The organism is Rhizobium sp. BR 249 (assembly GCF_047445895.1).
In the GTDB taxonomy this organism is placed as follows: domain Bacteria; phylum Pseudomonadota; class Alphaproteobacteria; order Rhizobiales; family Rhizobiaceae; genus Rhizobium.
Window position 1 is genome coordinate 1 of sequence record NZ_JARWKX010000008.1, and the last position, 55,988, is coordinate 55,988.

Consider the following 55,988-nt stretch of genomic DNA (forward strand, 5'->3'; position numbering starts at 1 on the left):
TCAATGAAACATCAATGAAACATCAAGCCCGATATATTGGTCCATGGTTGCCTCCATTCGATGTTTGGGCCCGGTTCCTATCGTGAGCCCGTATTGCCATCTTACCGGGGGCAACCACCCCAGCCAGCCATCATCTGATAAATATGACATGGGGTGATCGCGCCGCGATTACCCCATGTTTTGCGGCAAAGACATGCGCAAACCAAAGACTTAAAGCGTGGCAAGCGAATCTGAAAGATCGCGACACGCTTTAGACAGAACGCTTTCCATAGTTCCGCCACAGGCGCCGCAGCTGCATCCAACGTTTCAGGAGACGGGCTATGGCTGGAGGCGGGATCTTCCTGTGATCGCCGACCGTACCTTGCTTCGTGATCGGGGCCTTCGGGTCCAGCAGGATTGCGACCATCATGCTGGGGGACCTCGCCTCGACCGTCAATCGCCGATCCTGGAGCAGCAGGCCCTGCTCCGCCTCGCCGAAGATCTGCCCATCGACCATGACCGATCCGGTGAAGACGTAGAAATAGAGATCCCGCTCAGGCCGATGCGGAAATTCGACCTGAGCGCCTGGTTCCAGCCGGATATCGAAGAAATCGACGGCATTGCGGACGCTGAAGGGAGCGTCGTCCCCTTCCGGCCCGACCAGATGTCTCCAGCTGTTCGCCGCCGCCGGCGATATCGGCCCGTGTTGAACTCTTGGTTCGAGATCGATCGCATTCGGCCGCACGATGATCTGCAGCATGCGGAGAGGCGGATCGGACGGGAACGTCTCCTCGGAGTGCCAGAAACTGCGCCCGGCATTCATTACCATCAGATGCCCGCCATCCGTCACCAGGCGGCCGGTCATCTTGTCGTCGTGGCGCATGACGCCCTCAGGCACCCAGGAGATGGTTTCATCGTTGCGGTGCTCATGCATCGCGATGAGCCGCCCCGGATCAAGGAAGGATTCGACCACCATGGCAAGCGCGCCATGCCCGTGATCGCTCGGCTTCGGCTTCAGCCATCCCGGCATGTTGATGCGAATGACGAAGCCGCCCATATCTTGCACGATGAAGCTGCGTTCTCCCTTGATCAGCATGGCGCCCTCCTCGCCCGGAAGCGTGGAATGATAGCTGATTTCATGCGGATCTGGTTGCGTTTTCGCAGACGGCCACCAGCCCTGTTCTAAACGGCCAGCCGCTCCCAGCTTTCGTCCATCTGGTTGCGAAACCATGTCATCTGCCGCTTGGCATATTGCCGCGTTGCCGCAGCACCCTTCTCCAGCACGTCCTCGCGCGTCATCTCGCCCTTCAGCATGGCGGCGACCTGCGAGACACCGATCGCCTTCATGACAGGCGCCTCGGCAGGCAGGTTGAGGGCCAGAAGCGCTCTCACCTCGTCTTCCGCGCCTTGTTGCAGCATCTTTTCGAAACGGCCGTTGATGCGGGCATGCAGCACCGCCCGATCCGGCAGCACGACGATCTTGCGCGCTTCATCGGCATCGATCACCACGGGGCCGGACCGGCCCTGGAAATCGGCGATCGACTGTCCCGTCGCCTTCATTACCTCCAGCGCCCGGACGATGCGCTGGCCGTCCTGGCGGTTGAGGCTTGCCGCCATGGCGGGATCGGCCTGGGATAGCTCGGCATAGAGCGCCTCCGGCCCCTCTTCTACGAGCCGCGTGCGCAATTCATCCCGCAGCGCCTCGGGAATGTCAGGCATGTCGGAGAGACCGCCGGTCAGCGCCTTGAAGTAAAGCCCGGTGCCGCCGACGAAGACCGGCAGCTGCCCGGCGGCCCTGAGCTGCGGCAGAAGCGCCGTCACATCCCGCAGCCAGGCGCCTGTGGAATAGGCCGCTCCCGCCGGCACATGGCCGTAGAGATGATGCGGCACGCCCTGCATCTCCTCTTCCAACGGGCGCGCGGTCAGCACCCGCAGCGTGTCGTAGACCTGCATGCTGTCGGCGTTGATCACCGCGCCGTTGTGACGCTTCGCCAATTCGACGGCGAGCGCGGACTTGCCGCTGGCGGTCGGCCCGGTTATCAGGATCGCGTTCTCTATGCTCAGAAGGTTTTCCATCATGGCCCTCGTTGCCACGCTTGTTGCCAATCCGTCAAATCCTGTCCTGACATCAGGCATCGCCGAACAGGCGGCCAAGGCCGTGGAAGCGTCCGGCCTCTACTGGCTGGCCGACGGCGTTGCCTGCGACATCGCGCTGCGCGACGGCACGGATGCGCAAGCGGCCGAGGCCAACCTGCTGGCCGTCATATCAGGCGCGCCGATCGATCTCGTCATCCAGGAGCAGGACAGCCGCCGCAAGAAGCTTTTGATCGCCGACATGGATTCGACGATGATCGGCCAGGAATGCATCGACGAACTCGCCGCCGAAGTCGGCCTGAAGGAGAAGGTCGCGGACATCACCGCCCGCGCCATGAATGGCGAGATCGCCTTCGAGCCGGCGCTGCGCGAGCGTGTCGCCCTCTTGAAGGGCCTGCCGATCTCGGTCGTCGACGAGGTCATCGCCAAGCGCATCACGCTGACCCCGGGCGGTCCGGAACTCATCGCCACCATGAAGGCGAAGGGCCACTACACCGCCCTCGTCTCCGGCGGCTTCACTGTCTTTACCAGCCGCATCGCCGCCACCCTCGGCTTCGACGAGAACCACGCCAACACGCTGCTCGAAGAGGGCGGCATCCTCTCCGGCTTCGTCGCCGAACCGATCCTCGGCAAGCAAGCGAAGGTGGATGCGCTGAACGAGATTTCAGAACGCCTCGGCATTTCGCCGCAAGAGGCAATCGCCGTCGGCGACGGCGCCAACGATCTCGGCATGCTGCAACTCGCCGGCTCCGGCGTCGCCCTCCACGCCAAACCCACCGTCGCCGCCCAGGCGCAGATGCGCATCAACCACGCCGATCTGACGGCGCTGCTCTATATCCAGGGCTATCGGAAGACGGATTTTGTGATGGGTTGACGGCGATATTGCGCCAGGGGGACATATGGGCAAGCAACCGTTGACAAACGAACAACTGGCCGAACTTCGCGCGCTCAACGCTCTTCCGGACAAGGAAATCGATACCAGCGACATTCCTGAAATCGAGGGTGATCGTTGGCGGCTTGCGCGGAAGGGTAAGCTTCATAGGCCTGGTAAATAGCCTCGAAAGACGGCTCGGCATCCTCTCCATCCCGCTGCACCGACAGCGTCCGGGGCACCCCCCTCTGTCCTGCCGGACATCTCCCCCACAAGGGTGGAGATTGGCTGGGAGCTGGACCATCGCTCCGTCTCTGCCGGCATCGACGATCACAGCGCTTGGTTGTTTGGGGAAGCCGTCGCGCCCAGCCGATCTCCCTCCTTGTGGGGGAGATGTCCGGCAGGACAGAGGGGGGTGCCACACGGCATACCCTCTCCTCGTTATAAATATGCCCTCAGGCTTTGCGCGGAGATGTCACAGCCATGAGCAGGGTGGACACCACGGCGGTATCCATCACCACAATAGCGCCCTCACTCCATCGGCACTGCCACGAACCGCAGATCGCCATTGGCAGAAGCGATCATCAGTTGCGCATTGCGTCGGCCTTCGCGTTTCAGCGCCTGCACCTTGGAGGCCACCGCGTCCGGCGATTTCATGAACTCCTGCGCCACCTCGACGATCACGTCGCCGGGCTTCAGTCCCTTTTCGGCCGAGGCGGAGCCGGGCGTCACCTCGGTGACGACGACGCCGTCGACGCTTTCGGCGATGCCGAAGGCCTTGCGCGTCTCGGGGCTGAGCAGCGACAACGACAGGCCGAGCACGTTCTTCGGCGTTGCCGCATCCGGCGCCGCCTGATCCTGACCTTGGCCCTGGTGCTGGTCGGGCGCTCCTGGCGCCGGCTGAACCTGGTCGCCCGTATCCGGCTGGTCCATGTCGTCGTTCTCGTCAGGATCCGGCGTGATCACGCCATCCTGCGAACCATCCGGGTTGGCATCGTTCGATGCCGCCGCCTGGTCACTGTCTTCGAGCCGGCCGAGCGTCACCTTGACGGTCTGCTCCTTGCCGTCGCGCAGCACGACGACGTCGACCTGCTTGCCGACGGCGCTTTCGGCCACCACGCGCGGCAGGTCGCGCATCTCGTTGACGGTCTTGCCGTCGAATTTCAGGATGACGTCGCCCGCCTTGATCGAGCCGTCGTCGACCGGTCCGCCCTTGATGACGCCGGCGACGAGCGCGCCCTTGGCCGTGTCCAGCCCAAGGCTGTCGGCGATATCGTCGGTCACCGGCTGGATGCGCACGCCGAGCCAGCCGCGCCGCGTCTCGCCATATTGGCGCAGCTGCTCGACGACGCCGGAGGCAAGCTCCGACGGCACCGAGAAGCCGATGCCGATCGAGCCGCCGCTCGGCGAGATGATCGCCGTGTTGATGCCGATCACCTCACCCTTCATGTTGAAGAGCGGCCCGCCGGAATTGCCCTTGTTGATCGCCGCATCCGTCTGGATGAAATTGTCGTAGGGGCCGGCATTGATGTTGCGGCCGCGCCCGGAAATGATGCCGACCGTCACCGAACCGCCGAAGCCGAACGGATTGCCGATCGCCATCACCCAGTCGCCGATGCGCATCTCGCTGGAATCGCCGAACCTCACCGATTTCAGCGGCGTTTTCGGCTCGACCTTCAACACGGAAAGATCGGTCTTCGTATCCGTGCCGATCAGCTTCGCCTTGAGTTTGGAGCCGTTGGCGAAATTGACCTCGATGTCGTCGGCGCCCTCGATCACGTGATTGTTGGTGACGATATAGCCTGTGGGATCGATGACGAAGCCGGAGCCGAGCGAGCTGACATTGTGGTTGCCGCCCTTGTTGCCCTGCTTCTTGTCGAAGAAATCGTTGAAGAATTCCTGGAACGGCGATCCGTCGGGGGCGCGCGGCGCCGGGCCGACGCCCTCGTCGTCCTTCACGTTCTGCGAGGTCGAGATGTTGACGACGGCATCGAGCAGGCCTTCGGCGAGATCGGCGACCGATGCCGGGCCGTTGTTGGGCACGCCAACGTGGATCGATGGGGCCTGGATCGGTGGGGTCTGCGGCGCGGCAGGCGCCGGGGCCGTCGGAGTGGCAACGGGAGGCGCAGGCGTGGCAACCCCGGGTGCGGCCGCATCAGGCGCGGTCTGCGCATAGGCAATCCCGCTCACGCCGGCTTGAGCCAGGATTGCGGCGCTGGCCAATAGCGCGAGCGTTCGTCTGAAGGGCGAGCGAGTCGTGGGGGCCATCAAGCTTCCTCATAAGGGGTAAATGCGCACATTGAGCACCAGCATAAGGCGGAATGATGGAGGGTGAAATCACCTTTTCGCGAAATCCCCGTGCAATCTGACGCCTCCTCGCAAAAGCCGGACGAACGCAATCATTCCACGAAAAAAGGGCCGGCGCTCGGGCCGGCCCTTCCAGATTGTATGAGATGCGGAGTGCACCCTTCCCGTCAGTTGGCCGGGGCTGCGGGAGCCGGCGCGGCGGGATTTGCCGGCGGCTGCAGGGTGCCGGCGGCGCTGTCGAAATAGCGGAAGAATTCCGAATTGGGCGACAGAACCAGCGTCGTATCCTGCGAAGAAAGCGCCGCGGAATAGGCCGCCATCGAGCGATAGAACTCGAAGAAGTCGGGGTTCTTGGAGAAGGCCTCGGCGAAGATGCGGTTGCGCTCGGCGTCACCCTGACCGCGTAGGATTTCCGCATCGCGCTGGGCATCCGCGGTGATCTCGACCACCTGGCGGTCGGCGACCGCCCGCCGCCGCAGGCCGTCTTCCGTGCCCTGGGCGCGCAGCAATTCGGCTTCGGCCAGGCGCTCGGAGCGCATGCGGTTATAGGTGTTCGGCGCCACATCGGCCGTCAGATCGGTACGGCGGATGCGCACGTCCTCGATGTTGAGGCCGAGAAGCTCAGCATCGGGACGCAAGTCGTCACGCACTTCGAGCATCATCGACACGCGTTCGTCGGAAAGGGCGGCATCGAATTCACGCAGACCGTAGACCCGGCGCAAGGCCGAATCCAGACGGGTGCGCAGCCGCGCTTCGGCCGCATCGCGATCGCCGGAAACGGTTTCGCGGAAGCGGCGGGCATCGTTGATCGAATAGATCACGAAGGCGTCGACATCGAAGGTCGCGCCGCCCTTGACCTGCACCTGGATATTGTCGAGGTCGAGACGCAGCTTCTGCTTTTCGACGAGCTGGACGCGATCGGCGTCCATGAAGCTGAACGGCAGCTTGAAATAGATGCCGGGCTCGGTCTTGACCGACTGGATCTCACCGAAGCGCACGACGATCGCCTGTTCGCGGGCATTGACCACGAAAATCGACGAATAAAGCCCGACCAATATGACGGCGAGGATGATGAGAATGACGGGAAGCCTGTTCGAAGTCATGGCTCAACCTCCCTGCTGCGACGGTCTGGCGATCTCGTTAAGCGGCAGATAGGGCACGACCCCCTGCTTCTCTTCGATGATGACCTTCTTGGAATTCTTGAGCACCTGTTCCATCGTTTCCAGGAACAACCGCTTGCGGGTGACGTCGGGCGCCTTCGAATATTGTTCGTCGATGGCGATGAAGCGCTGGGCCTCACCTTCCGCTTCCTTGACGACACGGTCCTTGTAGGCGGCTGCGTCTTCGCGGATGCGGGCGCCGTCACCGCGCGCCTGGCCGAGTTTCTGGTTGGCGTACTGGTTGGCTTCTTCCACCAGGCGCTGCTTGTCCTGGTCGGCGCGCTGCACTTCCTGGAAGGCGTCGGCCACTTCACGCGGCGGCGCCACGTCTTCGATCGTCACCTTGTTGACCGAAATGCCGGAATTATAACGCGACATCGTATCCTGGATGATGTTGGCGACTTCGCTGGCGATCTCCAGGCGCCGGTCGCGGAACGCATCCTGCGCCGGGCGGCGGCCGACCACTTCGCGCATCGCGCTTTCGGAAACCTGCTGCAGCGTCTGCGCCGGGCTTTCGACATTGAAGAGATAGGCGCGCGCATCGCTGATCTGATAGAGCACGTTGAAACGGACGTTGAGGATGTTCTGGTCGCCCGACAGCATCAGGCCGCCGGCCGTGTTGCTGCTGCCCTGCGTGCCGCCGACATTCAGCAGCTGCTCGGTGACCTTGACGATCTCGACCGTATCCATCGGCCAGAAATGGAAATGCAGGCCCGGCATCGATACCGTTTCGCGCGGCTTGCCGAAGCGCAGCTCGACGCCGCGTTCGTCCGGCTGGACGGTGTAGACGCACTGGATCAGCCAGAAGACCGCGACGATCGCCAGCACGATCACGGCGACGCCGCCGTTGAAACCGCCGGGCACGATGTTGCGCAGCTGATCCTGGCCGCGCCGGATGATATCTTCCAGGTCGGGCGGTCCGCCCTTGCCGCCGCCACCGCCGCGCGGGCGGTTCGGCCCCTGGCCCCATGGTCCCTGATTATTACCGCCGCCGCCGCCCCAAGGGCCGCCGCCGCCATTCTGATTGCTCCAGGGCATCAAAACCTCGTTGTTCGTTAAGTCTTCCCCGCATCCGGGACCGTGGGGGACCGACCGGCGGATGCGTTGCGACCGTTATAGGTATCGCCGCACCGGCTTTCAACGCAGCGTGAGAAACTTGGTCAATTTAATTGGAAAATAGTTCATTTTCAGGCGCGCCGGCGTTCGTAGACGACGTAACGCGTGGCATAGCTGTCCTTTTCGCCGGCCGGCACGGCGAGCGCCTCCCCCGCCTGCCAGATGGCGGGATCAATCGCCGGAAACGCCGCATCCCCTTCGAGGTCGGCTTCGACATGCGTGACGCACATCCGGTCGGCAAGGCCGATCGCCTGCGCATAGACCTGCCCGCCGCCGACGATGCAGATCTCGCCGGCCCCGGTTTCGCCTGCCAGCCTTTCGGCGATCGTCAAGGCCTCGGGCAGCGACTGCGCCATGTCGACATCGGGGCTATCGATCACCACCTGCCTTGAGATGACGATGTTCGGCCGCCCCGGCAGCGGCTTGCCGATCGACTCATAGGTCTTGCGGCCCATCACCACGGGCTTGCCCAGCGTCAGCGCCTTGAAACGCTTGAGATCGCTCGAAAGCCGCCAGGGCATATCGCCGTCGCGGCCGATGATGCCGTTGCGGGAAACGGCGACGATGATGGTCTTGCGAATATCTGAATTCATCGCACGCTCATTTCCATCTTGCATAGAGCAAACCGAGCTTAGGTAGCTCGCGCCAATAATCGTCAGCATCCGCCGAGCCTGGCGGGACGACGGACAATCCATAAAACGGCCAGAACGACAGCACTGCCTCACGAAATTTCTGCCGCGCGGCGATCTCGTCGACGGCCTGCGCAAGTATCCTATCGGAAAGACTTTCGAGAAAGGCGTAGACCTTCGCGACATCGGTCAGTGCAGCCTGAAACTCCTCGCTTCGTGGATCACTATCGATATTTCTAATGCGAGTCCTCGAAGCATTCAGATCATTGTCCCAGATCCGGATATAATCATCGAGAGTGACTTGCGTGAATATCCCGCCGTCTGTGCCTGCTGCCCTGCGCGGTTCCTGCAGATCCGCTCCGAGCAGACGCATCGCAGCGCGGATCTGATTGCAGGCGGCGCCGACGGCCGCGACAAGCAGCCCGTCACTTCTTTCGTTATTATACGTCAGCGGCACGATACCGAGCAGGTCTGTCGGGAGATGGAGATCCTTTGTATGCCGTGGAGCGATGAAAAAACACCGATCCAGACCCAGCCGCCCTAGAAACAATCCGAGCTCGAATATGACGTTGTCGCGAGCAGTCGAATATTTCTGACCACGTATTTCGCTCAGATCGTCGGCTGTGAAAACGAAGATAGCGAAATCGAAATCGTTAAGTGAAGCCAGAAGCTTCGACAGAACAAGGTCGCTGGGCCTAAATAGCCCCTGGTTCCAGACGGTTACTTCAGCATCATAGTCCAAGGCCTCCTGAAGAGCATAAGCGACAGAGAGGCCTTCGGTGGATGAACCGACGAAAATTCGGGGCTGACGCCGCTTCAAAATCATTTTGCGACTGGCGCTTTGATATGCGCTTCCGGATCGTAACCTTCCAGCTCGAAATCCTCGAACTTGAACCCGAAGATATCCTTCACATCGGGGTTGATGCTCATGGAAGGCAGCGGCTTCGGCTGGCGCGAAAGCTGCAGCTTCGCCTGGTCGAAATGGTTGTGGTAGAGATGTGCGTCGCCGAGCGTGTGGACGAAATCGCCGGGTTTGAGCCCGGTCACCTGAGCCACCATCATCGTCAGAAGCGCGTAAGAAGCGATGTTGAACGGCACGCCGAGGAAGATGTCGGCCGAGCGCTGGTAGAGCTGGCAGGAGAGCTTGCCGTCGGCCACGTAGAACTGGAACAGGCAATGGCAAGGCGGCAGCGCCATCTGGTCCACCTCGGCCGGGTTCCAGGCCGAGACGATGTGGCGGCGCGAATTGGGATTGTTGACGATGCCTTTGACGAGATTGGAGATCTGGTCGATGTGGCCGCCGTCAGGCGCCGGCCAGGAACGCCACTGAGCACCGTAGACCGGGCCGAGATCGCCGTTTTCATCGGCCCATTCGTCCCAGATGGAAACGCCGTTCTCCTTGAGGTAGCCGATATTCGTCTCGCCCTTCAGGAACCACAGCAGCTCGTGAATGATCGAGCGCAGATGCAGCTTCTTGGTGGTGAGGACGGGAAAGCCCTCTTCGAGGTCGAAGCGCATCTGATAGCCGAAGACCGAGCGCGTGCCGGTGCCGGTGCGGTCGCCCCGGTCGGAGCCCTTTTCCATCACATGGGCGAGGAGATCGAGATATTGCTTCATGTCGCGCTGATTCCGTTTCTCTCAATTTTAAGTCTTCGGCGGCGGGAAGCCAGCACCCCCATGCGTTTTCCCGCAAATTCTGCCGGTGGAGATAAAGCTTTTGTGACGTTTGCCCTTTCCTTGGGCAGAGGAAATCACTATATCAACCCTGCTGGCTTTCGGGCCGGCTATGGCGATAAACGAGCGGTGTAATAAACCTATTGGACCCGGGGGCGGTACCCGGCGCCTCCACCAAAAACCGGCGGCCCTGAAGGCCGGCTTTTGATGGGGGCGAAACAGGATCGACAAGGGTGTAAAGATCGTCTTTTTGCTCGGCATTGTACCGCCGTTATCGGGCTAAAATTGTAGTTGCAAACGACAACTATGCGGAAGCTCGTCTCGCTGCTTAATCGCGGTGTGACACTTCAATCAAAGTCCTAGTGGTTCGCACCTCTAGGCGGGGTCCGAAGGCACCTGGCAACAGAAGCCTTCACCTTCTCCCTCAGACTGAAATCATGTATGCTGATCTATAGCGTGACTCGGCTCCGGACTTTCCCAAGGCGCCTGAACGTGCCATATACCTTGTGAAAAGACTTCAGAACCGACGAAAGACAGGAAAAGCATGGGGCAGGATCATATCCGCTACGACATTCTGGCGCAGGATGCACTTCGCGGCGTCATCCGCAAGGTTTTGGCGGAAGTAGCAACGACGGGCCGTCTGCCCGGCGACCATCATTTCTTCATCACCTTCCTGACAGGTGCGGCCGGCGTGCGCATCTCCCAGCACCTGAAGTCCAAATATCCCGAGCAGATGACCATCGTCATCCAGCACCAGTTCTGGGACCTGAAGATCACCGAGACGCATTTCGAGATCGGCCTCTCCTTCTCCGACGTTCCCGAGAAGCTGGTCATCCCGTTCAACGCCATCCGCGGCTTCTACGACCCTTCCGTCAATTTCGAACTCGAATTCGACGTGCCGCTCGCCGATGGCGAGGAGCTGCCCTCCGGCGAAATCACCGCCTATCCCGTCGATGCGGCCGGAAAGCCCGATGAGGCGGCGGCGAAACCCGCCGACGGCGAGGAGAAGAAGCCGGGCTCCGTCGTCTCGCTCGACTCCTTCCGCAAGAAGCAGTGATTTCAAAGGGAGGCCAAGCCTCTCTTTTTCATTGAGGAAGCCAGGCACCGCATGAGCGCCGAAATCGTCAATCTCCGCCAGTTCCGCAAGAAGCAGGCCCGCTCCGAAAAGGAGAAGCAGGCCGAACAGAACCGCATTTCCTTCGGCCGCACCAAGACCGAGAAACAGTTCACCCGCGCGCTGAACGAGAAGGCCGACAAGGCCCATCGCGACGGCCGGATCGAGACGGATGACGACGGCGCCTGAAGCCCTCCGGCAAAGCCTGATGCCCGAAATGGAGTCTGCGATCAGCGACTTACGCGACTTCCCTGAATCGATCTCCGAACCAGCCAGCGAAGATGCCGCCTCATGATCCGCAAACATTCGGCGACATTGCACGGCCATCGCACCAGCTTCTCGCTGGAAGACGCGTTCTGGGCCGAGCTGAAGGTGATCGCGGCAAGCCGTTCGATGCCGCTTGCCGCCCTGATTTCCGAGATCGACGACAACCGCCCCGCCGGCAGCAACCTGTCCTCGGCGCTGCGGCTGCATGTGCTCGCCTGGGCGAAGGCCGGCGGCAGTGACGAAAAATCAAAGACTTGAAGCCTGGCACCTGAATCAGATTCTCATGCCGCGCGCTTATTGCGCCTGAACGCCCGGCAGCTGGTCGAAATCGAGCGAACCGGGCGGCAGCTGGCTGGCGCGCCGCGCCGCTTCCGCCTCGGCGGCCGCCCTCGCCTCGGCATCCGTCTTGGCTTTAGCTTCCGCCGCCGCGCGTGCGGCTTCAGCCTCGGCGGCAGCCTTGTCTTCGGCCGCCTGCTGCGCCAGCGCGCGCAGACGCTCTTCCTCCGCTTGCCGCTGCTTTTCCATCTCTGCCGCCTTGATGCGCTCGGCGTCGTTGAAGCGGTAGAGCGCCGCCTCGCGGCGCAGCCGCTGCTTTTCGAGCACGATCGCCTGCAGCCGCTCGACGCGGCGGCGCTCGCGCTCGAAGGCGCGCAGCGACAGATAGCTGGTGATATCGGTCACATCCATCGTCTTGCCGGGCGACATGAGCATGCCGGAGAAATTCAGCCGGAGCGACGGTTCGGCGCCGGAAAGCGCTTCCGTGCCCGGATTGAGCCCGACGCCGAGCGTCGCGCTAATCCGCTTTTCCGGCAGCGCGATCTGCGCGTCGGCGGTGATCCGGGCAAGGTCGTTGGCGACGGCGACGTTCTGCACCCGCAACGTTCCGTCGGTGATGTTGAAGGGGACGCCGAGCGGCGGCAGCTTCGCCTCGCCATTGCTGAGCAGCGTCTCGACGATCGGATGCACCTTGCCGGCATTGATCTGCTCCTGCATCGGGTCGGTCGCGGCAAGCAGCGGCGGCAGGATGGCGAGGTTCAGCCCGCGTATGCTGCTGTCGCCGAGCCTCAATTCCCCGGAGCCGTTGAGCGAGCTTGCGATCTCGCCGATGGTCTTGCCCGAGGCTTCCATCGACAGCGACAGGCCGAACTTGCCGTTGGCGATCGGCGCGCCGTCGCGCAGCCAGACGACGCCGCCGAGATCGGAATCGGCAAGCGACAGCTTCGTCTGCAGGAAACCGGTGCCGTCTGCATTGGTGAAGAGCAGGTTGCCGGAAAGCTTGCCGCCATCCCAGTTGCCGGCCATGTCGTTGAGCTGCAGCTCGTCGCCCTTGTAGGCGACGTTGCTGGTGAAATTGGAGACGGCCGTTTCCGGCAGGCCGGGCCAGAACTCCTTCGCCGAAAGCTTCACATTGACGTCGAGATCCTTGAAGATAGGCAGGCCGAGCGGCGCTTTCGTCAGCGCACCGCTGGCGGGATCGACGATCTGGCCGAACACCGCTTCGCCGAGCCAGCCGGCATCCGCCTTGGCAAGCGTCAGCTCGCCTTTCGCCGTCGTCTTCGCCGCCTTGCGATCGAAGGTCAGCGCGCCTGAAAAATCATTGTCGGCCGCATGGCCCTTGAGATCGGAAAGGACGATCTTGTCGCCGTCGACGGCGGCTTTGGCCTGCAGGCCGAACGGCAGCCCCGTCCCGGTCTGCGGCAGGGCGATGCCGTTCATGATGAGATAGGGATCGATATCGGCGCTGTCTAGCGAAAGCGCGAGCTGCCCGTTCATGAAACTGTCAGGCCGGACATCGACCTTGCCGTTGGCGGTAAAGGAAGTCCGGTCGGTCGCGAAGGTCAGCGCCGCGTCGGCGGGGTCGTTGTCCGATGCCTGAACTTTCAGCGTCAGGCGGCCGTTGGCGCCGACATCGACCGGCAGCGGATCGAGCCCGGCCTGGCCGAAGAGGATCGACGGCACGGCATTTTCCAGCGTCGCCTCCAGGCTCGTCGTGCCGCTGCCCGTCAGCGCCAGCAGATCGGACATGCGGTAGTCGAGATTGACGCGGCTGCCGTTGGAGACGCCGGCAAGCGTCACCGTCAGGGCATTGCCCTCGTCGCCGCCGAGCGTCAGCGCACCGCGCAGCGCCGTATTGCCGTACCAGCCGGCGTTGCGCACCAGCCGGTCGAGCACCGGATGATGCGGCAGGCGCTCGCGCAGCATGGTGAAGAAGCCGCCGGGATCGGCCGATTTGAAGGTGATTTCGCCCGCGCCCTTATAGTCGAGCAGCGAGCCCTCCGCCCTGCCCGTCGCCGTCACTTCCGCGCCCGCGATGTTCTTGATCGACAGCCGGTCGACGGCAAGCGCGCCATCCGCGATCGTGAAAGTGGTTTCGACATTCTCGGCCTCGACGCCGAAGGCGGTGAACTTGTCGGCCTTGAGCTGGGCGGCGATCTTGTGGTCGAGCACGTTGTCGCCGGCCTCCTGGCCGGTCAGCAGCCCGGTCAGCGCCTGCAGCGCGTCGAGATCGAGCGTGTCGCCGTTCAGCGCCACCGACATCGTCGGCGTCTGGCCCGATATCGCCTGCCGCTCCAGCCGCCCCTTCAGCGTTGCCGGCCCGATGGCGACTTCGAGGTTTTCGAAACGCTGCAATTCAGGCGTCAGGCTGACATTGGCGGAAAAGCCCGCCTGCCGCAATTGCCGGATGGCCGGATCGACCGAGCCGGCAAGCCAGGAGGCAAGCCCGGTCGGCTGGCTGGAAGCCAGCACGATCTGCCCGTTGAACGAGGGCTCACCCTTCAGCAGGAGCTTGCCCTTGCCTTCCACCTGCGTGCGCCCCGGTAGGGTGCCGACGGCGCTGTCGATCATCCAGCCGGTGCCGGCCGGTTCGAGCTCCAGCTGCACGTCGCGCAGCGTCGTGTCGCCGGCGACGATCGCCGGCAGCTTGACGCTTGCCTTGCCCGGCACCTGCGGGATCGGCACCTGGCCGACGATATCGATCAGCGAGTTCAGCCGCTGGCGCGCCGAAACCGCCGGATCGCGCATCGTCTTGCCGGACTCGCCCTGATTGCCGATGCGGTTGACGTCGATCTGCTGCCCGTCGGCGGTCAGCAGAAATTCCGGCTCATTGCCGGTATCGAGAGTCGCCTCGCCCGTGATGACGTAGGGATCGTCCGTCGGGCCGATCTCCATGCGATATTCCGGGATGCGGATGCGTTCGTTGGTCAGCTCGAAGCGGCCTTTGACGCGCGGCGGCTGCTCGTTCTTGTTGGCCGGCTTGGAGCCGTTGCGGTTTTCGATCGCCGCCGAAAGCTGGCCCTGGTAATTCGGCTTGCTGTCGACGAGCTTCAGCTCTCCGTCGAGATCGATGCTGACGGGGTGCTTGTCCGGCGAAAGCTTCGTGCGCATGCGCAGCACGCCCTTCTCGTCCGGCTGGCTGCTGGAAATCGAAAATTTGCCGTGGTCGCCGTCGAGCGCCGCATCGCCTTCGATGCGCCAGGGACCGGCCAGCGATTTTGCCGACATTTCCGCATTGAGGCCGGTGATGTGGCGCGCGCGGCCCGACTGATCGTCGAGGAACTCGATCTCGCCGCCGTTGACATGCACGTTTTCCAGAACGACGGTCTTTGCCGGAATTTCCGGGCGGCTGCCGCGCGTCCAGTCGAGCGTGCCGTCTTTCATCAATCTCAGCCGCACCTTCGGATTGACGACGCGCATGTCGAAGATCAGCGCCTCGCCCGACAGGAAGGGCGCAAGCTCGGCATCCATGGAGAATTGCTCGACCTTGACGATCGGCGTGCCGTCCGCCTCCTGGCCGACGCGCACGTCATGCAGCGTCACCGACGGAAACGGCAGGAGCCGCGCATCCACCGTGCCGTAGACCGTGACTTTCTTGCCGATGATGCGGCTTGCCTGATCCTCGAAATTCTTGCGGAAATCCGTCCAGTCGATGAACAGCGGCGCAAGCAGCGCCACGAAGAGCACTACGACGATCAATCCCCCCAGAAAAACGAGGAACCGGCCTACCAATGCAAGGAGTCTCCGTTCGGGATTTCGTTTCCGATGCTGTTCGGGATTCTATTGCCGACACTAGAGCATGATGCCGAAAAGTGTGCGCGGTTTTCGGAGGACATCATGCTCTAACTCTTTAATTGAGAACAGGATTGGGATTTAGGCCCGACCGGCATAAATCCCAATCCTGTTCTAGCGCTATTCATGCCGGGAGCAAGACCCAAGTTCATGAGAATGTTCCGTTTTCAGCCGCCGTGGAAAATCTTGCCCGGATTGAAGATATCGTCCGGATCGAGCGCCCGCTTCACCTGTCGCATCAGATCCACCGCGCCTCCGAGTTCCTGCTCCAGAAACGCCATCTTGCCTTGTCCGACCCCATGTTCCCCGGTGCATGTTCCGTCCATGTCGAGCGCCCGGCGGGTGAGCCGCTCCACGAAGCTCTCGGCCCTGGCGATGTCTTCGGCGCTTTTGTCGTCGAACAGCAGCAGCACATGGAAGTTCCCGTCGCCGGCATGGCCGACGATCGGGCCGAGCAGCCCGTGTTCCTCGATATCCGCCTGCGTTTCGGAAACGCAATCGGCAAGCCTCGATATCGGAACACAAACATCGGTCGAAAGTGCGGCAAGCCCGGGCGCCAGCGCCCTCGAGGCCCAGTAGGCGTCGTGGCGCGCCTTCCAGAGCTTCGTCCGCTCCTCCGGATTGGCGGTCCAGAGGAATTCACCGCCGCCGCATTCGGCCGCGATCTCGGCAAAGGCCGCCGATTGCAGCGGCACGGTCTCGTCGGTGCCGTGGAATTCGAGGAAGAGCGTCGGGCTTTCGGCATAGGAAAGCCCGGAATAAGCGTTGCAGGCCCGCATCTGCACCGTATCGAGCAGCTCGATGCGCGCCACCGGAATGCCCATCTGGATCGTCATGATGACGGCGTCGCAGGCGGCCTTGACGCTCGAAAAGGCGCAGGCCCCGCCGGCGATCTTCTGCGGGATCGCCTGCAGGCGCAGCGTCACCGAGGTCAGGATGCCGAGTGTCCCCTCGGCGCCCACGAAGAGCCGCGTCAGGTCGTAGCCGGCAGACGATTTGCGGGCGCGCCGGGCGGTGCGGATCTCCTCGCCATTGGCAGTGACCGCGGTGACGGCAAGCACATTGTCCTTCATCGTCCCGTAGCGCACGGCATTGGTGCCGGAGGCTCGCGTCGAGGCCATGCCGCCGATCGAGGCATTGGCGCCGGGATCGATCGGAAAGAACAGGCCGGTATCGCGCAGATGGACGTTCAGTTCCTCGCGCGTGATGCCGGGCTCGACCGTGCAGTCGAGGTCTTCCGGATTGACCGCGAGCACCCTGTTCATACGGCTGAAATCGATCGAGATGCCGCCGCTTGCGGCATTGACCTGACCTTCCAGCGAGGAGCCGGTGCCGAAGCCGATCACCGGCACTTTATGGGCAGCGCAAACCTTGACCGCCGCCTTCACATCCTCAGCGCTCTCGGCAAAGAGCACCCCGTCGGGCAGCTGCGAGGGTATGTAGGTGGTCGTATGGGCATGCTGCGCCCGGAAGGACTGGCCGGTCTGGAAGCGCTCGCCGAAGCTCTGCTTGAGAATGCCGAGCACGGCCGATATCCCCGCCTCGTTGCGTATGCCGGCCTTCGCGTCCTTCAGCGCCATCCCTTTGATCTCCCTGCCATTCCGCGGATGTCTATCCTCTTTCGCAGATAGGCCGGGTATGGGGCAAGTCAAAGCGGCTGTCCAGTTAAGATTGCAGAAGATTTCATTCCCCCTTTGTTGTAGCGGCCCGCCCTTCCCGCCCGCGCGGCCCGTCCGCTCACCGGCCATGCCTTTTTCTTGAACCTGCCTATTGACAAGTCATCGGCGATGCCGCTCGATATGCAAATCCAATAAACAAGACACGTGTCCATTATATTGGATTCTCAAACTGAGCGTTCAAACAAGGGGAACCATCATGACCGTCTCGCTCCGCGCCAGCGCGCTTTCGCTGGCAACCGCTCTCGTTCTTTCCGCCATGCCCGCCGCCGCCCAGGAAGCGAAAAGCAAGCTCGACGAAGTGCTCGCTCGCGGCCATCTCGTCATGGGCACCGGCAGCACCAATGCGCCCTGGCACTTCAAGAGCGCGGATGACAAGCTGCAGGGCTTCGACGTCGACATGGGCCGCGTCGTCGCCAAGGCGCTGTTCGGCGATCCCGACAAGATCGAGTTCGTCAACCAGTCCTCCGATGCCCGCATTCCCAACATCACCACCGACAAGGTTGATATCACCTGCCAGTTCATGACCGTCACCGGCGAGCGCGCGCAGCAGATCGCCTTCACCATCCCCTACTATCGCGAGGGTGTCGGCCTGATGCTGAAGTCCGACGGCAAGTACGCCGATTATGCCGCGCTGAAGGCCGGCGGCTCCTCCGTCACGGTTTCCGTGCTGCAAAACGTTTATGCCGAGGCGATGGTGCATGCGGCCCTGCCGGAGGCGACCGTCGACCAGTATGAATCCGTCGACCTGATCTACCAGGCGCTGGAATCGGGCCGCGCCGATGCTGTCGCGACCGACCAGTCGTCGCTCGCCTGGTACATGACGCAGAACCCCGGCCGCTATAAGGACGCCGGCTATGGCTGGAACCCGCAAACCTATGCCTGCGGCGTCAAGCGCGGCGATCAGGACTGGCTGAACTTCGTCAACACGGCTCTGCACGAGGCGATGACCGGCGTCGAATTCGACTTCTACGCCAAGTCGTTCAAGACCTGGTTCGGCAAGGATCTGACGCCGCCCCAGATCGGCTTCCCCGTCGAATACAAGTAAGGTCGCCTGGGACGGAAGAAGGCCTCCGGGGGAGCTCCCCCTCCGAAGGTCTTCCTCCGTCCGTTCTTCACCCTTGATTGCAGGATTGCGCCATGGGTTATACGCTCAATTTCGCCGCCGTCTGGCGCAGCTTCGACCAGTTGCTCGAAGGCCTGCTGCTCAGTCTCGGCCTGGCTTTCGTCTCCATCCTCATCGGTGCTGCGATCGGCCTCATCGTCGCCTTTGCGCTCATCTCGAAAAGCGGATGGCTGCAGCGCCCCGCCGCGCTTTACGTCACGATCATCCGCAATCTGCCGATCCTGGTTCTCGTTCTCTTCGCCTTCTTCGCGCTGCCGCAGCTCGGCATCAGGATCGGCAAGATCCAGAGCTTCATCGCGGTGCTGTCGATCTATTCCGGCGCTTATCTGGCCGAAGTGTTCCGGGCCGGCCTGCTCTCCATTCCGAAAGGCCTGACGGAAGCGGGGCTTGCGATCGGCCTGACGCCGATGCAGATCCGCGTCTCGATCATCACGCCGCTGATGCTGCGCAACGTCCTGCCGTCGCTCTCCTCGACGATCATCTCGCTGTTCAAGGATACCTCGCTCGCCGCCGCGATCGCGGTTCCCGAACTCACCTTCGAGGCGCGGAAGATCAACGTCGAGACCTTCCGCGTCATCGAAACCTGGATCGTCGCCTCCGGCCTCTATGTCGCTACCTGTTCCGTGCTCGCCGCGCTGATGCGCGTCGTCGAGCGCCGGCTTGCCGTTCCGAGGTGATGTCATGATGGGTCTTACTGCTTTTCTCGATCAGCTCTGGATCGCCCGCTTCGTCATCCTCAAGGGGCTCGGCGTCACCGTCTCGATCTCGCTGCTGGCGATCGTCATCGGGTCGCTGCTCGGCGTGCTCGTCGGGCTCGCGCTCGTCTACGGCAACCGCGTGCTGCGCCTGATCGTGCGGGCCTATACTGACTTCATCCGGGGAACGCCGGTTCTGGTCTTGGTGCTGGCGAGCTATTACGTGCTTTCCACCGTCGGCATCGAGCTCGGCCCGTTCCAGGCCGGCGTGCTCGCTCTTGCGGTCTTCTGCTCATCGCATGTCGGCGAGATCGTGCGCGGCGGCCTGCAGGCGATCCCCAGGGGCCAGACCGAAGCGGCCAAGGCGATCGGCCTGACCTTCAACCAGACCTTCGCCTATGTGCTCTGGCCGCAGGCGCTGCGCCAGTTCCTGCCCGCCTGGGTCAACACGGCGGCGGAAATGGTCAAGGCCTCGACGCTGCTTTCCGTCATCGGCGTCGCCGAGCTGCTGCTGCGCACACAGGAGATCATCTCCCGCAATTTCCTGAGCCTCCAGTTCTATTTCTTCGCGGGGCTTCTCTACTTCGTCATCAATTACGGCATCGAGCGCCTCGGCAAATATGTCGAGCGCAAGACGGTCGTTCCATCGTGAGGGCTCGGTCATGAGCAAGGTACTTCTCGAAATTCAGGGGCTGCACAAGCAATATGGGCCCGTCGAGGTGTTGAAAGGCGTCGATTGCACCATGCAGCAGGGAGAGGTGATCTCGATCATCGGCTCCTCCGGCTCCGGCAAGACGACGATGCTGCGCTGTATCAACATGCTCGAGGACTTCCAGGGCGGGCACATCCTGCTCGACGGCGAAGAGATCGGCTACGAACAATCCGGCGGCGTGCGCAAACGCAAGAGCGAAAAGGAAATCGCCCGCCAGCGGGCGCTGACCGGCATGGCCTTCCAGCAGTTCAACCTGTTCCCGCATATGACGGCGGCCCGCAACGTCATGCTCGGTCTCGTCAAGGTGAAGAAGATGCCGCGCGACGAGGCGCGCGCGGTGGCCGAAAAATGGCTCGACCGCGTGGGGCTGGCCTCGCGCGCCGATCATTATCCCGGCCAGCTCTCCGGCGGCCAGCAGCAGCGTGTCGCCATCGCCCGCGCCATCGCCATGAACCCGCGGCTGATGCTGTTCGACGAAGTCACCTCGGCGCTCGATCCGGAACTCGTCGGCGAGGTCCTGCAGGTCATCAAGGGGCTCGCCTCCGACGGCATGAGCATGCTGCTCGTCACCCACGAGATGCGTTTCGCCTACGAGGTTTCCTCCCGCGTGATCTTCATGAACAAGGGCGTGATCTGCGAGGAAGGCGATCCGAAGGAGATGTTCGTGCAGCCGAAGACGCAGCGCCTCGCGGAATTCCTGAAAACGTCAAGTTTCAATTGAAGAAGAAAGAGATCCCATGACGATCAAGCGTTACGGCGCCGGGGAAACCGGCGCCGGCGGACAGCCCTTGCCCTTTGCGCGTGCGGTGGAAGCCGGCGGCTGGCTTCACGTATCCGGCCAGGTGCCGATGGAAAAGGGCGAGATCATCGACGGCGGCATCGTTCCCCAGACCCGCAAGGCCATCGAAAACCTGATCGCCATCCTGCACGAGGCGGGCTACGGGGTCGAGGACGTGGTGCGTGTCGGCGTCTGGCTGGACGACCCGCGCGACTTCTGGAGCTTCAACGGCGTCTATGCCGAATATTTCGGAAAGCACCCGCCGGCCCGCGCCTGCGTCCAGTCGCGGATGATGGTCGATTGCAAGGTCGAGGTCGACTGCGTCGCCTACCGGGCCGACAGGAACTGAGCTTTCAGACGATCGGCGGATTGAGCCGGGCGAAGCCCTCCTGCCGCCGATACGGAAAATAGGGGTAAGGCGCCGTGACCGCGCTGACGGCATCGAGCCTTTCGATCTGCTCTTTCGAAAGGCTCCATCCGACCGCGCCGAGATTCTGGCGCAACTGCTCCTCGTTGCGCGCGCCGATGATGACACTGGACACCGTGGGACGGCCGAGCAGCCAGTTGATGGCGATCTGCGGCACGGTCCGGCCGGTCTCGGCTGATATAGCGTCGAGGACGTCGACGATGTCGAACAGCCTCTCCTCGTCGACCGGCGGGCCGTATTGCGCCGTCTCATGCAGCCGGCTTGCCTGAGGCAGCGGCTCGCCGCGACGGATCTTGCCGGTCAGCCGGCCCCAGGCAAGCGGGCTCCAGACGAGAGCGCCGACGCCCTGATCGGCGCCGAGCGGCATCAACTCCCATTCGTAGTCGCGCCCCGCCAGCGAATAATAGACCTGATGGGCGACATAGCGGGGATAACCCCAGCGCTCGGCCGCCGCGAGCGATTTCATCAGCTCCCAGCCGGAAAAATTCGAGACGCCGACATAACGGATCTTGCCTGCGGCGACGAGGCCGTCGAGCGTCGACAGCACCTCCTCGACCGGCGTCGAGGCGTCGAAAGCGTGAAGCTGCAAGAGGTCGATGCAATCGGTGCCGAGCCGGCGCAGCGCATCCTCCGTCGCCCGGATCAGCCGTGCCCGCGACGTGCCCCAATCCTGCTGCCCCTCGCCCATCGGCAGCGCGGTCTTGGTCGAAATCAGCACGGTATCCCGCCGGCCGCGGATCGCCTGGCCGAGCACCTCTTCGGAAGCACCGGCCGAATAGACATCGGCCGTGTCGAAGAGATTGACGCCAGCTTCGAGGCAGATGTCGACCAGCCGCCGGGCCTCTTCGGCACCGGTATTGCCCCAGGCGCCGAACAGCGGGCCGCTGCCGCCGAACGTACCCGCGCCGAAGCTCAAAGCCGGCACCCTGAGGCCGGATGCGCCGAGATTTCTGTATTCCATCGATCTGTCTCCTGTGTTTTCTCTGAGATAGACCCGGCCTATACATTGATATAGATTGCCTGACAGAACATCATCTGTGACTTGAATTCATCATGAGCCGCCAGGACATCAACCGCTCCGGCGAAATGGAAGTCTTCGTCAGCGTCGTCGAGCGCGGCGGCTTTTCCGCAGCCGCCACGGCGCGGCGCATGACGCCGTCGGCCGTCAGCAAGCTCGTCGCCCGGCTGGAAGCGCGCCTCGGCGCCCGCCTCGTCAACCGCTCGACCCGCAAGCTGCAACTGACGCCGGAGGGCTGCGCCTTCTATGAGCGCAGCATCGCCATCCTTGCCGATATCGCCGAGGCGGAACGCCAGGCTTCCTCGGGCGAACAGGCCTCGGGCCGCATCCGCATCAACACCAGCGGCTCCTTCGGCAATCATGTGCTGGCGCCGCTCCTGCCCGCCTTCATGGCGCTTCATCCCGCCGTCACGCTCGACATCACACACACCGACAGGATCGTCGACCTGATGGAAGAGCGCGCCGATGTCGCGATCCGCACCGGGCCCCTGAAGAACTCCAGCCTGATCGCCCGCAAGCTCGGCGCCACCGGCAAGCTCATCGTCGCCTCGCCCGATTATCTCAGGCGTCATGGCGAGCCGCGTGGCGTCGCCGATCTCAGCCGCCATTGCCGCATCGGCTTTTCCTACGCCCGCGCCGTCGAGGGCTGGCCACTGCGCGAGGACGGCGAAACGGTAACGGTGCCGATCACGCCCGGCGTGCAGGTGGGAGACGGCGAAGCCATGCGCCATCTGGCACTTGCCGGCGCCGGTCTTGCGCGGCTGGCCGCCTTCACCGTGCGCGCCGATATCGATGCCGGCCGGCTGATACAGGTGCTGGAAGCGGCCAATCCCGGCGATATCGAGGAATTCTATGCCGTCTATATGGGCCAGGGCGGGCCGCTGCCGGCGCGCGTGCGCGCCCTGCTCGATTTCCTCGTCGGGCATGTGCGTCTCTGAGAGATAACAAGGGCTTGAGGCGGCGGCTTGAATCAAATTAGCATGCTGTATCGCCTCGAAGCCAGATTTCGCAATTGACCGCGCTCGCGGCGCCCGCCTATACCGAAGCAGCGCCGACCGGCCCTTGAGCCGGCCTCTCTTCGTCATGCCGGAGCTTCCTCTCATTTCAGCCTCAGGGCTTGGCACCGGCCGGGAAACATACGGGGATTCATGCCACTCAGCCACGCACGCCGCCTGCTGCGGGATGCCGGCCTGCCGAAATGGGCGTTGCTGCTTGCGCTTTCCACAGCCTTCACCGTCTTTCTCGAACTCTTCGCCCTGCCCGCCTCGCTGCTGATCGGGCCGATGGTCGCCGCCATCGTGCTGGCGCTGACCGTCGGCAAGGGCAAGCTTCGCGTGCCGCTTCAGCCGCTGCAGTTCGGCCAGGTGCTCGTCGGGCTGATGATGGCGCGCACCATCACCCCTGATATTCTCGGCGCCATGGCGAAGGACGCGCCGCTCTTCCTGCTGTTCGTCTTCTCGGTCATCGCCATCGCCACCGGCCTCGGCTGGCTTCTGACGCGCTGGCAGGTGCTGCCGGGAACGACCGCCGTCTGGGGCTCCTCGCCGGGTGCGGCCTCGGCCATGGTCATCATGTCGGAAGCCTATGGCGCCGATGCCCGCCTCGTCGCCTTTATGCAATATCTGCGCGTCGTCTTCGTCGCCGTCGGCGCTTCGGTGATCTCGCGCCTCTGGGTCGCGGCCGACGGCGGAGAGCCGCCGCCGCTCGTCCTCTTTCCCGCAGTCGATTGGCCGGCCCTTGCGGCGACCATCGGCTTTGCCGGCTTTTGCGCCTATGGCGTGCGCCGCCTGCGCATCCAGGGCGGCATGATCATCGTGCCGCTCTTTCTCGGCGCCCTCCTGCAGGGCGTCGGCCTCTTGAAGATCGAGCTGCCGATGTGGCTGCTTGCCATCGCCTATGCGCTCGTCGGCTGGAGCATCGGCCTGCGTTTCACCCGCTCGATCATCAGCCATGTGGCGCGCGCCCTGCCGCGGGTCGCGGCCTGCATCGTGCTGCTGATGGCGCTCTGCGGCTGCATGGCGGCGGCACTTCACGTCTTCGCCGGCATCGATCCGCTGACCGCCTACCTCGCCACCAGCCCCGGCGGCGCCGATTCCGTCGCCATCATCGCTGCCTCAAGCGATGTCGACGTGCCCTTCGTGATGGCGATGCAGACCGGCCGTTTCCTGGTCATTCTGCTGATCGGGCCGGCGCTCGCCCGCTTTATCGCGCGCCGTTCCGGCCTTGCGGAAAACCCCGTCTGAGACCGGCCCATTGCCCGGGCGTGATGCCGTAGGCCTTCTTGAAATGGCGATTGAAATGCGCCTGGTCGGCAAAGCCGGTCGCAGCCGCCACATCGGCAAAACCTTCGCCTTCACCCATCAGCGCCCTCGCCTGCTGCAGGCGCCGCATCAGCATGTAGCGGTGCGGGCTGGTGGCAAAGGCCGTGCGGAAATGGCGTGACAGCGTGAAGCGGTCGAGACCGGTAATCTTCTCCAACTCGCCCGAGCGCACGGGCCTGAGCGCATGCGCCTCCAGATAATCGCGCGCTGCCCGCACCTGCCGCCAGGCCACCGTACCCAGAGGCCGGCGGCGCACCTGCGAATGCCGCGACAGGCCGCCAGCGACGCGGCTGACGAAATCGTCGACGAAAAGCTCGTCCAGCTCCCGGTCGAGTTCCCCGAGCGCGTCCAGAAGCACCGTCGCCAAGGCACCGTCGCCAATGACCGGCTGTTCGACGAAAGGAAGCCCGATCTTCTCCGCCTCCAGGCATTCCATCAGCAGCGAAGGCTCCAGGTAGAGCATGCGGTAATGCAGCCCGGCCTCGGTCGCCGCTCCGCCGTCATGCTCCTCGTCGGGATGCAAAACGATCACCTGCCCCGGCAGGCTGAAGCGCCGCTCGCCGCGATAGGTAAAGGCCTGGACGCCGTGCAGCGTCACCCCGAGCGCATAGGTATCGTGCCGGTGCGGCTCGAAGACATTGCCGGAGAACTGCGCCTCGATGCGCTCGATGCCGGGAAAGGCGGGCGCAGTCAGGATGCCGCTGCCCGCGGGCGCGGCCAGCATGCCGCTGCCCCCTTGCGGCTCGCACAAACGTTCAAGACCCTCGAAGACCTGCGGCGTTAGATCCTGGCTCAACGCGTTTCGATACCCTGATGAGAGAGACTGAAATGTTTGATACCAAAATTGCGATCGTCCTGCGAAACAATCTTGCCGGCTGGCAGAAGCTGAACGTCACGGCCTTCCTGTCGACAGGCATCGCCGGGCAATATCCCGAGATCATCGGAGCGCCCTACAAGGACCGCGCCGGCAATCTCTACAACCCGCTATCCATCCAGCCGATCATCGTGCTTTCCGCCGACGAAGCGACGATATCGAGCATCCATCGCCGCGCGCTGGAGCGCGAAGTGACCTCCTCTATCTTCATCGAGGAGATGTTTGCCACCGGCCACGACGGCGCCAACCGCGCCGTCTTCGCCGAATACGCCCCCGACGACGCCAAGGTCGTCGGCATCGCGCTCAGAGCCGACAAGAAGATCGTCGACAAGATCACCAAGGGGGCGACGATGCAGCATTGATGAAGAGCCAAGCATGATTCTTAGCTTCTCGAACTGCTTTTGATTTTCCGAGAAACACTTGCCTCTCGTTGTCATATATGACAACGTGAATCCATGAAAGAGATTGCATGGGTCAAAGCGGCGTTGAAAGACTTCGGGGACTTTCCCCAGGCCGTTCAGGACAGGATGAAAGACGCGCTTGCCATCGCCGGCATGGGTCAAAAAGCTGATATTGCGAAACCCATGAAAGGTTTGGGCTCAGGCGTGTTCGAAATCGCCCTACCCTACCGCACGGATGCTTATCGGGCCATTTATGCGGTTCAGCTTGGAGATGCCATTTGGGTGGTCCACGCCTTCCAGAAGAAATCGACCAAAGGAATAGCGACGCCGCAAAAGGACGTTGAGCTCATCCAAGCCCGTTTGAAACGAATAAAGGAGATGTTGCGATGAGTGACAATGACTTCGAAATCGTTCGAGGCAGCGGCAACCTTTACGCTGATCTTGGCGACCCCGATGCCGATACCAGGCAAATGAAGGCCCAGCTTGCCGCCGAGATCATTACGGCCCTCGACCGGCGCAAACTGACCGTGCGCGACGGGGAAAAGCTGACTGGCATAACTGCCGCCGATCTTTCCCGCATTCGCAACGCAGACCTTGGCCGCTTCACCATCGACCGGCTTGTGCGGGTTCTCAATGCGCTTGATCGCCATGTGACCGTAAAAGTCACCCGGATGCCTAAACGCTCCAAGGAACAGGCTGCGGCATCAACCTGACCATCGATAGAAAGGCGGGAAACCCGCCTTTCCATTGTGCTCTCGCGACTATCGAGGCTTGGCTCAGCCCTGCGTGATCGGCGCGATCTGGATTTCGACGCGGCGGTTCTGGGCGCGGCCGGCCTCGGAGGCGTTGGAGGCGACGGGCTGCGAGGGGCCGAAGCCGACGGCGGAGACGCGGCGCTGGTCGATGCCCTGGCCGCCGAGATAGTCGGCAACCGACAGCGCGCGGCGCTGCGACAGGTCCTGGTTATGCTGCAGGCTGCCGGTCGAATCCGTATGGCCGTTGACGTCGATCAGCGTGCGGTTGAACTTGCGCAGCACGATCGCCACCGAATTCAGCGTCGGATAGAAGCCCGGCTTCACCGCGTCCTGGTCGACGTCGAAGGTGATGTTCGAGGGCATGTTGAGAATGATGTTGTCGCCCTGGCGGGTGACGGAGATGCCGGTGCCTTCGAGCTGGGCGCGAAGCTCGGCTTCCTGCTGGTCCATGTAGTTGCCGATCGCGCCGCCGGCCAGAGCCCCGATGCCGGCGCCGATCAGCGCCGCATTGCGCTTGCCGTGCCCGCCGCCGCCGACGGCCACGCCGACGAGAGCGCCGCCGAGCGCGCCGAGCGCCGCGCCGCCCGCCGTATTGGAAACCTTCTGCTCACCAGTATAGGGATCGGTCGTCGTGCAGGCGCTGAGATAGCTTGCGGCGACGGCCAGAAGTATGAATTTCTTGATCATGGACAGGATGGTCTCCGTTCAAAACTGATGCGAGCAAATGGCAAGGATTACGGCAAGAAAATGAAGATGTTCCCTTGATAGGGGAATTTCAGGCGCCGAAACAGCAGATATGTTGCAGCAATGCGCTGATATCACCAGTTTTTAGTGGGTTGGCGGGGCTTGTGCTTGCAACGCCATACCTACTCTCTACAGGCATCGCTGGCGCGCGCCCATTTCTCCTCCGTCATTCCTGTGCTCGTCACAGGAATGACGGAGTGGGTTAGTGCGCCCTCCAAATCGACCGCCGGTATCCTGGGCAATTAACAGTCAAATAGACAGCACAGTGCCGCTCCAATCGCCCAATCGCCCCTTTAGAAATTCTGGAACAACTGCCTGACCGTATCGTAGGTCGCATTGGCGATGTTCAGCGATTGCAGGCCGAGCTGCTGCTGCGTCTGCAGCGCCCGGAGTTTACTCGATTCCTCCTCCATATCGGCATCGACGAGACGGCCGATGCCGGCGGTGATGTTGTCGTGCAGCTTGGTGGCGAAGTCGTTCTGCAGCTCGATGCGCTTCTCCAGCGCGCCGAAGGCCGATCCGACCGTCGTCAGCTGCGTCAGCGCGGCGTCGACGACGCTGATCATTTGGCCGAGCTGCCCGCTCGTCGTGCTTGACGACACCGAAATCACGACCTGGCCGGTCGTGGTGCCGTTCTTGCTGGTCATCAGCACATAGTTCTGCGCGGCCCCGAGTTCGGTGGCGAAATAGGACGAGGTCAGCACGCCGTATTCGCCCGAGCCCGTAGCGCGGTCGTCGATGAGGTAGCGCGCATCCTTGGAGGTCGTGGCCCCCACGGGCGTATTGTCGATATGGTAGCTCAGCATGCCCACGGAGACAGTGCCGTCGGAATTGCGGATGAAGGACGCCGGGATCTGGCGCGGCTGCGTCGGCGTCGCATCGTTGGTGAGGATCACCCAGTTGTCGCTGTTGAAGGTCGCCGATTCCGAAACGCTGCGCAATTGCTCCTGCAACTGCTTGAGCTCTTCGTTGATCTTGTTCTTGTCGACCCCCTCTTCGGTGGCGGCAACGAGCTTGGCCTTGATCTCGGAGACGACATCGATGACGTTCTGGACGCCGGTATAGGCCGTGCCCATCGTCGCAGCCGCCATGCCGAGCGCGTCCTGAATGGCCGAGACGGCCTTGTTGTCGGTGCGTGCGGTGGTGGCGACAGACCAGTAGACGGCGTTGTCGGCCGCTTTGGCGACACGCATGCCCGTCGTGATGTGGTTCTGGGTGACATCCATCTTCCGGTTGATATCGCGCAATACATAGAGCGCCGCATCAACGGAGACGCGCTGATAAAGACTCACGGAACTAAACTCCAAAAACACAACAGAACGCAACAGAACAGGAATGAACCTTCCGCACGGACACTCATGTCCGGGGTCGCTGGGCGTCCAGCGCGTTGCCTTCAAGAAACGAAGAAGGTCAGTCGGTTCCTGGTCACGATCATTGCCGCTTATGCTTAAAAAACGGCTAATCTTCAGAGGAAATTTATCTTATTTCGCAAGACTTCATACACCATGAGAACGCCGCCGGATGGGATCCGGCGGCGCGTTCGATTCGAATGAAAAGCTTATTCGGCGGCCTGCAGCTGCTCCTCGTCGGGGGCGGCGCGCGGCCTCGTTGCGACCGACATCTCCTCGTGCAGGCGCGCTTCCTCATGCGCATGCGGCTTGGCGAAGCGGGCAAGCAGAAGATAGGCGACCGGCGTGATGAACAGCGTCACCAGCGTCGCAAAACCGAGGCCGCCGACGATCACCCAGCCGAGCGCCACGCGCGCTTCCGCACCCGCGCCATGGGCAAAGACCAGCGGCACGCCGCCGAGGATGGTGGCGATCATCGTCATCATCACGGGGCGAAGGCGCAGCGCGCAGGCCTTCTCGATCGAGGAGCGCACATCCTCGCCCCTGTCACGCAGCTGATTGGCGAATTCGACGATCAGAATGCCGTTCTTCGCCATGACGCCGACGAGCAGCACCAGGCCGATCTGGCTGTAGATGTTGAGGCTGGAACCGGTGATGATCAAAGCGAAGACGGCGCAGGCAAGGCCGAGCGGCACCGTCGACATGATGATCACCGAGGAGAGCACGCTTTCGAACTGGGCGGCGAGCACCAGGAAGATGATGACGATGGCAAAGCCGAAGGTCAGCGCCATGCCGCTCGAATTCTCTTCCAGCGTCGCGGCTTCCGCGAGCGGCAGCAGGCGCGCGCCGGGCGGCAGCAGCGGCTCGGCAAGTTCCGTCACCTGTTTGACGGCATCGCCGAGCGACATGCCGTTCCTGATGCCGGCGGTGATCGCCACGGAAGCGAGCTGCTGCTCGCGATTGAGCTGCGGGGCGACCGAACCTTCCTTCATCGAGGCGATGACCGACATCGGCACGATCTTGCCGTCTCCGGTCTTCAGGAAGACGTTTTCGAGATCCGTGGGATCGTCGATCGGCCGCGTCGTCGAGGTCAAAAGCACGGGATAGGATTCGCCGTCGACGAAGACGTCGACCACAGAGCGCCCTTCGAGCAGCGATTGGATCGCCGTCGAGAGCCCGGTGATGTCGATGCCGAGATCCGAGGCGCGCTCGCGGTCGATCGCCACCGATACCTGTGCCTGGCTGGGCTCGTTGGTCAGGCGCGGCGTATCATATTGGCCGGTGGCGTCGAGCGCCTGCACCAGCTTGGCGGCCGCTGCCGTCAACGCCTCGTGGTCGTTGCCGACAAGCGCCATCTGCACGCCGCTGCCGGCGCCGCGGATGCGCAGGCTGTTGGAGGAGATGGCGTTGCCGCGCAACGCCGGCACCTTCGCCGCCGCCTGGTTGATGTCGCCGACGATCTCGGCCTGCGTCCGGTGCCGCTCTCCCCAGGGGGCAAGTGTCAGCACCATGAAGCCGCTGTTCAGCGAGCCGCCCTGCCCGGAGATCGAGAAGACGTTGCGGATGTCGCCGCTGTCGACCAGCGGCTGCAGATACTCCTCGACGAGCTGCATCTTGTCGCGGGTATATTCGAGGCTCGATCCCTGCGGCGTCGTCAGCCGCATCATCACCAGCGACCGGTCCTCTTCCGGCGTCAGCTCGCTCTTGACCGTCGAGAAGGCGATGAGCGCCGCGCCGGCAAACATCACCGAGAACAGGATGACGACGAAGGGCGCGTTGAGGCAACCGTGCAGCGCCCATTTGTAGAGGCGGGCGAGCGCGCCGCCGAAGCGGCCGAGCGCGCCGTGATCCTCGATCATCGGCTTCGTCAGCATGCGCGAGGCAAGCATCGGGCACAAAGTCAGCGCCACGATCGACGACAGGCCGACCGAGAAGGCGAGCACGAAGCCGAATTCGCGGAAAAGGCCGCCGACCTGCCCCGGCAGGAAGGAAAGCGGGATGAAGACGGCCGCCAGCGTCGCGGTCGTGGCGATGACGGCGAAGAACACCTCGCGCGTGCCGAGCACGGCGGCCGCGCGCGGCCCCATGCCTTCGGCGCGCCGGCGCACGATGTTTTCGAGCACCACGATCGCGTCGTCGACGACCAGACCGGTGGCGAGCACGATCGCAAGCAGCGTCAGGATGTTGATCGAAAAGCCGACCATGTAGATCGCCGCCAGCGTGCCGATCAGCGCCACCGGCATGCTGACCGCCGGGATCAGCGTCGCCCGCCAGTCGCGCAGGAAGAGATAGATGACGGCGGTGACGATGACGGCGGCAAGCACCAGCGCCAGCACCACCTCATGGATCGCACCCTGGATGAAGACGGCGTCGTCGCTGGTGATGGCGATCGTCGTTCCCTCAGGCAGCGTCTTCGACAGCTGCTCGACAGCGGCCTTGATGCCGGTCGAGATATTCAGCGTATTCGACTGCGCCTGGCGGATGATGCCCAGGCCGATGCCCGGCTTGCCGTTGGAGCGCAGCGCCGTATCGCCGTCGCGGGGCCCGAGCGTCACGGTCGCGACGTCTCCCAACCGGACGCGGTCCTGCAGCATGACATCGGAAAAATCCGCCGGCGTCTGCAGGTTGGCGGTAGCGCGCACGACGATATCCTGCGTCGCGCTCTTCAGCGAGCCGGCCGGAACGTCGAGCGCGGCATTGTCGAGCGCCTTGGTCAGGTCGCCGATGGTGAGCCCGCGGCTGGCGAGCGCGCCCTGGTCGACATCGACGCGGAAGACCTTCTCCTGGTCGCCATATTCCTCGACGTCGGCGACGCCGTCGACGGAGGCGAGCCGATCGATCACCTCGTTTTCGACGAGCTGCGTCAGGTCGTCCATGTTGAGGTTGGTGGAGGTCACGGCAAGGCGCATGATCGCCGAGGAATCCGAATCCGCCTTGACGATCTGCGGCGCATCCGCCTCGTCGGGCAGGTTCTGGGTGATGCGGCCGATCGCATCGCGCACGTCGTTGGCGGCGACCGCGAGATCGATCGCATCGGAGAATTCGAGCGTCACCCGGCTCTGGCCGAAGGAAGAGGTCGAGGAGATCGATTTCAGGCCGCTGACGCGCGCGACCGCGCCTTCGATCACCTTGGTCAGTTCCTGGTCGATCGTCTGCGGCGACGCGCCGTCGAAGGTGGTGCGCACGGTCACGACGGGACGGTCGACATCGGGCAGCTCCCGCACCTCGACGCCGACATAGGCCGCAAGGCCGGCGACGACCATCAGCGTGTTGAACACCAGCGCCAGGATCGGCCGGCGAACGAAAAGCGCGGTGAAGCTCTGCTTGCCCGACGCTCGGTCCTGAGGCATCTCGGTCACGCTCATTGGGTCGCGACCTCCCCGCTCGCGGCGACATCGGCGGAAACACGCACCGCCCCGCCCTCACGCACGCGCTGCAGGCCCTGCGTCACGATCTTGTCGCCGTCCTTGAGGTCGGCCTTGACGAGAATGAAGTCGGGATTGCGCTGGACGATGCTCACCCGCACCTTATGCGACTTGTCGTCGGTCACCTGCCAGACGAAGGAGCCTTGCGAATCCCACTGCACGGACTGCGGATCGACCGCCGGATATTTGTCGCCGGGGAATTTCATGCTGACGCTGAAGGACATGCCGGCGCGCAGCTCGTCGGAAGAGTTATCGATGCGGGCGCGCAGGCGCAGCGTGCGGCTTGCCGCATCGATACGGTTGTCGACTGCCTCGATCACGCCCGAAAACAACTGCCCCGGCCTTGCCACCGACATCGCCTCCACCGGCTGGCCGACAGCAACCGCATTGGAAAAACGCTCCGGCACCCAGAAGTCGACGAGGATTTCCGACCGGTCGTCCAGCGTGACGATCGGCGTCGATGTCGTGACGTTGTCGCCGATATTGACCGGCACGATCCCGACGATGCCGTCGATCGGCGCCGTGATGTTGCGCCGGGCGAGATTGAGCTCGGCGGCCTGCAGCTGCAGCCGGGCGCCCTGCTCGGCGATCTCGGAATCGAAGACGTCCATGCGCGACACGCTGGACTTGATGTTGTGGTAGAGATTGGATTTCTCGACGGCGGCCTTCACAGCCACGTCAGCCTGGCCGCGCGCGATCACCTGCTCCTCGCTGTCGAGCTTGGCGAGCACCTGGCCGGCCTTCACCCTGTCGCCCGACTTGATGAGGATTTCGCGGATCGTTCCCGTGGCCTGCGGCGTCACCGCGACCGAGCGGATCGCATCCCCCGTGCCGATGGCATTCAGGCGGTCGTTGACCACGCCCTGGACGACGGCTTCCGTCGCGACGAGAATGGCGTTGCTTCGCCCACCGCCGCGGCGGTTCTGCCCTTGGCCCTGGCCACGTTGCCGCCCCTGCGCTCCGGCGGAAGCGCCGGCCTCCGCAGTCTCCTCGGCCTTCGGCGCGATCCTGGAAACGATGCTCTCCGGAATGCCTGCGTCACGCATCGTATCGCCGGCCCCGGGCGCAAGGAAAACCCACGCGGCAAAGCCGGCAATGATGACGATGAGCGAAAGTACAAACTGCTTCCAAAAGGCCATTCACGTCTCCGGAGGGACTCGAGGTTGGACCAGGGTCGGTCGAAAGAGGCGCTGCGGGATCGGCATCCCGGAGATCTAATCTCCAGGGATCGAGATTCCCGGCTGGTGCGACAATATCGCGCTTTTGCAGCTTAACGGCAAGCATAAGCACCCGGCATTACCGATTTGTAATATCAGCAAAGATTGGAAATAATCCGGCCGCTCACTTTTGCTTGAGCAAACCTCGCGGATGCGTCTCTGACGCCAATTACCTCTCGCAGTCGTGGCCAACTCAAGTGCGAAGGCCCTAAGATATGAAGACGCTGTTCGAGGTAGATGTCCGCTTCATTTGTCGTCCCTCGTTGAAGAGGATGAAATGCTGCTCATCGTTCCAGCAATAGGTGGCCCAAGGAGAATTCCGTAGCTTCGCACGTTGTTGCGCTTCGACTATGGCCGGTGTCGAAATCAAGGGCCACCATGTGTGAAGGCTCGAGATCGCCGGTACTACTCGTCGAGATACGAACGTCGTTGCGACGAAGATATTTCAAGAGCGCAACTTTTTCGATGGTGACTGACCCGCTCACCAATCCAACCATGACTCCGAAATCTTCAGTTGGCGCGTATTGTCCTGTAATGAATCGGATAACTCCATTTGTTACATAGTGGGTTCGAAGGCGGCCCTTGTTATCTAGCCGCTTGAACTCAAGCACCAGGACGGGCGCAAACGATGGACCACTATAAGCAAACCGGATATCTGTGCGCCCGCTCTGCTTTGGTAGACCGTTAGCGTCAAGCACTATGGACACCGCCTCTAAAAATAAGTGTCCAAAGCCCACGCCTGCTTTCATCCGGCGCTCATCATTGTCTAATGCCTCAAAAAAACCAGCAACGAGATCTGTTTCCTTTCGCATATTCCACCAAGCGGGAGCCTCTAGCTTCAGCTCATCCCACACGTCTCGAACATATTGTAGGAATTTTGAGAGGTCCTGGGCAGGAAATAAAACTGGCGCTGCGCCAGGTAATTTGATGATCCGCTTCAATGAGAATAAACCCCCGAACCCCTTTTCCAGCCCGAGGCGATCAGTTCAAAAATCTCGTCAGCGTCGCGCAACGCCGCACTTTCCGTCCAGAAACGCATTCTTCTTGGCTTGATCACGAAGATGTCGTCACCCCAGACGAATATGGAGTTCGGCATGGCGAAGAAGTCGATCGGCCGACCGCCGGCAATCTCCAATGCTATGGCGTTTATAATTTCCCGGGCCGTGCTCCCGTGAGGTGTTTCCTGAACCTCGCTGTCGCGGATTCTCAACGCCACATGGATGACATCGAGAGGTGTTCGATCAGAGCCACGGTCAACAACCCTTGCCGAAATTGTGCCCTTGCCATCAAGATTGCGCGACCACGTCAACAAGGATTTTTCAAGCATCTTGCCGTAATTATTGATTTCAGTCATTCCTGGATGCTTCTGAAGCGGCGTGAGGATTTCCCCATAGCTCGTTGGTTGCAAGCTTGAGGCGCTTAGTCGCACCATGTCCTGAATAAGGATGCGTTCATTCTCGGCCAGTCCAAAGACGTTGAAAACCGTCTTATCGATTCTCTTTTGTAACTCAGCGGCATGGCTTTCGCCAAAATCGCGTGTCGCATCGTCCGCCAACTCGTGCAGTAAGCCACCTGCCGTGGAAATCGCCTCCTCGACATCGCTGGACTTCGATTGCAGCCGAGGAAAGGGAAGGCCTTTGATATCCGACAGTGTGACACGAGCACGTTCAGTCTGCGCCGTGTAGGCCGTCAGAATCAGGAAGTATTTCGCAAGGCTCGATCGAAGGTACAATGTCAGGAACTGCGCAAGGTCACGCTCCCCGTCCGGCAAACGGATACCGCCAACTGCGGAATTGAAACAGAATGGCTCATTTGCGTACCCGGCACGGATCTCCATTTCAACCGAGGTGCCATCAGGAACAAGAACTCGTTCTCCCTCATAAAGCGCAGTGTTGCCCAATGATGAAACGCCACGATGAACAGGCAGCGCGCCAAGCTTCGCTACCGAGACGATTGGGGACGCGGTGTTTAAGGCAGTCGTAGGCAAGAAGCGGTAGGCTTGCAGAACGGTAGGGTCGGCGCGTTTGTCGCCGTCCTTCATGTGATAGCCCTTTGCAATCACCCATCCGCGCATTTTAGCTACATCGGCGATCTGAGGAAATTCCAAGAGCCGAGAATAAAGTCCCTCATCGCGCCGCCCTCCCCAGAATAACCTGCGGAGTCGCGCGTTCCCTTCAATGAGCTCTGATCTCCGGAGAGTAGTATGGTCATAGTCATGGAGGGTTAAGCGGTTAAAGGCGAAACTTATATCGACCTTTGGCACCCAATACTCAAAACTCCCTTCCACCCTTCCCTCTTTCAGACCGGGCAAATTTGTCGCTCTCACTATCGTGCAAGCATGTTCGGCCTCCGCAAACAAAATCCGTCTGAAATCGGAGAGATTAGTCATTCGCTCCACCGTCGCGCGAACAGCCAACTGCTTGATGAAGTCCGCGTTTGATGGTGCCGTTATCAGCGATGTCGGCAATATCAGGAGAAGCCGTCCCCCAGGCTTGACAGCCAACATGGCTTTCATCGCGTAGGCGGCGGCAATCTGCTTATGGGGCAAACGAACCTGATGATCCTCGGCCCATGCCTTCGCACGCTCGCCCTTACCCTGCTTTAGCTCTCGCCACGGAGGGTTAGAGACTATCAGGTCAAAGTTACCACTGCTGGAGAATGGGTTCGCATCCGAGAAGAAGTCTCCCTGATCGTCCCCCTGTGCGATATTTTGACCGACCAGCTCCGGCAGCTTGCAGTCTTCGTCACCTTGCAATTGCGTCAGGTCAGCGGGAGCCAGACGTTCGAGCAGGCATAGATAAAGACTGAATGCCGTGACACGGCAAGCGATCGGGTTGATATCGCCGCCAAAGATGGTCTTCCGAAGAAGCTTAATCCGTTCCTGAATGGTCAAATTTGATCCACGGCCAGACTCCTCCCAGCTGACTATTCTGCGAAACGCAGTGGTGAGAAGAATTCCGGAACCGCACGCACCATCATAAACGCGAAGGTCTGAGAGTGACTGAAGACCTTCGAAGGCCTGCTCGATAGCTAGCTCTGCAAGAACGCGCGGAGTGTAATACGCACCCTCGTCTTGTTTGTCTTCACCTAGGAAGACCTCATAAATACCTGAAAGCAGCTCAACCGGAATGTGACTAAAATCATAGTTCCAGAAGTCCTTCTGCCCAGTTCTAAGATCGACCCGAGACAAGAATGCGTCCACCGTTTGGAGGACACGCTCATCAAGCCCCTGCCAGTTTATGTCCCGTGGCTCCAGGAAGTCACCATTGAAGTCTTTCTTTAGCTGACTGATCAGCCGATCGACACCCGCGCCATCCTTTGCCACGACCAGATCATGAAGCTTTCCGAGGTCGTGCTGCCGCCGGTATTCGTCGCCCGCTATGCCGCGATGCTCAAGATACGAGATAAATAAAATCTGCGCCAATAGCATTTTCGCTTGGTCTTTGCTCGCCAGTGCTGGATCCTCGCCTTGCGTCAATGCCTGGACAGCGGCTTCAAGCCGGCGAAGTAGCTGTCTATCGACACGCAGGTTAGGATCAAACCAGTCCGAAAGGCGTTGCTGGACCTCTGACGATTGGACCTCGGACGCGGACCAATTTCCATCGACTCGTGCCTCTTTGGCGGACAAACCATCAGCCGCGGACACATCATCTTTCCATTTCGGAATAGAGAAAGCATCCACCCGTGCTTCGTCACATACGAGAAGTGCCGAAGCGAGATTTTGATTCCACAAGCGCTGCCTTATCGCGTCAACTTTGGAGCGCTCCCCAAGCCGCTTCGAGTTCACGAAACATATCGTCGGAGTATTTTCGACGACGAACACCGCGTCGCAACCAAAATCTCCAGTTGGATCGAGAAGGTCTCGAAGCTCACTAGCGTAGGGCCTGCGGCCAACTTGGTCGGCCGACGTTATAATGGCGTCCCCGGTCGCCGAGTAACCAAGTGTTTCTAGCCAAAACGAGATCGGTGTAGCTGTTTTCTCAGTAAACATTAATCCAGGGTATCCGCTGAGATTCGGTTTGTTATTGGAACAGTTATGGTTGCACAAGGCAACAACGTCGGTGCGTCAGCCAAAATGTTCAATCTCCGATCTCGCGAGAGGCATCATACCAGTCTTCGCAATTCAACCACGAGGCAGGCAGCGACTCATGGGGCCATTGGCCAACATCAAATGCTTACGTCTCGGTCAGGTAGCATTATGCAACGATCTTGGTTGGAGAGAGTGCTCAAGCGACGATGTTGGGGAAACAGGTTCATTCAATCGGATGCTCGCTTGATAGCCATTGCATCCGTTCCGGGCCTTTTGCGCACCCGTCGGCTTGAGAGTTGATAACAACGCAAGCGAGTCGCGGCAACGAGGGTTTCTGGGCGAAATACCGCGTAACGTACTGCGTGCCGAATATCTATCGGCGCATCGACCATCGCAGGCCGATCATCGCTGCGATCCCCAGGATCGGCCACACCGCCCAGAAGGTCCCGCTCCAGGTGAAGAGGTTGATGCCGATGATGCCGAGCGCGACGATCGCGAGCGCGGCGAACTTGCGGTCGAACCAGGTCTGGCCGCGATTCCAGGCAAGCGCCGCCACGACGGCAAGCGCCAGCACGGGAAACCGCGCCCAGAAAACGCCCTGCCACGACAGCAGATTGATGACGATCAGCACGACGGCGATGACGCCGAGCACGGCAAACAGCCTCCGTCCGCCGGGCGCCGGCCTTGCCTCGGTCATGACGGCGGCCGCCGCCGGCTGCGGCCGGGTGGCAGCGGGTCGTTCGGCGGAGGGTCGTTCGGCAGGTGGGGCCTCGTCGCCTCCGTCGCCGATTCTCACCGCATAGCTCGGCACACCCTCTTCGACATTCTTCACCATCAGCGGCCCGAGAAACTCGAAACCGACCGCCACCTTGTTGCGCACCTGGTCGTAAACGGTGCTCGATATGACGATGCCGCCCGGCGAAGCCGACGTCTGCAGCCGCGCGGCGATATTGACGCCGTCGCCATAGATGTCGTCGCCTTCGACGATCACGTCGCCGAGATTGATGCCGATGCGGAAGAGCATGCGCCCGTCGCTCGGGCGGCGGGCATTGAAGCCTGCGAGTTCGTTCTGGGTATCGACGGCCGCGCGCACCGCCTCGACCACGCTCGGAAACTCCGCGATCAGCCCGTCGCCCCAGGTGTTGACGACGCGACCGCCATGGCTTTCGATCAGGTGCTCCATCGCTTCCCGGCAGCGCTTCAGCGTCGCGAGCGTCCCCTCCTCGTCGGCTCCCATCAGCCGCGTATAGTCCTGCACGTCAGCACAGAAGATCGTCGTCAGCTTACGCCGCGTGTCACTCATGGCTCCTCGTCTCCGCGCCGAGATCGCTGCAAAGGCCGAAGCTGGTCGAATGGAGGTCGATATGGCCGATTGCAGCGGGGGTCAGGTTACTAAGCCTTTGTGTTCGTTGCCACCGATAATTGTTATCTCGGAGCAAGGCCATCGAGCAGGAAGTCGAGGCCTTTGCGGAAAGCGCCGTCCCAATCATTATCCAGCAGCAGACGAGAGCGTTCGATTGCCGGGTAGTGTTCGCCGAGGCTTGCAAGCCGCTGCTGCGCGGCGGCCCTGCCCTCCTCCGAAAGATCGAAGTTTGCCCGGGTGACAGTAGCGCCCATCACATAATTCCAAAGCGACCATATCGCGGCGTTCAAATCCGCATCGGCGACACCGGCGCCGGAGAGAATCCTGTTCAACCGTTCCAGCCGGGCGAGGATGTTCGGGCCGAGCGCCCGGCGCGGCAGCAGCAATGCCGACCAGGGATGGCGCAGCATGCCGGCGCGCCAGTCCTCAAGCATATGAACGACTTCCCCGCGCCAGTCCTCGGACGCGGCCGTTTCGGGCGATCCGCGATATGCGAGCACCGAGTCGAGCGCCAGGTCGAAGACTTTCTCCTTGTTGTCGACATGCCAATAGAGGCTCATCGCCCCCGAACCGAGACGATCGGCAAGCCGGCGCATCGTCAACCCGTCGACGCCTTGAGCGTCCAGCAGTTCCACCGCGGTCGCGACGATCCGCTCCAGAGACAGAGCCGGTTCATTGCGCGGCTCCTGCGCGGGCCGCGCAGACGCGGTTTTCCCCGGAGACCGTTTGCTCTGCGCGCCGCTGCGTTTGGCTGCCATCCGTTTTCCCTGCCGATCACTGCGCCGATTTAAGCGGACAATGTGGGGAATGTCGATCCTCGACAGTTGACTCGTACGATGTACGATGCAATTCAATCGTACATCGTACGAGTCAATTCGACCATCCGGCGCGAGGTCAGTCCTTCGCGCCCATCGGAGCCAAGAAAAACCATGTCACGCGCAATCCAGCATCTGCTCATCGGAGGCCTCATCATCATGACAACAGCGGTTCCCAGCATGACGACAGCAAGCGAGAAGGATCTCAAGCTGACCATCGTCAACCCGCAGAAGCTCTACGACCCGACGCCGAACGGCTACAGCACTGCGGTGATCGTGCCGCGCGAAGCTCGGCTCGCGTACATCTCAGGACAGGGCGGCCAGGACGGCACCGGGACCCTGTCGCCTGATTTCGCCGTCCAGGTGAAACAGGCCTACGCAAATCTGCACACCGCCCTCGATGCGCTTGGCGCAAGGCCGGATCAGGTCGCCAAGCTCACGGTCTTCGTGGTCGATCACGATATGTCCAAGCTCGAGGTGCTGACCAGGAACGTCAAGGAAATGTTCGGCGAGGCACTGCCGGCGCAGACGCTGATTCCCGTGCCCAAGCTCGCCATCGACCCCATGCTCTTCGAAGTCGAAGCCGTCGTCATGCTGGAATAGCGGCAGCGATCATCGCTGCAAGGAGCGACCCGCCAGCCAGTCGTGAAACGCGCCGACCTCGTGCCGTCGTAACGCCTTGGGCGCAGCCACGATGTAATAGGCCCATTTGACGGGCCATCGGACCTCCGGCAGCAGATGCGCCAGCCGGCCACTCTCCAACTCCTGCGCCACGAGCGCCTTTCGCACGAGGGCCACGCCTCTTGCCGCGACCGCCGCGTGAATGACGGCGGCGGTGGAATTGATCTTCAGGCCGCCATCGGCGGGCGCCTGGTTGGCGCCGGCTCGGGCGAGCCATTCGCTCCAGCTTGGAAAATCCCCGCCGGGATGGGCTGTTCCGTCATGGATCAGCGTCTGCTCCGCGATCCATCCTGCCGTTACGTCGCGATCGGCGGGCAAGAGCCTGTTATGGCAGACGGCGATGATCTCTTCGCCCATCAGAAAGGTGGACCGCACGCCCTTCCAGGAGCCCAGGCCGCATCTGATGCCGATATCCGCCTCGCCCTGGGCGAGATCGATGACCCGGTCCGAAACGTCGAGCCGCACGTCGATACCGGGATAGGCTGATGAAAAATCTTCGAGCCGGGACAAAAGCCAGTTGGCGACGAGCGCCTGCGACGCCGTCACCACCACGACCGAACGGGCCTTGCGGCCGCTGAGCTTGCGAAGGCCGGATTCGAGAAGATCGAGCCCTTGGGCAATCTCTTCGAGAGCCTCCCGCGCCTCGTCGACCGGCGTCAGGCGCTCGGTGCCGGAACGGCTCCGCCTGAACAATGGATATCCGACCCAATCCTCCAGCGAGCGGACAAGCTGGCCGACGGCGGGCGGCGTGACGTCGAGTTCGGTGGCCGCCCCGACGAAGCTGCCGTGCCGTGCAGATGCCTCCAGCGCCTGGAGCGAACGTAGTCTGGTGAGGTTTCTCATATCGTTCACGACAAAGTTTTTCTTTCTTTGCGATATGGCGTCTTTTCCTCGCGAACGCAAATCCTCGCGTTAGCATATGGCGGAAAACACGAGGATTTGACACATGGTTCTGCAAGGAAAGACAGCATTGGTGACGGGCGGCTCGAGCGGCATCGGCCTCGCCGCCGCACGCATGCTGCGCGACAACGGCGCCCGCGTCGCGATCACCGGACGCTCCGGGGAAAAGCTCGCGCATGCCGTGGCCGAGCTCGGCGGCGACGTCCTTGCCATCGAGGCCGACGTTTCCTCCCTCGAAGAGCTGAGACTGGCAAACGGCAAGATAAGGGAGACATTCGGATCGCTGGATATCCTGTTCGCCAATGCGGGCGTTGCGCTCGGCACGCCGCTCGCGACGACGGACGAGGCCACCTATCACAGGATCATGGATGTGAACGTGAAGGGCGTCTTCTTCACGGTACAGGCGATGCTGCCGCTGATGCGCGAGGCCGGCTCGATCGTTCTCAACACCTCCTGGCTCAACCAGGTCGGAACACCCGGCCGGGCGATCCTCTCCGCCTCGAAGGCGGCGGTCCGCTCCTTTGCCAGAACGATGTCGGCGGAGCTGCTCGACAGGAAGATCCGGGTCAATGCCGTCAGTCCCGGTTCGATCGAGACGCCGATCCACCGCGGCAGCAACCAGAGCGAAGAAGAGTTCCGCAGCTATGCGGACCGGGTCGGCACGCAGGTGCCGCTCGGCCGCATGGGCAGGCCGGAGGAGATCGCGGCCGCCGTGCTCTTCCTGGCAAGCGACGCTTCGAGTTACATGCTCGGCGCGGAGATTGTCGTCGATGGCGGCAGATCGGAGCTATGACCATGCTGTTGAACGAAGACCTCACCAGGCGAACGCTCGTCCATGCCGCAGAACGCGACTGGGTGGCGAGCCCGATAAAGGGCGTGGACCGGCGCATGCTTTTCCGGATCGGCGGGGAGAAGGCCCGCGCGACATCGATCGTCCGTTACGCCAGGGAAAGCCGGTTCTCGCATCATGAACATCCCGGCGGCGAGGAGTTTCTCGTCCTCGACGGCATCTTCCAGGACGAGAGCGGCGACTTTCCCGCCGGCACCTATGTCCGCAACCCGCCCGGGTCAGGACACGCGCCGCGAAGCGAAGACGGCTGCACGATCCTGGTCAAGCTCTGGCAGTTCAAGGCGGCCGATCGTGAACGCATCGTCCGGCTGCCCGGCGAAGGCCAGCCATCCCAAGCTCGCCCCGGCGTCGCCTCGTCGCGGATGCTCTTCAACGGCTCGGACGAGCGCGTGATGCTGGAGGATTGGCATCCGGATGCCGAGATCGAGATCGCCAATCCGAACGGACTCGAACTGCTGGTGATCGAAGGTGGCTTCACGGAGACCGGCGACACGCTCGGCCGCTGGAGCTGGCTTCGCCTGCCCGCCGGCCGGCCGCTTCAGGCAAAGGCCGGAGGGCAAGGCGCGCGCGTCTGGTACAAATCCGCCCCGCTCCTGCATCAGGACGTCTGCGTCTTCGACAATCCCGAACGCCCTGGGGATAAGTGACATGGAAACTTGCAAAGTGGCTGTGGTCGGCGGCGGCCTGGCCGGGCTCTACACGGCCCAGGCGCTCAATGCTTCCGGCGTCGACGTCATCCTGCTGGAAGCGCGCGAGCGGCTTGGCGGCCGCATCCTGACGGCCGATGAAACCGGCCTGCCGGCGGAAGACGGCTTCGATCTCGGCCCCTCATGGTACTGGCCGCTGATGCAGCCTGCCATGGCGACGCTCGTCGCCGAGCTCGGGCTTGCCGCCTTCGGCCAGAACAGCGAGGGAGCCGTTGTCTTCGAACGCATGTCGCGCGAGAAGCCGCAGCGCTATCTGCCGGCGGCGCTGGATCAGCAGTCGGTGCGGCTTGCGGGCGGCACGGCGGCGGCGATCTGTGCCTTGGCGGACAAACTTCCGGCTGAGCGCGTCCGTCTCGGCACGACGGTGACGGCAATGGATCTCGCCGAAGACGGCGTGCGGCTCACCGTGAAGACGGGCGACGAGAGCGCGGAAGTGCTGCATGCGAAACTCGTCGTCGCCGCCTTGCCGCCGCGGCTCCTGGAGGCGACGCTCACATTTACGCCCCCGCAGGAGCCGGCAACCGCCGCCCGCTGGCGCAACACCCCGACATGGATGGCGCCGCATGCGAAATTCTTCGCCATCTACGACAAACCCTTCTGGCGCACGGATGGCCTCTCCGGCACGGCGCAGAGCATGGTGGGGCCGCTGGTCGAAATCCACGACGCGACGACCGCCTCGGGCAAGCCGGCCCTCTTCGGTTTCCTCGGTGTCGGCGCGGATCAGCGCGCCACGCTTGGCGAGCAGGTCTTGAAGCAGGCATGCCTCGCACAGCTTGCGAGGCTTTTCGGCCCCGAGGCCCTTGAGCCGCGCGCGACGCTGCTGAAAGATTGGGCTGCCGATTCGCTGACAGCGACTGCGGCGGACCGCGCAGGCGGCGGACATCCCGTGCCGGGAAATCCGCGCTGGGTATCCGGCCCGTGGGAATCCCGCCTTCTGCTGGCGGCAAGCGAAACCAGCGAATCCGAACCGGGATATCTCGCCGGCGCCGTCATGGCCGCCAAGCGGGCCGTCGCGGAAATCCGGTCCAAGATGGATAGAGAATGAACGTCATTCAGCAAGTTTCGGCAGACCCTGAGACCGCAAGGCGCAATTCATGGATTCTGACCGTCGCGCAGGCCTTCGGCGGCGCGAACGCGCCCGTCGTCGTTTCGCTCGGCGGACTGGTGGGGCAGCAGCTGTCGCCCGATCCCGATCTCATCACCCTGCCGGTCAGTCTGCTCAATCTCGGGCTGGCGCTCGGCACTCTGCCGGCGGCCTATGTCATGCGCCGCTTCGGGCGGCGGGCGGGTTATCTGCTCGGCACGGTCATCGGTCTGGTCTCCGGCCTGATCGCCGCCATAGGCATCGTTCTCGGCAGTTTCATCGTCTTCTGTCTCGGCACCTGCCTTGCCGGTTTCTATTCGTCCTATGTCCAGAGCTACCGTTTCGCCGCGACCGACCATGCGAGCGGAGCCGAAAGCCAGAAGGCGATCGCCCGTGTCATGATCGGCGGCCTCGCGGCGGCGATCATCGGACCGCAGCTCGTCATCTGGACGCGCGATGCGGTTCCGGGAACGCCCGTCGCCGGAAGCTTCGTGAGCCAGGCGGTCCTCGCCGCGCTGGCCTTCCCGATCCTCTTTCTGCTTCGCACATCTTCGCTGCCGAGAACCGCCGGCCGGGAAAGCGCTGCCGAGCGGCCGCTTTTCCAGATCCTCTCGTCGCCGCGTTATCTCCTGGCCATCGCGACAGGCGTCGTCTCCTACGGCCTGATGACCTTCGTCATGACCGCCTCGCCGATCGCCATGGTGGGGCACGGACATTCGATCGACCAGGCGGCTCTCGGCATCCAATGGCACATCCTTGCCATGTACGGGCCGAGCTTCGTGACCGGGCGGCTGATGGTGCGCTTCGGCAAGGAACGTGTGGCGGCCGTCGGCCTGTTCCTGATCGGCGGCTCGGCAGCGGTTGCGCTTTCCGGCTTCGACATCGCCCATTTCTGGATCTCGCTGGTGCTGCTCGGGATCGGCTGGAACTTCGGCTTCATCGGCGCGACCGCCATGGTGGCCGACTGCCACACGCCGGCCGAGCGCAGCAAGGTTCAGGGGGCGAACGATTTCCTCGTCTTCGGAACCGTCGCCTGCGCCTCCTTCTCATCGGGATCGCTGCTGCACAGTTCCGGCTGGGAAACGATCAACTGGATCGTGCTTCCCGCGGTCGCCCTGGTTCTGGTTCCCCTGGTCTGGCGCGCGGCCCGTCCGGTCCACGCTTCGTAACAGGTTTCAGGCAAGCCGCGCCACTCGGCCACCTCGCGACGGCACCGTTGCACCGCTCTCGCCGCTATTCCTCGAAGCGGCCCTCCCCCTCGCGATCATGCTCATATCGTCTCGCAAGCGGGAACGGCGGCAGCCAGGATTCGCGGCGGACCGTCCAGAGTTCGTAGGTCGGGACCAGTTGGTCGGGCGCGTCAAGAGAGCCCAGATTCACTTCGATTTCGTCGGCGGTGCGGGAGAAAACCGACGAGCCGCAACGGGGGCAGAAAAACCGCCCGGCATAGGCGCGCGTTTCGCCCTCGATCGTCACCGCATCCTTAGGAAATATCGCCGAAGCGTGAAAAAGCGCCCCGTGATGCTTGCGGCAGTCGAGGCAATGACAAAGGCCGACCCGGTACGGACGTCCCGACGCCACGATCCGCACTTCGCCGCACAGGCAGCCGCCCGTGAAACGCTCCATCTGCGCCTCCTTCAGAATCAAACGGGCCGTGCGTCCAAGGCCGGCGCCGACAGCCGGTGGCGAGCCAGAGCCTTACCCGAGGGGCCTCGGAGAAAGTCAACCGATCACTGAACGATCTTGCGCGGGCTTGCCGTATGCTCCCGCGCCACGACGTTCGAACCGTCGATCTCCTGAAGCAGGACATCGTAGCCCCAGAGGTCGGCGAGATGCTGCAGGACCTGTTTCATGTCGGTCTCCTGCAGATAGCAGCCGTTCATGACGATGTGCTGCAAGAGCAGGCGACGGTCGCCGGCGAGGTCGACGTCGACGATATCGATCGCCGGGTCGGTCCAGCCGATATCGTATTCGCGGGAGAGCTGGCGGCGGATGCGGAGATAACCGCGCTCGTTGTGGATCGCCGAAACCAGTATGCCTTCGGTCTGTTCCGGATCGTCGTAGAGATGGAACAGCCTGAGTTGGCGCATCAGGTTCGGGCTCAGGAACTGGCTGATGAAGCTTTCGTCGCGGTAATTGGCCCAGATATCGCGGAGCACGCCCATCGCATCGCCGCGTCCCGCGATATCGGGAAACCATGCGCGGTCCTCTTCCGTCGGGGCAGTCACGATCCGCTCGATGTCCTGCATCATCGCAAAACCGAGCGCATAGGGGTTGAAGCCCGAGAAGCGCCGGTCGTCGTAGTTTGGCTGAAACACGACATTGGCATGCGATTTCAGGAATTCGAGGAAGTTTCCGTCGCTGATCTGCCCGCGCTGGTGCAGCCGGTTCATGATCTGGTAATGGACATAGGTCGCGGTTCCCTCGTTCATCACCTTGGTCTGCCGCTGCGGATGGAAATATTGGGCGACATGGCGGACGATGCGAAGGATTTCGCGCTGCCATGGCTGCAGCCGCGGCGCGGTTTTCTCCAGGAAGTAGAGGATATTGTCCTGCGGCAGGCCGAGCGCGGCGCGCCGCTTTTCGAGCCCGATGTCACCCGCCTTTTTCGCCTTGCCGACGGGAACGGTGCGCCAGAGGTCATTATACATCTGCTCTTCGTGAAGGCGGCGCTCCTGCAGCCGCTTCTCTTCCTGGCGAAGATCGAGCGTGTTCTTGCCCGCGTACCGGTGCACGCCATGCGACATCAGCGCATGGGCCGCATCGAGCGTGCGCTCGACCGCCACTTCGCCGTAACGCTCCTCGCAGCGGGCGATGTAACCCTTGGCGAAATCGAGATAGTCGAGGATGCCTTCCGCGTCGGTCCAGAGCTTGAAGAGATAGTTGTTCTTGAAGAAGTGGTTATGGCCGAAGGCCGCATGCGCGATGACGAGCGTCTGCATCGTCGCCGTGTTCTCCTCCATCAGGTAGGAGATGCAGGGGGAGCTGTTGATGACGATCTCATAGGCAAGGTCGCGCATCCCCCGGCGATAGAAGGCCTCGTGATGGGCGAAGTGCTTGCCGAAGGACCAATGGCGGTAAAAGAGCGGCATGCCGGTCGAGGAATAGGCGTCCAGCATCTGCTCCGAGGTGATCACCTCGATCTGGTTCGGATAGACGTCGAGGCCGAGTTCGCCGAGCGCGATATCCTCGCAGGCATCGTGGATGCGCTGCAGTGTCGTGAAGTCCCAGTCGGCGCCTTCGAACAGCAGCAGCTCTTTCGCCCTCAGCGTCGTGGTCATGGCGTTACCTTCGATTGTGCGTCACGTTTCTGGAAGAGATCGTGGAAAACCGGGAAGATCTCGCTTCGCCGGCAGACCTTACGCATCGAAAGCGGCAGGAGTTCGGAGCGGATGCCTTCATAAAGCATCCAGAGAGGCGAACGGGATATCGAAGAGTCGCCGCCCTCTTCGCCGACTTCGATATAGGCGAAATACTGGCAGAGCGGCAAAATCTCCTGCAGCAGTTGCCCGGTCAGGCTTCCGTCCGAATGGGCGTTGTCGCCGTCCGAAGCCTGGGCGCCGTAGATGTTCCACTCGGCCGGATCGAAACGCTGCGCGATGATCCCGCGCATCGCCGCAAGGGCGCTCGATACCAGCGTGCCGCCCGTCGCCGGGCCGTAGAAGAAGGTTTCCTCGTCCACCTCCTCGGCCCTGTCGGTATGGCGGATGAAGACGATCTCGACCTTCTTGTAGCGCTTCGACAGGAACAGGTAGAGCAGCAGGTAGAACCGCTTCGCCAGGTCCTTCATGTGCTCCGACATGGAACCGGAGACGTCCATGAGGCAGAACATCACGGCCTTCGCCACCGGCTTCGGCTCGTTTTCGAAGCGGCGATACCGGACGTCGAGCGGGTCGATATAAGGAATGCGCCGGCTTTTTTCCTCCAGGGTCTTGAGCTTTGCCTCGAGCCCCAGGCGGATCTCCTCGTCCTCGCATTCCGCGATCTGCCGCTGCAGGTCTTCGATCTCTTCGGGACGCGGGCGGCGAAGCGCGATGCGGCGCATCATCGCGAGCCTGGTCGTGCGGCCGACGGCAATGTTGGAGGGCGAGCCCGAAACGGAATAGCCGGCCCGGAACGGAGTTTCCTCCTCGGTTTCGGCCAGCCGCCGCTTGGCGAGGTCGGGCAGTTCCAGATCGTCGAGGAAGACGTCGAGGAATTCCTCGCGTGTCAGCACGAAACGGAAGCCGTCCTCGCCGTCGCCCTCGCCCGCATCCTTCGGCTTCCCGCCCTTGCCGCCCGGCGGCCGTGGAAGGATATCGCCTTCCACGAAGGCCCTGTTGCCGGGCAGGATATGGTCGCTGATGCCGCCGTCGCCCCTGCGCAGGCTCGGTTCGGCCATTCCATCGATCGGCAGGCTGATTTCCCCGCCGTCGAGCACATCTCGAATGTTTCGGTTTTGCAGAGAACGTTTGACCGCCTGCTGCACGGCGCCCTTCATGCGTCGAAGGAACCGCTGCCGATTTTCCAGACTTTTACCGCGCGGATTCAGCCGCCGGTCGACAATGTGCATAATGGCTCCGCATTAACTTGCCTGTTTGACGCGCATGTACCATTCCACAAGGCGTCGAACCTGCCTCTCGGTGTAACCCCGCGCGGCCATGCGCGAGACGAATTCGCTGTGCTTCTTTTCCGTTTCGGAATCCTTCTTCGATCCGAAGGAAATGACCGGCAAGAGATCCTCGACCTGCGAGAACATTCGCTTTTCGATGACTTCCCGGATTTTCTCGTAGCTCGTCCATGACGGATTCTTTCCGCCGTTGGCTGCCCGCGATCTCAAGCAGAACTTGACGATTTCGTTGCGGAAATCCTTCGGATTGGCGATTCCGGCGGGCTTTTCGATTTTCGTCAGTTCCTGGTTGAGGAGCTCACGGTCGAGAAGCTGGCCGGTATCCGGATCCTTGAAGTCCACATCTTCGATCCAGGCATCGGCATAATCCACGTAGCGGTCGAACAGGTTCTGTCCGTAGTCCGCATAGGATTCAAGATAGGCCTTCTGGATCTCATTGCCAATGAACTCTGCGTAACGCGGCGCAAGATCCGCCTTGATGAACTCGAGATAACGCTTCTCGACATCGTCGGAAAACTGCTCCCGGCGGATCGACTGTTCCAGCACATACATCAGATGCACCGGATCGGCGCCGATGTCTGTCGTATCGTGGTTGAAGGTGGAGGCGAGCACCTTGAAGGCGAAGCGGGTCGATATCCCGTCCATGCCCTCGTCGATACCCGCCGCATCCCGATATTCCTGCACGCTGCGGGCGCGCGGATCGGTTTCCTTCAGGCTCTCGCCGTCATAGGTGCGCATCTTCGAGAAGAAGGTCGAATTCTCGTGCTTGCGCAGTCGCGAGAGCACCGAGAAACGGGCGAGCATTTCGAGCGTCGCGGGCGCGCATGGCGCATCGGCAAGTTCCGATCCCTCGATCAGCTTCTCGTAGATTTTCTGCTCTTCCGTCACGCGCAGGCAATAGGGCACCTTGATCACGCAGATACGGTCGATGAAGGCTTCGTTGTTCTTGTTGGCCTTGAAGGTCTGCCATTCCGCCTCGTTCGAATGCGCGAGCACGATGCCGGAGAAGGGTATGGCGCCGATATTCTCGGTGCCGATATAGTTCCCCTCCTGCGTCGACGTCAGCAGCGGATGCAGCATCTTGATCGGCGCCTTGAACATCTCGACGAATTCGAGGATGCCCTGGTTGGCGCGGTTGAGCCCGCCCGAATAGCTGTAGGCATCGGGATCGTTCTGCGAATAGGTCTCCAGCTTGCGGATATCGACCTTGCCGACCAGCGAAGAGATATCCTGGTTGTTCTCGTCGCCGGGCTCGGTCTTGGCGATGGCGATCTGGCGCAGCCGCGAAGGCTGGACCCTGACGACGCGGAAGCGGGAAATATCGCCGCCGAAATCATCGAGCCGCTTCAGGCACCACGGGCTCATCAGCCCGCTCAGGCGCCGCTGGGGAATGCCGTATTGCTCCTGCAGAAGCGGCCCCATCGTTTCCGGATCGAAGAGGTTGAGCGGGCTTTCGAAAACGGGGCTGATCTCGTCGCCCGCCTTCAGCACGTAGATCGGGTGGACCTCCATCAGGAGCTTCAGCCGCTCCGCCAGCGAAGACTTGCCGCCGCCGACCGGGCCGAGGAGATAGAGGATCTGCTTGCGCTCCTCCAGCCCCTGCGCGGCGTGGCGGAAGAAGGAAACGATGCGCTCGATCGTCTCTTCCATGCCGTGGAAGCCGGTGAAGGCAGGATAGATCCGGATGGTCCGGTTCATGAAGATCCGGCCGAGGCGCGCGTCCCTTGAAGTATCGACCATCTGCGGCTCGCCGATCGCGGCGAGCAGGCGTTCGGTCGCATTGGCGTAGGCGATCGGTTCTTTTTTGCAGAGATCGAGATATTCCGCCACCGACATATCGGTTTCGCGGCGCGCTTCGTAACTGCGGGTAAACGCATCGAATACGGATTCGCTTAGCATGGGCCCTCCATCAAGGTTCTGCCACAGGCTTCAGGTGCTCCTATAACCATCGAGATGGCCACGGTGTTCCTGAGAATCAATAGTTTCGTAGCTATATTCCACGCTCACCGGCCGTTTCTGGCAATGCACAAAGATGTGCATGCACCGGATCTTTTTTGAACTCTACGAAACTGTTTATTATTGTAGTTGAGAACGGGCCTGTCGCGGTATCAGCACATTTCGCGACGTGACATGAATGTCGAAAAGGTGTGCAATGTCGCCCGTGATTCGAGCTTTCGAAAAAATGCCGGCGGGCAGCCCCGGTCGGCCGAGCGCGCGCTCTCACGGCCCGCGCGCCCTGGAACCGGCATATCCTCCCCGTCCTGAATCACGCCTGCGGCCTCTCAGCCGTTGAACGCCTTCTCCAGCGCGGCGATGTCGATCTTGACCATGCCGAGCATCACCTCGGTCACGCGCTTGCCCCGCTCACGGTCGCTGTCGGCAACCATTTCGGCAAGCGCCCGCGGCACGATCTGCCAGGAAAGGCCCCAGCGGTCCTTGAGCCAGCCACAGGCTTCCGGCGTGCCGCCATTGGCGAGAAAGGCATCCCAGATCCGATCGATCTCGGCCTGGCTGTCGAGCAGAACGGCAATCGAGAAGGAATGGTTGAAGCTGTCGAACGGGCCGGCTTTCATTGCCAGGAACTCCTGATCGCCGAGCGTGAATTCGATCAGCTCGACGCTGCCCGGAGGCCCGCTCGGGGTTTCCGCCGGCAATATGGTGGTACGCCCGATCCGCGAGTCCGGAATGATCGATACGTAGAATTCGACGGCTTCGCGCGCTTCCTCGGCGAACCAGAGATTGGAAACGACCTTCGACATGACAGCCTCCTTGTTGACGAGCTTTGATCCGGACCATGGGTCCGATGCTCCAAGGACGCGCCACCGGCGCGAATTCCGACAGGCCGCGGCTGGTATTTTTCGTCGTGGCGCGTCCGGTGCCCCCGCCGCGCGCAAGCAAACCGTTTGGGATAGCGGATGGCTCGGGAATGAAAGCAGAACATCTTTTCTGGTCTTTCCCTCCCGAATCACTACATTACGCGCCATGAGCAACAGTTTCGACGATATCCCCTTCTTCGACGAAGAGCCGGGCGAGGCGCCGCGCAAGCCGCAGCCTCCCCAGGCGCCGTCGGGAAAGGCGCCTGCGACGGGAAGCATTGCAGCAGGAGGCATCGCCGCCCGCGCCATGGCTGCCCGCGACGGCGGCAAGCGGCCGGATTATCTCGCCGGGCTGAACCCGGAGCAGACCGAAGCCGTCGAAACGCTGGAGGGCCCGGTCCTCGTGCTTGCCGGCGCCGGCACCGGCAAAACGCGCGTGCTGACGACCCGCATCGCCCATATCCTCAACACCGGCCGCGCCTTCCCCTCGCAGATCCTCGCCGTCACCTTCACCAACAAGGCGGCCCGCGAGATGAAGGAGCGCATCGCGCTGCTCGTCGGCGGCGCCGTCGAAGGCATGCCCTGGCTCGGCACCTTCCACTCGATCGGCGTCAAGCTTCTGCGCCGCCATGGCGAGCTCGTCGGCCTCAGCTCCGGCTTCACCATTCTCGACACCGACGACGTCGTGCGCCTGATCAAGCAGCTGATCCAGGCCGAAGGCCTCGACGACAAGCGCTGGCCGGCCAAGCAATTCGCCGGCATGATCGACACCTGGAAGAACAAGGGCCTCGGCCCCGCCGATATCCCCGAGGGCGATGCCCGCGCCTTTGCCAATGGCCGTGGGCGCGATCTCTATTTCGCCTATCAGGCGCGACTGACGACGCTGAACGCCTGCGATTTCGGCGACCTGCTGATGCATCCGATCGCGATCTTCCGCAAGAACCCGGATCTTCTGAAGGAATATCACGGCCGCTTCCGCTATATCCTCGTCGACGAGTACCAGGACACCAACACCGCCCAATATATGTGGCTGCGGCTTCTGGCCCAGCGCGCCAAGGGCGAGCCGCAGAATGTCTGCTGCGTCGGCGACGACGACCAGTCGATCTATGGCTGGCGCGGCGCGGAGGTCGACAATATCCTGCGCTTCGAGAAGGATTTCCCCGGCGCCAAGGTGATCAAGCTGGAGCGCAACTACCGCTCGACCGAACATATCCTCGGCGCCGCCGCCCATCTGATCGCCCACAATGAAGGCCGCCTGGGCAAGACGCTGTTCACCGACCGCGCCGATCCCGACGACGTCAAGGTGCAGGTCCATGCCTCCTGGGATTCGGAGGAGGAAGCCCGCGCCATCGGCGAGGAGATCGAGCAGCTCCAGCGTAACAAGCATCTGCTGAACGACATGGCGATCCTCGTGCGCGCCTCCTTCCAGATGCGCGAATTCGAAGACCGCTTCGTCACGCTGGGCCTCAACTACCGCGTCATCGGCGGCCCGCGCTTCTATGAGCGCCTCGAAATCCGCGATGCCATGGCCTATTTCCGCCTTGTCTCCCAGCCGGCCGACGATCTCGCCTTCGAGCGCATCATCAACACGCCGAAGCGCGGCCTCGGCGATACCACGGTGCGGGCACTCCACGACTACGCGCGCGCCCGCGACATCCCGATGCTGGCGGCAGCCGCCGACATCATCGAGACGGACGAGTTGAAGCCGAAGGCGCGCAAAGCCCTCTTCGACGTGATTCAATCTTTCCGCCGATGGCAGGAACTGCTTGAAAACACACCGCATACCGAACTTGCCGAGCAGATCCTCGAAGAGTCCGGCTATACCGACATGTGGAAGAACGACAAGAGCGCCGAGGCGCCCGGCCGCCTCGAAAACCTGAAGGAACTCATCCGCTCGATGGAAAGCTTCGAGTCGATGCGCGGCTTCCTCGAACATGTCTCGCTCGTCATGGACGCCGAGACCAACGAAAACCTCGACGCCGTCTCGATCATGACGCTGCATTCGGCCAAGGGCCTGGAATTCGACACCGTCTTCCTGCCCGGCTGGGAGGAAGGCCTGTTCCCGCACCAGCGCTCGCTCGATGAAAGCGGCCGCGCCGGCTTGGAGGAGGAACGCCGCCTCGCCTATGTCGGCATCACCCGCGCCAAGCGCCGCTGCCACATCTGGTTCGTTTCCAACCGCCGCATCCACGGCCTCTGGCAATCGACCCTGCCCTCGCGCTTCCTCGACGAATTGCCGGAAACCCATGTCGAGGTCGCCGAGATGGAGCAGAGCTACGGCGGTTACGGCCGCGGCGGCTACGGCCAGTCGCGCTTCGACAAGGCCGAACCCTTCGCCAACTCCTATTCCACCCCCGGCTGGAAACGCGCCCAGGCCAACAAGACCGAAGCCACCCGCGACAACTGGGGCACCCGCTCCGGCCACGCCGTCGAACGCATCGGTTATGGCGAAAGCGGCCCCAAGGGACGCACGATCGACGGCGAGCTGGTGGCGAAATCGACCTCGTCGGAACCGTCGAAGTTCACCCTCGGCGACCGCGTATTCCACATGAAATTCGGCAACGGCTACATCACCGGCATCGAAGGCAACAAGCTGACGATCGAATTCGACCGGGCCGGACAGAAGCGGGTGCTGGACGGCTTCGTCGAACGCGTGTGATCTTCCGGCGAAGCGCGGGAACCTTCACCCGAACATCCGCATGCTGCTGAGCCCGAGAATATCGTTCAGCAGGGCGATCCCCATTCCGAAGGCGACGATCGACAGCCCGATCAGGAACAGCCGCCGCGCCCGGTCATATCTGACGGCGAGCAGCGAGTCGCGCGCGAGCAGATCGGCAAACACCTTCACCTGAATGGCGATGCCGACCGTCAGAAACGCCATCGGCAGCAGATCGACACGGCTCCAGTCATTCGGATTGGATACCCAGAGACTGATGAAATTGAGCGAGAAGCCGAGAATGATCCCGGTCGCCGTCAACGACCCGTTGCGGAACGTCGCATCGATCTTTTCGTCTGGCTGAGTCTCGGACATGGCTTCGGTTCCGGCTGACGCTCAGGCAAGAAAGGCAGAAATCGCGGGCGGGAGCAAGATCGGCCTGGCATCGCATTTCCGAGAAGGCGGAAGAAATGGCGCATGGTGGCCGGCGCAAGACCTCTTACGCCATTCGACGCGACAGCCCCAGCTCCCGCACTGATTGTATTAGATCCTTCTGTTTCAGCGACTTACTACCGGTAGTGACCGAATTAACACTTGCATGTCGGCCCCCGGAAATTCACTAGTTGATGCATTCAGTGCATTTGGCATTTGCATTGCGATAAAGCGAAGGGATTGGCCTTGATGAAAGCGCTGCTGCTCGTCGATATCCAGAACGGCTTCTGTCCGGGCGGCAATCTGCCGGTGCCCGATGGCGACAAGGTGGTTCCCGTCGCAAACAGGCTGATCGACAGCGGCAAATACGATCTGATCGTTGCCTCGCAGGACTGGCATCCGCCGGGCCACGGCAGCTTCGCCTCCGCCCATCCGGGTGCTTCCCCCTTCGAGATGGGCGAACTCTCCGGCAAGCCGCAGATGATGTGGCCTGATCACTGCGTCCAGGGCACGCTCGATGCCGAATTGCATCCCCAGTTAAAATCCGAAGAGATCGACCTGATCCAGCAGAAGGGCGAAGATCCGAGGATCGACAGCTATTCGGCCTTCCGCGACAATGACCGGGATGCCTCCACCGGCCTTTCCGATTTCCTCGAGGACCAGGGCGTCACCGATCTCGACGTCTGCGGCCTCGCGACCGATTACTGCGTCAAGTTCTCCGCGCTGGACGCGCTGGAAATGATGCCCAATGTGCGCGTCCGCTTCATCGAGGATGGCAGCCGCGGCATCACGCCCGAAGGTGTCGCCGCCGCGATCGAGGAGATGCGCGCCCATGGCATCGCCATTATCGACAGCGCCACGGTTTTGACCGGCTGACTCCAACACTTTCAATCCTCGATACTGCTCGAGATAAAGGATCTGCCACCGTGCGCGAACGGCCGGGAACCCGCGCCGCGCCCGTCAAGCAGGAATTTATTCATCCGCATCGCCTATGAATATGACACCTGGGCAAAGAGTGCGAGGCAATGGACGAGGGGCGCGGCTTGTCGGAGATATCGAATGTTAAGGCTCGCTGGCACGGCCTGCTGATCTCCGTGCTCCGGCCCTCGCCCGATTTCGCTGCCCGGCATTATGACGAGCACAGGTTCAATTGCCTCGTCATGACACTGGTCACAGCCTTGGCCGGCACCTCGCTCTGGACATGGGACTTTACCCACGATCCCACCGGCGCGGCCAATACGGCTTGGTTACGCCTCGCCACGCTGCCTGTCGCATTGCCTTACATGGCGGCGCTTTGGTTGCGGGTCGACCGGCGTCTTGCCCTTGCCGCCGCATTGTTCATGTTCCTCGGCTGGGAGGCGTGTTTTTTCGTCATCATGGGACGCATCGAAGGCGGGTTTGTCTATGGCCTTGCCGGCTTCATGTATTTCGTCTTCATGCCGCTCCTGGCGACCCGATGCTTCACATTCGCCGGCAATGCAGCACTGGTCGTTGCCATTGTCGCCTTTCCGGAAGTGGTTGCCATGACGGGCGCCGTTCCGCTGTTTGCTGCGGACAAATATGCAGCCTTACTGGTGCCGGCGGGAAACATGAGCATTATCGCGGCCTTTATCATGGCATGGCTTTATGGCGCCAATGACGCTTTCCGGCAAAAGCTCGAGCTTGAGGCTGCGAGCGACGCGCTGACAGGGCTTTCCAACCGGCGGCGGTTCCGCCAGAAGCTTGAAGACGTCGCGCGGCGGCAGGGCATGGTCGGCCTTTTGACGCTCGATCTCGATCATTTCAAGCAGGTCAACGACACGATCGGTCACTTCGGCGGTGACGAATTGCTCATTCAGGTCGCCCGCCGCCTGCAGGCCTGCGTCCGCGCCGAAGACGAGGTCGCCCGCCTGGGTGGCGACGAGTTCGCGGTCATCCTCGGCGGTGAAATCAATGAACGCGAAGCGCGTCTCGTCGCCGAGAGGATGCTGGAGGCACTCGAGCGGCCGTTCTCGATCAGCGGCGAGAGCTTGACGATTTCAGCCAGCATCGGGGTGTCGATCCGCCCGACCCATGACGGTACCGTGACGCAAATCTACGAAATTGCCGATGCCGCCATGTATGCGGTCAAGGCCAAGGGCCGGCGGGGATACGGCTTTGAAGCGGTCAAGACGGCGGTTTGAGAGCAAGGACTGAGAGGCGCCGCGTCCCCCTACGGGCTCGCGGTTTTGCTCTTCTCGTCGCGCTCCAGAAGATAGATGTCCTCCGC

The 55,988-nt window shown here is 62.2% G+C and carries 51 protein-coding genes and 1 other RNA gene (1 of these 52 running past the window's edge); 24 read left to right on the forward strand and 28 right to left on the reverse strand.

Going from position 1 to position 55,988, the window contains the following annotated elements; genetic code table 11:
* Positions 1 to 250 precede the first annotated feature (250 nt).
* Both QD408_RS09480 and miaA read right to left on the reverse strand, forming a co-directional pair.
* Positions 251 to 1,075: a pirin family protein gene (locus QD408_RS09480; protein ID WP_088681404.1), complete on the reverse strand. Its 825-nt coding sequence runs from the start codon at positions 1,073 to 1,075 to the stop codon at positions 251 to 253.
* 86 nt (positions 1,076 to 1,161) lie between these two features.
* Positions 1,162 to 2,058 (reverse strand): tRNA (adenosine(37)-N6)-dimethylallyltransferase MiaA, encoded by an 897-nt coding sequence (miaA, locus tag QD408_RS09485; protein ID WP_414139123.1) that lies wholly within the window; start codon positions 2,056 to 2,058, stop codon positions 1,162 to 1,164.
* On the opposite strand from miaA, the gene serB reads away from it, so the two are divergent.
* Both serB and QD408_RS09495 read left to right on the forward strand, forming a co-directional pair.
* Positions 2,057 to 2,947 (forward strand): phosphoserine phosphatase SerB, encoded by an 891-nt coding sequence (serB, locus tag QD408_RS09490; protein WP_414139124.1) that lies wholly within the window; start codon positions 2,057 to 2,059, stop codon positions 2,945 to 2,947. The two genes, miaA and serB, sit on opposite strands and share 2 nt — an antisense overlap.
* Positions 2,948 to 2,972: 25 nt before the next feature.
* Entirely contained in the window at positions 2,973 to 3,128 is a 156-nt protein-coding gene (locus tag QD408_RS09495; protein ID WP_414139125.1) for a hypothetical protein, read from the forward strand.
* A 347-nt stretch (positions 3,129 to 3,475) separates the two neighbouring features.
* Here the strand turns inward: QD408_RS09495 and QD408_RS09500 are convergent, their stop codons facing one another.
* The 6 genes from QD408_RS09500 to QD408_RS09525 form a co-directional block, all read right to left on the reverse strand.
* Complete coding sequence (locus QD408_RS09500) at positions 3,476 to 5,212, reverse strand: Do family serine endopeptidase (protein WP_414139126.1); 1,737 nt, start codon at positions 5,210 to 5,212, stop codon at positions 3,476 to 3,478.
* Positions 5,213 to 5,418: 206 nt separating this feature from the next.
* On the reverse strand, positions 5,419 to 6,354 hold the full coding sequence (gene hflC, locus QD408_RS09505) for a protease modulator HflC (RefSeq protein WP_414139127.1): 936 nt from the start codon (positions 6,352 to 6,354) through the stop codon (positions 5,419 to 5,421).
* Between the two features lie 3 nt (positions 6,355 to 6,357).
* Complete coding sequence (gene hflK, locus QD408_RS09510; RefSeq protein ID WP_414139128.1) at positions 6,358 to 7,449, reverse strand: FtsH protease activity modulator HflK; 1,092 nt, start codon at positions 7,447 to 7,449, stop codon at positions 6,358 to 6,360.
* Positions 7,450 to 7,598: 149 nt separating this feature from the next.
* Positions 7,599 to 8,120, reverse strand: coding sequence for a dihydrofolate reductase (locus tag QD408_RS09515; RefSeq protein ID WP_414139129.1), 522 nt, complete (start codon positions 8,118 to 8,120; stop codon positions 7,599 to 7,601).
* Positions 8,121 to 8,127: 7 nt separating this feature from the next.
* The gene (locus tag QD408_RS09520) at positions 8,128 to 8,982 is read right to left on the reverse strand and encodes a nucleotide-binding protein (RefSeq protein ID WP_414139130.1); all 855 of its coding nucleotides are present in this window, start codon (positions 8,980 to 8,982) and stop codon (positions 8,128 to 8,130) included.
* Positions 8,979 to 9,773, reverse strand: a complete 795-nt coding sequence (locus QD408_RS09525; RefSeq protein WP_414139131.1) for a thymidylate synthase — start codon at positions 9,771 to 9,773, stop codon at positions 8,979 to 8,981. The genes QD408_RS09520 and QD408_RS09525 overlap by 4 nt, the downstream gene beginning before the upstream one ends.
* 111 nt (positions 9,774 to 9,884) lie before the next feature.
* Between QD408_RS09525 and ssrA the strand changes: the two genes are divergently transcribed.
* From ssrA to QD408_RS09545, 4 genes are all read left to right on the forward strand, one after another.
* Positions 9,885 to 10,247: a transfer-messenger RNA gene (gene ssrA, locus QD408_RS09530) on the forward strand.
* Positions 10,248 to 10,374: 127 nt separating this feature from the next.
* The gene (locus tag QD408_RS09535; protein ID WP_088681395.1) at positions 10,375 to 10,887 is read left to right on the forward strand and encodes an SspB family protein; all 513 of its coding nucleotides are present in this window, start codon (positions 10,375 to 10,377) and stop codon (positions 10,885 to 10,887) included.
* Between the two features lie 51 nt (positions 10,888 to 10,938).
* On the forward strand, positions 10,939 to 11,133 hold the full coding sequence (locus QD408_RS09540; RefSeq protein ID WP_414139132.1) for a DUF4169 family protein: 195 nt from the start codon (positions 10,939 to 10,941) through the stop codon (positions 11,131 to 11,133).
* 102 nt (positions 11,134 to 11,235) lie between these two features.
* Complete coding sequence (locus tag QD408_RS09545) at positions 11,236 to 11,469, forward strand: ribbon-helix-helix domain-containing protein (RefSeq protein WP_414139133.1); 234 nt, start codon at positions 11,236 to 11,238, stop codon at positions 11,467 to 11,469.
* 36 nt (positions 11,470 to 11,505) lie between these two features.
* Here the strand turns inward: QD408_RS09545 and QD408_RS09550 are convergent, their stop codons facing one another.
* A complete protein-coding gene (locus QD408_RS09550; RefSeq protein ID WP_414139134.1) occupies positions 11,506 to 15,219 on the reverse strand; it encodes an AsmA-like C-terminal region-containing protein in 3,714 nt (1,237 codons plus the stop codon).
* 227 nt (positions 15,220 to 15,446) lie between these two features.
* On the reverse strand, positions 15,447 to 16,859 hold the full coding sequence (locus tag QD408_RS09555; RefSeq protein ID WP_414139135.1) for an FAD-binding oxidoreductase: 1,413 nt from the start codon (positions 16,857 to 16,859) through the stop codon (positions 15,447 to 15,449).
* 295 nt (positions 16,860 to 17,154) lie between these two features.
* Here QD408_RS09555 and QD408_RS09560 point away from each other — a divergent pair, with 295 nt between their 5' ends.
* The 5 genes from QD408_RS09560 (at position 17,155) to QD408_RS09580 (ending at position 20,615) form a co-directional block, all read left to right on the forward strand.
* Positions 17,155 to 18,003 carry a transporter substrate-binding domain-containing protein gene (locus QD408_RS09560; protein WP_414139136.1) on the forward strand — a complete coding sequence of 283 codons (849 nt, stop codon included), beginning with the start codon at positions 17,155 to 17,157 and terminating at the stop codon, positions 18,001 to 18,003.
* Positions 18,004 to 18,095: 92 nt separating this feature from the next.
* On the forward strand, positions 18,096 to 18,758 hold the full coding sequence (locus QD408_RS09565; RefSeq protein ID WP_414139137.1) for an amino acid ABC transporter permease: 663 nt from the start codon (positions 18,096 to 18,098) through the stop codon (positions 18,756 to 18,758).
* A gap of 4 nt (positions 18,759 to 18,762) precedes the next feature.
* Positions 18,763 to 19,428 (forward strand): amino acid ABC transporter permease, encoded by a 666-nt coding sequence (locus tag QD408_RS09570; RefSeq protein ID WP_414139138.1) that lies wholly within the window; start codon positions 18,763 to 18,765, stop codon positions 19,426 to 19,428.
* A gap of 10 nt (positions 19,429 to 19,438) precedes the next feature.
* Positions 19,439 to 20,209 (forward strand): amino acid ABC transporter ATP-binding protein, encoded by a 771-nt coding sequence (locus QD408_RS09575; protein ID WP_088681387.1) that lies wholly within the window; start codon positions 19,439 to 19,441, stop codon positions 20,207 to 20,209.
* Positions 20,210 to 20,225: 16 nt separating this feature from the next.
* A complete protein-coding gene (locus QD408_RS09580; RefSeq protein ID WP_088681386.1) occupies positions 20,226 to 20,615 on the forward strand; it encodes a RidA family protein in 390 nt (129 codons plus the stop codon).
* A 4-nt stretch (positions 20,616 to 20,619) separates the two neighbouring features.
* On the opposite strand, the gene QD408_RS09585 is transcribed toward QD408_RS09580, so the two are convergent.
* The gene (locus QD408_RS09585) at positions 20,620 to 21,654 is read right to left on the reverse strand and encodes an aldo/keto reductase (RefSeq protein ID WP_414139139.1); all 1,035 of its coding nucleotides are present in this window, start codon (positions 21,652 to 21,654) and stop codon (positions 20,620 to 20,622) included.
* A gap of 92 nt (positions 21,655 to 21,746) precedes the next feature.
* On the opposite strand from QD408_RS09585, the gene QD408_RS09590 reads away from it, so the two are divergent.
* Both QD408_RS09590 and QD408_RS09595 read left to right on the forward strand, forming a co-directional pair.
* Positions 21,747 to 22,649, forward strand: a complete 903-nt coding sequence (locus QD408_RS09590) for a LysR family transcriptional regulator (RefSeq protein WP_088681384.1) — start codon at positions 21,747 to 21,749, stop codon at positions 22,647 to 22,649.
* Between the two features lie 210 nt (positions 22,650 to 22,859).
* Complete coding sequence (locus QD408_RS09595; RefSeq protein ID WP_414139140.1) at positions 22,860 to 23,954, forward strand: AbrB family transcriptional regulator; 1,095 nt, start codon at positions 22,860 to 22,862, stop codon at positions 23,952 to 23,954.
* On the opposite strand, the gene QD408_RS09600 is transcribed toward QD408_RS09595, so the two are convergent.
* The gene (locus QD408_RS09600; RefSeq protein WP_414139141.1) at positions 23,914 to 24,828 is read right to left on the reverse strand and encodes an AraC family transcriptional regulator; all 915 of its coding nucleotides are present in this window, start codon (positions 24,826 to 24,828) and stop codon (positions 23,914 to 23,916) included. The genes QD408_RS09595 and QD408_RS09600 overlap by 41 nt on opposite strands.
* Positions 24,829 to 24,860: 32 nt before the next feature.
* Here QD408_RS09600 and QD408_RS09605 point away from each other — a divergent pair, with 32 nt between their 5' ends.
* The 3 genes from QD408_RS09605 to QD408_RS09615 all read left to right on the forward strand — a co-directional run bounded on the left by QD408_RS09605 (position 24,861) and on the right by QD408_RS09615 (position 26,020).
* The gene (locus tag QD408_RS09605) at positions 24,861 to 25,268 is read left to right on the forward strand and encodes a DUF2000 family protein (protein WP_414139142.1); all 408 of its coding nucleotides are present in this window, start codon (positions 24,861 to 24,863) and stop codon (positions 25,266 to 25,268) included.
* 93 nt (positions 25,269 to 25,361) lie between these two features.
* Entirely contained in the window at positions 25,362 to 25,697 is a 336-nt protein-coding gene (locus tag QD408_RS09610; RefSeq protein WP_414139143.1) for a type II toxin-antitoxin system RelE/ParE family toxin, read from the forward strand.
* Positions 25,694 to 26,020, forward strand: a complete 327-nt coding sequence (locus QD408_RS09615) for a helix-turn-helix domain-containing protein (RefSeq protein ID WP_414139144.1) — start codon at positions 25,694 to 25,696, stop codon at positions 26,018 to 26,020. Before QD408_RS09610 ends, QD408_RS09615 begins: the two co-directional genes overlap by 4 nt.
* 63 nt (positions 26,021 to 26,083) lie before the next feature.
* Here QD408_RS09615 and QD408_RS09620 read toward each other — a convergent pair whose 3' ends face one another.
* From QD408_RS09620 to QD408_RS09655, 8 genes are all read right to left on the reverse strand, one after another.
* Positions 26,084 to 26,749: an OmpA family protein gene (locus QD408_RS09620; protein WP_064694663.1), complete on the reverse strand. Its 666-nt coding sequence runs from the start codon at positions 26,747 to 26,749 to the stop codon at positions 26,084 to 26,086.
* Positions 26,750 to 27,099: 350 nt separating this feature from the next.
* Positions 27,100 to 28,098 carry a flagellin gene (locus QD408_RS09625; RefSeq protein WP_414139145.1) on the reverse strand — a complete coding sequence of 333 codons (999 nt, stop codon included), beginning with the start codon at positions 28,096 to 28,098 and terminating at the stop codon, positions 27,100 to 27,102.
* Positions 28,099 to 28,364: 266 nt separating this feature from the next.
* Complete coding sequence (locus QD408_RS09630; RefSeq protein WP_414139146.1) at positions 28,365 to 31,520, reverse strand: efflux RND transporter permease subunit; 3,156 nt, start codon at positions 31,518 to 31,520, stop codon at positions 28,365 to 28,367.
* Positions 31,517 to 32,719: an efflux RND transporter periplasmic adaptor subunit gene (locus QD408_RS09635; protein WP_414139147.1), complete on the reverse strand. Its 1,203-nt coding sequence runs from the start codon at positions 32,717 to 32,719 to the stop codon at positions 31,517 to 31,519. Before QD408_RS09635 ends, QD408_RS09630 begins: the two co-directional genes overlap by 4 nt.
* Before the next feature lie 362 nt (positions 32,720 to 33,081).
* Positions 33,082 to 33,738, reverse strand: coding sequence for a hypothetical protein (locus tag QD408_RS09640; protein WP_414139148.1), 657 nt, complete (start codon positions 33,736 to 33,738; stop codon positions 33,082 to 33,084).
* Complete coding sequence (locus QD408_RS09645; protein ID WP_414139149.1) at positions 33,735 to 36,620, reverse strand: N-6 DNA methylase; 2,886 nt, start codon at positions 36,618 to 36,620, stop codon at positions 33,735 to 33,737. Before QD408_RS09645 ends, QD408_RS09640 begins: the two co-directional genes overlap by 4 nt.
* Positions 36,621 to 37,200: 580 nt before the next feature.
* Positions 37,201 to 38,130, reverse strand: coding sequence for an adenylate/guanylate cyclase domain-containing protein (locus tag QD408_RS09650; protein WP_414139150.1), 930 nt, complete (start codon positions 38,128 to 38,130; stop codon positions 37,201 to 37,203).
* 122 nt (positions 38,131 to 38,252) lie between these two features.
* Positions 38,253 to 38,948 (reverse strand): TetR/AcrR family transcriptional regulator, encoded by a 696-nt coding sequence (locus QD408_RS09655; protein WP_414139151.1) that lies wholly within the window; start codon positions 38,946 to 38,948, stop codon positions 38,253 to 38,255.
* Between the two features lie 171 nt (positions 38,949 to 39,119).
* Between QD408_RS09655 and QD408_RS09660 the strand changes: the two genes are divergently transcribed.
* Entirely contained in the window at positions 39,120 to 39,608 is a 489-nt protein-coding gene (locus QD408_RS09660; protein WP_414139152.1) for a RidA family protein, read from the forward strand.
* Between the two features lie 9 nt (positions 39,609 to 39,617).
* Here the strand turns inward: QD408_RS09660 and QD408_RS09665 are convergent, their stop codons facing one another.
* The gene (locus QD408_RS09665) at positions 39,618 to 40,529 is read right to left on the reverse strand and encodes a LysR substrate-binding domain-containing protein (RefSeq protein WP_088681414.1); all 912 of its coding nucleotides are present in this window, start codon (positions 40,527 to 40,529) and stop codon (positions 39,618 to 39,620) included.
* A 103-nt stretch (positions 40,530 to 40,632) separates the two neighbouring features.
* On the opposite strand from QD408_RS09665, the gene QD408_RS09670 reads away from it, so the two are divergent.
* From QD408_RS09670 to QD408_RS09685, 4 genes are read left to right on the forward strand one after another with little or no spacing between them, the layout of a single operon-like run.
* Positions 40,633 to 41,379: a glucose 1-dehydrogenase gene (locus tag QD408_RS09670; protein WP_088681373.1), complete on the forward strand. Its 747-nt coding sequence runs from the start codon at positions 40,633 to 40,635 to the stop codon at positions 41,377 to 41,379.
* A gap of 2 nt (positions 41,380 to 41,381) precedes the next feature.
* Positions 41,382 to 42,083 carry a cupin domain-containing protein gene (locus tag QD408_RS09675; RefSeq protein WP_088681413.1) on the forward strand — a complete coding sequence of 234 codons (702 nt, stop codon included), beginning with the start codon at positions 41,382 to 41,384 and terminating at the stop codon, positions 42,081 to 42,083.
* A gap of 1 nt (position 42,084) precedes the next feature.
* Positions 42,085 to 43,188 (forward strand): flavin monoamine oxidase family protein, encoded by a 1,104-nt coding sequence (locus tag QD408_RS09680; protein WP_414139153.1) that lies wholly within the window; start codon positions 42,085 to 42,087, stop codon positions 43,186 to 43,188.
* A complete protein-coding gene (locus QD408_RS09685; protein WP_414139154.1) occupies positions 43,185 to 44,396 on the forward strand; it encodes an MFS transporter in 1,212 nt (403 codons plus the stop codon). The genes QD408_RS09680 and QD408_RS09685 overlap by 4 nt, the downstream gene beginning before the upstream one ends.
* 64 nt (positions 44,397 to 44,460) lie before the next feature.
* Here QD408_RS09685 and QD408_RS09690 read toward each other — a convergent pair whose 3' ends face one another.
* From QD408_RS09690 to QD408_RS09710, 5 genes are all read right to left on the reverse strand, one after another.
* Positions 44,461 to 44,853, reverse strand: coding sequence for a GFA family protein (locus QD408_RS09690; protein WP_414139155.1), 393 nt, complete (start codon positions 44,851 to 44,853; stop codon positions 44,461 to 44,463).
* A gap of 104 nt (positions 44,854 to 44,957) precedes the next feature.
* Positions 44,958 to 46,508 (reverse strand): SpoVR family protein, encoded by a 1,551-nt coding sequence (locus tag QD408_RS09695; protein WP_088681369.1) that lies wholly within the window; start codon positions 46,506 to 46,508, stop codon positions 44,958 to 44,960.
* Positions 46,505 to 47,779: a YeaH/YhbH family protein gene (locus tag QD408_RS09700; RefSeq protein ID WP_088681368.1), complete on the reverse strand. Its 1,275-nt coding sequence runs from the start codon at positions 47,777 to 47,779 to the stop codon at positions 46,505 to 46,507. Before QD408_RS09700 ends, QD408_RS09695 begins: the two co-directional genes overlap by 4 nt.
* A gap of 12 nt (positions 47,780 to 47,791) precedes the next feature.
* Positions 47,792 to 49,735, reverse strand: a complete 1,944-nt coding sequence (locus QD408_RS09705) for a PrkA family serine protein kinase (RefSeq protein WP_088681367.1) — start codon at positions 49,733 to 49,735, stop codon at positions 47,792 to 47,794.
* A gap of 383 nt (positions 49,736 to 50,118) precedes the next feature.
* Positions 50,119 to 50,595: a VOC family protein gene (locus QD408_RS09710; RefSeq protein WP_414139156.1), complete on the reverse strand. Its 477-nt coding sequence runs from the start codon at positions 50,593 to 50,595 to the stop codon at positions 50,119 to 50,121.
* A gap of 223 nt (positions 50,596 to 50,818) precedes the next feature.
* Between QD408_RS09710 and QD408_RS09715 the strand changes: the two genes are divergently transcribed.
* On the forward strand, positions 50,819 to 53,311 hold the full coding sequence (locus tag QD408_RS09715; protein ID WP_414139157.1) for an ATP-dependent helicase: 2,493 nt from the start codon (positions 50,819 to 50,821) through the stop codon (positions 53,309 to 53,311).
* Between the two features lie 24 nt (positions 53,312 to 53,335).
* Here QD408_RS09715 and QD408_RS09720 read toward each other — a convergent pair whose 3' ends face one another.
* On the reverse strand, positions 53,336 to 53,683 hold the full coding sequence (locus QD408_RS09720; protein WP_414139158.1) for a hypothetical protein: 348 nt from the start codon (positions 53,681 to 53,683) through the stop codon (positions 53,336 to 53,338).
* Between the two features lie 306 nt (positions 53,684 to 53,989).
* Here QD408_RS09720 and pncA point away from each other — a divergent pair, with 306 nt between their 5' ends.
* Positions 53,990 to 54,616 carry a bifunctional nicotinamidase/pyrazinamidase gene (pncA, locus tag QD408_RS09725; RefSeq protein WP_414139159.1) on the forward strand — a complete coding sequence of 209 codons (627 nt, stop codon included), beginning with the start codon at positions 53,990 to 53,992 and terminating at the stop codon, positions 54,614 to 54,616.
* 149 nt (positions 54,617 to 54,765) lie between these two features.
* The gene (locus tag QD408_RS09730; protein ID WP_414139160.1) at positions 54,766 to 55,902 is read left to right on the forward strand and encodes a diguanylate cyclase domain-containing protein; all 1,137 of its coding nucleotides are present in this window, start codon (positions 54,766 to 54,768) and stop codon (positions 55,900 to 55,902) included.
* Between the two features lie 29 nt (positions 55,903 to 55,931).
* On the opposite strand, the gene QD408_RS09735 is transcribed toward QD408_RS09730, so the two are convergent.
* Positions 55,932 to 55,988, reverse strand: partial view of a DUF2164 domain-containing protein gene (locus tag QD408_RS09735; protein WP_088681362.1) — the end only. Its footprint extends 204 nt past the window's final position; the window shows 57 of its 261 coding nt (coding positions 205-261); the start codon falls outside the window, past its right edge; it ends in the stop codon at positions 55,932 to 55,934.

Bases quoted from the DNA above. Each gene is read 5' to 3' on its own strand.
- QD408_RS09480 (WP_088681404.1), bottom strand. From the start codon at position 1,075: ATGCTGATCAAGGGAGAACGCAGCTTCATCGTGCAAGATATGGGCGGC.
- serB (WP_414139124.1), top strand. From the start codon at position 2,057: ATGGCCCTCGTTGCCACGCTTGTTGCCAATCCGTCAAATCCTGTCCTG.
- miaA (WP_414139123.1), bottom strand. From the start codon at position 2,058: ATGATGGAAAACCTTCTGAGCATAGAGAACGCGATCCTGATAACCGGG.
- QD408_RS09495 (WP_414139125.1), top strand. From the start codon at position 2,973: ATGGGCAAGCAACCGTTGACAAACGAACAACTGGCCGAACTTCGCGCG.
- QD408_RS09500 (WP_414139126.1), bottom strand. From the start codon at position 5,212: ATGGCCCCCACGACTCGCTCGCCCTTCAGACGAACGCTCGCGCTATTG.
- hflC (WP_414139127.1), bottom strand. From the start codon at position 6,354: ATGACTTCGAACAGGCTTCCCGTCATTCTCATCATCCTCGCCGTCATA.
- hflK (WP_414139128.1), bottom strand. From the start codon at position 7,449: ATGCCCTGGAGCAATCAGAATGGCGGCGGCGGCCCTTGGGGCGGCGGC.
- QD408_RS09515 (WP_414139129.1), bottom strand. From the start codon at position 8,120: ATGAATTCAGATATTCGCAAGACCATCATCGTCGCCGTTTCCCGCAAC.
- QD408_RS09520 (WP_414139130.1), bottom strand. From the start codon at position 8,982: ATGATTTTGAAGCGGCGTCAGCCCCGAATTTTCGTCGGTTCATCCACC.
- QD408_RS09525 (WP_414139131.1), bottom strand. From the start codon at position 9,773: ATGAAGCAATATCTCGATCTCCTCGCCCATGTGATGGAAAAGGGCTCC.
- QD408_RS09535 (WP_088681395.1), top strand. From the start codon at position 10,375: ATGGGGCAGGATCATATCCGCTACGACATTCTGGCGCAGGATGCACTT.
- QD408_RS09540 (WP_414139132.1), top strand. From the start codon at position 10,939: ATGAGCGCCGAAATCGTCAATCTCCGCCAGTTCCGCAAGAAGCAGGCC.
- QD408_RS09545 (WP_414139133.1), top strand. From the start codon at position 11,236: ATGATCCGCAAACATTCGGCGACATTGCACGGCCATCGCACCAGCTTC.
- QD408_RS09555 (WP_414139135.1), bottom strand. From the start codon at position 16,859: ATGGCGCTGAAGGACGCGAAGGCCGGCATACGCAACGAGGCGGGGATA.
- QD408_RS09560 (WP_414139136.1), top strand. From the start codon at position 17,155: ATGACCGTCTCGCTCCGCGCCAGCGCGCTTTCGCTGGCAACCGCTCTC.
- QD408_RS09565 (WP_414139137.1), top strand. From the start codon at position 18,096: ATGGGTTATACGCTCAATTTCGCCGCCGTCTGGCGCAGCTTCGACCAG.
- QD408_RS09570 (WP_414139138.1), top strand. From the start codon at position 18,763: ATGATGGGTCTTACTGCTTTTCTCGATCAGCTCTGGATCGCCCGCTTC.
- QD408_RS09575 (WP_088681387.1), top strand. From the start codon at position 19,439: ATGAGCAAGGTACTTCTCGAAATTCAGGGGCTGCACAAGCAATATGGG.
- QD408_RS09580 (WP_088681386.1), top strand. From the start codon at position 20,226: ATGACGATCAAGCGTTACGGCGCCGGGGAAACCGGCGCCGGCGGACAG.
- QD408_RS09585 (WP_414139139.1), bottom strand. From the start codon at position 21,654: ATGGAATACAGAAATCTCGGCGCATCCGGCCTCAGGGTGCCGGCTTTG.
- QD408_RS09590 (WP_088681384.1), top strand. From the start codon at position 21,747: ATGAGCCGCCAGGACATCAACCGCTCCGGCGAAATGGAAGTCTTCGTC.
- QD408_RS09595 (WP_414139140.1), top strand. From the start codon at position 22,860: ATGCCACTCAGCCACGCACGCCGCCTGCTGCGGGATGCCGGCCTGCCG.
- QD408_RS09605 (WP_414139142.1), top strand. From the start codon at position 24,861: ATGTTTGATACCAAAATTGCGATCGTCCTGCGAAACAATCTTGCCGGC.
- QD408_RS09610 (WP_414139143.1), top strand. From the start codon at position 25,362: ATGAAAGAGATTGCATGGGTCAAAGCGGCGTTGAAAGACTTCGGGGAC.
- QD408_RS09615 (WP_414139144.1), top strand. From the start codon at position 25,694: ATGAGTGACAATGACTTCGAAATCGTTCGAGGCAGCGGCAACCTTTAC.
- QD408_RS09620 (WP_064694663.1), bottom strand. From the start codon at position 26,749: ATGATCAAGAAATTCATACTTCTGGCCGTCGCCGCAAGCTATCTCAGC.
- QD408_RS09630 (WP_414139146.1), bottom strand. From the start codon at position 31,520: ATGAGCGTGACCGAGATGCCTCAGGACCGAGCGTCGGGCAAGCAGAGC.
- QD408_RS09635 (WP_414139147.1), bottom strand. From the start codon at position 32,719: ATGGCCTTTTGGAAGCAGTTTGTACTTTCGCTCATCGTCATCATTGCC.
- QD408_RS09650 (WP_414139150.1), bottom strand. From the start codon at position 38,130: ATGAGTGACACGCGGCGTAAGCTGACGACGATCTTCTGTGCTGACGTG.
- QD408_RS09655 (WP_414139151.1), bottom strand. From the start codon at position 38,948: ATGGCAGCCAAACGCAGCGGCGCGCAGAGCAAACGGTCTCCGGGGAAA.
- QD408_RS09660 (WP_414139152.1), top strand. From the start codon at position 39,120: ATGTCACGCGCAATCCAGCATCTGCTCATCGGAGGCCTCATCATCATG.
- QD408_RS09665 (WP_088681414.1), bottom strand. From the start codon at position 40,529: ATGAGAAACCTCACCAGACTACGTTCGCTCCAGGCGCTGGAGGCATCT.
- QD408_RS09670 (WP_088681373.1), top strand. From the start codon at position 40,633: ATGGTTCTGCAAGGAAAGACAGCATTGGTGACGGGCGGCTCGAGCGGC.
- QD408_RS09675 (WP_088681413.1), top strand. From the start codon at position 41,382: ATGCTGTTGAACGAAGACCTCACCAGGCGAACGCTCGTCCATGCCGCA.
- QD408_RS09680 (WP_414139153.1), top strand. From the start codon at position 42,085: ATGGAAACTTGCAAAGTGGCTGTGGTCGGCGGCGGCCTGGCCGGGCTC.
- QD408_RS09685 (WP_414139154.1), top strand. From the start codon at position 43,185: ATGAACGTCATTCAGCAAGTTTCGGCAGACCCTGAGACCGCAAGGCGC.
- QD408_RS09690 (WP_414139155.1), bottom strand. From the start codon at position 44,853: ATGGAGCGTTTCACGGGCGGCTGCCTGTGCGGCGAAGTGCGGATCGTG.
- QD408_RS09695 (WP_088681369.1), bottom strand. From the start codon at position 46,508: ATGACCACGACGCTGAGGGCGAAAGAGCTGCTGCTGTTCGAAGGCGCC.
- QD408_RS09700 (WP_088681368.1), bottom strand. From the start codon at position 47,779: ATGCACATTGTCGACCGGCGGCTGAATCCGCGCGGTAAAAGTCTGGAA.
- QD408_RS09705 (WP_088681367.1), bottom strand. From the start codon at position 49,735: ATGCTAAGCGAATCCGTATTCGATGCGTTTACCCGCAGTTACGAAGCG.
- QD408_RS09710 (WP_414139156.1), bottom strand. From the start codon at position 50,595: ATGTCGAAGGTCGTTTCCAATCTCTGGTTCGCCGAGGAAGCGCGCGAA.
- QD408_RS09715 (WP_414139157.1), top strand. From the start codon at position 50,819: ATGAGCAACAGTTTCGACGATATCCCCTTCTTCGACGAAGAGCCGGGC.
- QD408_RS09720 (WP_414139158.1), bottom strand. From the start codon at position 53,683: ATGTCCGAGACTCAGCCAGACGAAAAGATCGATGCGACGTTCCGCAAC.
- pncA (WP_414139159.1), top strand. From the start codon at position 53,990: ATGAAAGCGCTGCTGCTCGTCGATATCCAGAACGGCTTCTGTCCGGGC.
- QD408_RS09730 (WP_414139160.1), top strand. From the start codon at position 54,766: ATGGACGAGGGGCGCGGCTTGTCGGAGATATCGAATGTTAAGGCTCGC.